Origin of the sequence: Pantoea anthophila, from assembly GCF_026104315.1 — a bacterium.
GTDB lineage: Bacteria > Pseudomonadota > Gammaproteobacteria > Enterobacterales > Enterobacteriaceae > Pantoea > Pantoea anthophila.
Map to the genome: position 1 here is coordinate 1 of NZ_CP110473.1, position 57353 is coordinate 57353.

Sequence of the window (57353 nt, forward strand, 5' to 3'; positions counted from 1 at the left end):
GTGGAGTCCGCCGTGTCACTTACGCTTTGGCAACAGTGTCTTGCCCGTTTGCAGGATGAGCTTCCTGCCACCGAATTCAGCATGTGGATCCGTCCACTGCAGGCTGAGTTAAACGACAATACGCTTGCCTTGTATGCTCCAAATCGCTTCGTACTCGACTGGGTCCGGGATAAATACCTCAATAGTATCAATGCGCTGCTGAATGAATTCTGTGGCCCGAACGTGCCCGCGCTGCGTTTTGAAGTCGGCACGCGCCCGGTTCAGCAGCAGGCGGCAGCGGTCAGCCAGCCGGTCATGGCCAGCGTCAGCGCACCGGTGATGCCCGTGCAGAGCCATGTTCGTCCGGCACCGACGCAGATCGTGCGTCCCAGCTGGGATAATGTGCCGGCACCGGCCGACGTGACCTACCGCTCGAATGTGAATAACCGTCATAACTTCGACAACTTCGTCGAGGGTAAATCCAACCAGCTGGCGCGCGCGGCGGCACGTCAGGTGGCGGATAATCCCGGCGGCGCGTATAACCCGCTGTTTCTGTATGGCGGCACCGGTCTGGGTAAAACGCACCTGCTGCATGCGGTAGGTAACGGCATCATTGCCCGTAAACCTAATGCAAAAGTGGTTTACATGCACTCCGAGCGTTTTGTGCAGGACATGGTTAAGGCCCTGCAGAACAATGCGATCGAAGAGTTCAAACGCTATTACCGTTCAGTAGATGCCCTGCTGATCGATGACATTCAGTTCTTTGCCAATAAAGAGCGATCGCAGGAAGAGTTCTTCCACACCTTTAATGCCTTATTAGAAGGCAACCAGCAGATCATCCTCACCTCGGATCGTTACCCTAAAGAGATCAATGGGGTGGAAGATCGTCTTAAGTCCCGTTTCGGCTGGGGGTTAACGGTGGCGATCGAGCCGCCTGAGCTGGAAACGCGGGTGGCGATCCTGATGAAAAAAGCGGATGAGAATGACATCCGCCTGCCGGGTGAAGTCGCCTTCTTTATTGCCAAGCGTTTACGATCCAATGTGCGTGAGCTGGAAGGCGCACTGAACCGCGTGATCGCCAACGCCAACTTTACCGGTCGGGCGATTACGATCGACTTCGTGCGTGAAGCGCTGCGCGATCTGCTGGCGCTGCAGGAAAAGCTGGTCACCATCGATAATATTCAGAAGACCGTGGCTGAGTACTACAAAATCAAGGTCGCCGATCTGCTTTCCAAGCGCCGTTCGCGTTCGGTTGCACGTCCGCGCCAGATGGCGATGGCGATGGCGAAAGAGTTGACGAACCATAGCCTGCCGGAAATCGGCGACGCTTTTGGGGGACGCGACCATACAACGGTGCTTCACGCCTGCCGCAAGATTGAGCAGCTGCGTGAAGAGAGCCACGATATCAAAGAAGATTTCTCTAATCTCATCAGAACATTATCTTCGTGACGCTATGAAATTTATTGTTGAACGTGAGCAGCTGCTGAAGCCGCTGCAACAAGTAAGTGGCCCGCTGGGCGGGCGTCCAACGCTGCCAATCCTCGGAAACCTGCTGCTGCAGGTAACAGAAGGTTCGCTGCTGCTGACCGGTACCGATCTGGAAATGGAGATGGTGGCACGCGTGGCGCTGACGCAGGCGCATGAGCCTGGCGCAACCACCGTTCCGGCGCGTAAATTCCTCGATATCTGTCGTGGCTTACCGGATGGCGCAGAGATCACGCTGGCGCTGGAAGGCGATCGCATGCTGGTGCGCTCAGGACGCAGCCGTTTTTCGCTGTCCACCCTGCCCGCCAGTGACTTCCCGAATCTTGACGACTGGCAGAGTGAAGTCGAATTCACCCTGCCGCAGGCGACGATGAAGCGGCTGATCGAAGCGACCCAGTTCTCCATGGCGCATCAGGATGTGCGTTACTACCTCAACGGCATGATGTTTGAAACCGAAGGGGAAGAACTGCGCACCGTGGCGACGGACGGTCACCGTCTGGCCGTCTGCTCAATGCCGGTTGGCCAGGCGCTGCCGAGTCATTCGGTGATTGTGCCGCGCAAAGGCGTGATTGAGCTGCTGCGTCTGCTGGATGGCGGCGAGACGCCGCTGCAGGTGCAGATAGGCGGCAGCAATATTCGTGCACACGTCGGCGACTACATCTTCACCTCTAAGCTGGTTGATGGTCGTTTCCCCGATTATCGCCGCGTGTTGCCGAAGAACCCCGACAAAGTGCTGGAAGCGGGCTGTGACCTGCTTAAACAGGCATTTGCCCGTGCGGCGATCCTCTCCAACGAGAAGTTCCGCGGGGTGCGCCTCTATATCACCGAAAACCAGCTGAAGATCACTGCCAATAACCCTGAACAGGAAGAGGCGGAAGAGATGCTGGATGTCAGCTATAACGGCACCGAACTGGAGATTGGCTTTAACGTCAGTTACGTGCTGGATGTGCTGAACGCGCTGAAGTGTGAGAATGTGCGTCTGCTGCTGACCGATTCGGTGTCGAGCGTGCAGATTGAGGATGTGGCGAGTCCTGCTGCGGCCTACGTAGTCATGCCCATGCGCTTATAGGATATATCGGCCTGGCTTACTTGCCATTCTGATTCCGGGCAGTGCTCGCCCCTGGTCACATACTTCAGTATGCTCCCAGGGTCTGCGCGCTGGCCTGAACCAGACTGGCGTCGACGCCGACGGCCTGGTGACGGCGATATCGGGCAAACCTGCTTCGCCGTCAACGCACTGAATTGTGTTACAAGGCAAAACCCATTTTATCCCGATCATTGCCCCTCACGCTGGACTGATTCATGGCTTTAACCCGCCTTCTTATTAAAGATTTTCGTAATATCGAACAGGCTGACCTGCAACTGGCTCCCGGCTTTAATTTTCTGGTCGGCGTCAACGGCAGCGGCAAAACCAGCGTGTTAGAGGCGATCCATACGCTGGGGCATGGCCGGTCGTTTCGCAGCCTGCAGGCGGGGCGCGTCATCCGTCACGACGAGGCGGCCTTTGTGCTGCACGGACGGCTGGAGAGCAAAGAGCGGGAAATTTCGGTCGGACTGACCAAAAACCGGGCCGGTGACAGTAAAGTGCGCATTGATGGCAGCGACGGTCACAAAGTCGCCGAGCTGGCTCAGCTGCTGCCGATGCAATTAATTACGCCCGAAGGCTTTAGTTTGCTCAATGGCGGCCCCAAATACCGCAGAGCCTATGTTGACTGGGGCTGCTTCCATAACACGCCTGGCTTTTTCAACGCCTGGAACAACCTGCGTCGCCTGCTTAAGCAGCGCAACGCCGCGCTGCGTCAGGTCACCCGCTACAGCCAGATCCGTCCCTGGGATCAGGAGCTGGTGCCGCTGGCTGAACAGATCAGCCTGTGGCGGGCGGAATACAGTGCCGCCATTTCCGCCGAAATCACCGGCACCTGCAGCCAGTTCCTGCCGGAATTTGACCTGCGCTTCTCCTTCCAGCGCGGCTGGGACAAAGAGAGCGACTATGGCGAGCTGCTGGAGCGTAACTTTGAGCGCGATCGTGCACTGACCTACACCGCCAGCGGCCCCCATAAAGCGGATTTTCGCATCCGGGCTGAAGGGACGCCGGTGGAAGATTTACTCTCACGCGGGCAGCTCAAGCTGCTGATGTGTGCATTGCGTCTGGCACAGGGCGAGTTCCTGACAAGCCAGAGCGGACGCCGCTGTATTTACCTCATTGATGACTTTGCTTCTGAGCTGGATGAGAGCCGCCGACGCCTGCTGGCGGAACGGTTAAAAGCCACCCAGGCTCAGGTCTTTGTCAGCGCCATTTCGGCCGGACATGTAATCGACATGAGCGACGAAAAGGGCAAGATGTTCCGCGTGGAACAGGGTAAAATAGCGGTTCAACCTGAAGATTAAAATGAGCGAGAAACGTTGATGTCGAATTCTTATGACTCCTCCAGTATTAAAGTCCTGAAGGGGCTTGATGCGGTACGTAAACGCCCGGGCATGTATATCGGCGATACCGATGACGGTACCGGTCTGCATCACATGGTATTCGAGGTCGTGGATAACGCAATCGACGAAGCGCTCGCTGGTCACTGTAGTGACATTGTGGTCACCATCCATGCGGATAACTCCGTCTCGGTGCAGGATGATGGACGCGGCATTCCGACCGGTATTCACGAAGAAGAGGGCGTGTCCGCCGCTGAAGTGATCATGACCGTTCTGCATGCGGGCGGTAAATTCGATGATAACTCCTACAAGGTCTCCGGCGGCCTGCACGGCGTGGGTGTCTCGGTCGTTAACGCCCTGTCGCAGAAGCTGGAGCTGACCATTCGTCGCGAAGGCAAAGTGCATCAGCAGATTTACGTCCACGGCGTTCCCGAGTCGCCGCTGACCGTGACCGGCGATACCGATTTAACCGGTACCCGCGTCCGTTTCTGGCCGAGCTACGAAACCTTCACCAACGTCCGCGATTTTGAGTATGACATTCTGGCGAAACGCCTGCGTGAACTCTCCTTCCTGAACTCAGGCGTTTCGATCCGTCTGGAAGATAAGCGTGACGGCAAAACGGACCACTTCCACTACGAAGGTGGCATCAAGGCGTTTGTTGAGTACCTGAACAAAAACAAAACCCCGATTCACCCGACCGTCTTCTACTTCTCAAACGAGAAAGATGGCATCGGTGTGGAAGTGGCGCTGCAGTGGAACGACGGTTTCCAGGAAAATATCTACTGCTTTACCAACAACATCCCGCAGCGTGACGGCGGTACACACCTTGCCGGTTTCCGCGCGGCGATGACCCGTACCCTGAACGCCTACATGGATAAAGAGGGTTACAGCAAGAAAGCCAAAGTCAGCGCCACCGGTGACGATGCCCGTGAAGGCCTGATTGCCGTCGTGTCGGTGAAAGTACCGGACCCTAAATTCTCCTCACAGACTAAAGACAAACTGGTTTCGTCAGAGGTGAAATCGGCGGTTGAGCAGCAGATGAACGAACTGCTGGCGGAATACCTGCTGGAAAACCCGGCAGACGCCAAAATCGTGGTCGGTAAAATCATCGACGCCGCGCGCGCCCGTGAAGCGGCCCGTCGCGCCCGCGAGATGACCCGCCGTAAAGGCGCGCTGGATCTGGCTGGCCTGCCAGGCAAACTGGCGGATTGCCAGGAGCGCGACCCGGCGCTTTCTGAAATCTACCTGGTGGAGGGTGACTCCGCAGGCGGCTCGGCCAAACAGGGCCGTAACCGTAAAAACCAGGCTATCCTGCCGCTGAAAGGTAAGATCCTGAACGTTGAGAAAGCGCGTTTCGATAAGATGCTCGCCTCTCAGGAAGTGGCCACGCTGATCACCGCACTGGGCTGTGGCATTGGCCGCGACGAATACAACCCGGACAAGCTGCGCTATCACAGCATCATCATCATGACCGATGCCGACGTCGATGGTTCACACATCCGTACCCTGCTGCTGACCTTCTTCTATCGTCAGATGCCGGAAATCATTGAGCGCGGCCACGTTTATATTGCCCAGCCGCCGCTCTACAAAGTGAAGAAAGGCAAGCAGGAGCAGTACATCAAAGATGATGAGGCGATGGATCAGTATCAGATCGCCATCGCGCTGGATGGTGCCACGCTGCACACCAACGCCAGCGCTCCGGCACTGGGCGGTGAGCCGCTGGAGACGCTGGTCTCTGACTTCAACAGCACGCAGAAGATGATCAAGCGTATGGAGCGCCGTTATCCGATGGCCATGCTGCGCGCGCTGATTTATCACGACACGCTGAGCGATCTGACCAATGAAGCGCAGGTCACGACCTGGCTGAACGGTCTGGTGAGCTATCTGACTGAACGCGAAGCGCACGGCAGCACCTATCTGGCCCAGGTTCGCGAAAACCGCGAGCTGAACCTCTTCGAGCCGGTTCTGCGCGTTCGCACCCACGGTGTGGATACCGACTACCCGCTGGAAGCGGAGTTCATTCAGGGACCGGAGTACCGCAAAATCTGCGATCTTGGCGGCAAACTGCGTGGCCTGCTGGAAGAGGATGCCTACATTGAACGTGGTGAGCGTCGTCAGCCGGTGGCCAGCTTCGAACAGGCGATTGAGTGGCTGGTTAAAGAGTCGCGTCGCGGCCTCTCTGTTCAGCGCTACAAAGGTCTGGGCGAGATGAACCCGGATCAGCTGTGGGAAACCACCATGGACCCGGACAGCCGTCGTATGCTGCGCGTCACCATCAAAGATGCCATTGGTGCTGACCAGCTGTTCACCACGCTGATGGGCGATGCGGTTGAACCGCGCCGCGCCTTCATCGAAGAGAATGCGCTGAAAGCAGCCAATATCGATATCTGATCGGTCGCAGACCGGACAGGCCATCACTCCGGTGATGGCCTTTTTTTTATGCCGCCGCGGCGAACGCCGCGCCCGGTGCTGCGAGACCGATCACGTTTTCCCCCGCCCTGCTCCATTACGCTTGCCTCTCTTTGCGCCTTCAGCGCGCACAACGTTAATACAGGGAGTTACCTTATGATTGTCTGCGACTGTCACGACTGGAACAGAGAACGTCACGCCTTTCATCCGGTTATCGATCAGGCGATACGCTGGATCACTGACACCGACTTCAGCCAGCTCGACACCGGTAAATATGCCATCCTGCCTGAGGATAAGATGTTCTGCCTGGTGCAGGAGATGATGACCGAACCGGCGAGCGCGCGTCGGGCAGAATCCCACTTCAGCTACATCGACATTCAGTTTCTGCTGGCCGGCAGCGAGAATATTGGCGTGGCCCGCGCCCACCCCGATCAGCGAGTGACCGAGGATTTTGCTCAGCAACGCGACGTGGTCTTTTATCAGAAGACGCTGAATGAGTCGGTGATTACGCTGCTGCCCGGCATGTTCGCGATCTTTTTTCCGCACGATATTCATCGCCCCTGCTGCGCGCCGGATGAACCCGCCATTATCCGAAAAGCCGTGATTAAAATTCACCGCGATCTGTTTACCGCCTGACGCTGACGGTCGGCCGGGGGTGCCCGCCTGCTATGAAACTGGTCAATACGCGCTGAATCGCGCTAGCATTGAACCAAACCCAGACGCAACGAGGACTCTATGGCTATTAAATTGATCGCTATCGACATGGATGGCACCCTGCTCAATCCGCAGCATGAGATCACGCCGGGGGTGAAATCTGCCCTTGATCGCGCCCGCCAGCAGGGGGTATCGATTGTGCTGACCACCGGCCGGCCGTTTGTAGGTATCCAGCGCTATCTGATGGAGCTGGATATGCAGACCCCCGGCCAGTACGCGATCAGTAACAACGGCGCGCTGGTTCATCAGGCTGAAGATGGTGAGTGCGTGGCGGAAGTGACGCTGACCTTTGACGACTACCTCTACATTGAGCAGCTGGCGCGTGAACTTGGCGTCCATTTCCAGGCGTTCGACAAATCCCATCTCTATACGCCCAACAAAGACATCAGCGAATACACCATCCATGAGGCGAGCCTGACCGGGATTCCGGTGCGCTATCGTGCGGTGGAAGAGATGGACCGCGCGACGCGCTTTCCAAAACTGATGATGATCGACCGTCCGGCCCTGCTCGACGCGGCGATTGCCCGCCTGCCAGAGCACGCTAAGCAGACCTACACCATCCTGAAGAGTGCGCCTTATTACCTCGAAATCCTCGATCGCCGGGTCAACAAAGGTCAGGGCGTCAGAATGCTGGCGGAGAAGCTCGGCCTGAAGCAGGAAGAGGTGATGGCGATAGGTGACCAGGAGAACGACCTGGCGATGATTGAGTATGCCGGCACGGGTGTCGCCATGGGCAATGCCATTGATTCGGTCAAGGCTATCGCTCAGTTCATCACGAAAACCAATATGGAAGATGGCGTCGCACATGCCATTGAAGAGTTAGTGCTGTAACCGCTCTGCGCTTTCCGGGCCGCGCTGGCCCGGAACCCGGTAAAAAAGCTGCAGCGCAAAACAGAATCGCGTAATTTGTCGGGCAATTCTTCCTGCACGGGTTTCATCATGTCAGAAAAACAGATCACCTTTGCTGCCCGTCAGCATCAGCTCACCAATATCAATGTCTGGACTGCCGACAGCCAGTGGCTGGCATTTGACGTGCGTCCTTCGGGCGCCTCCTTTACCAGCCAGACCATTGAGCGGGTCAATGTGATGACCGGTGAGGTGGAGGTGCTCTATCAGGCGCAGCACGGGGCTCATGTCGGCGTGGTGACGGTCAGCCCCGATATGCCGCCGCGCTACGTCTGCATTCATGGCCCGGAACATCCCGATGCCCGGTGGCAGTATGATTTCCATCACCGCCGCGGGGTGATCGTTCAGAACGCCACCGCCATCAATCTGGATGCCTGCGATATCACTCCCCCCTTTACGCCTGGCGCGCTGCGGGGCGGGTCGCATGTGCATGTCTTCAGTCCCGACGGTTCACGCCTGAGCTTTACCTACAATGACCATGTCATGCATGAACGGGATAGCCGGCTGGATCTGCGCAACGTTGGCATCGCGGTGCCGCTGCGTGCAGTCACGCCGGTTAAGCAGCATCCGCGGGAGTATGACGGCAGCTACTTTTGCCTGCTGGTGAGCGAGACGCATCCGGCACCGCAGCCGGGCAGCGACCAGATCAACCGTGCCTATGAAGAGTGCTGGATCGGTAACCGCGGCTATCAGAAACCGGACGGCCGCTGGCAGCGCTGGGCTATCGCGTTCATCGGCGACACGCTGACGGCGGAGGGAGAGAAGCGTCCTGAAGTGTTTGTTGTTGATCTGCCCGAAGACCTGGACGATTACGCCCGGCCCGGTGCCAGCCCGCTGGAGGGCAGCAGTCAGCAGTTGCCTGCGCCCCCGGCTGGCGTCAGGCAGCGCCGTCTGACGTACGGTCGTGGTCTGGCGCTGCAACCGCGCCACTGGCTGCGCAGCGCGCCCGATGGCAGCCAGGTTGCGTTTCTGATGGCAGATGAGGGAGGGGTGATCCAGCTCTGGACGGTCTCTCCCAACGGCGGCGAACCGCGTCAGGTGACCCGTCTCGGCAGCAGCATTCAGTCCGCCTTCAGCTGGCATCCTGATGGCCAGGCCGTCGCCTTTATCTGTGATAACAGCGTGATGCGATGTGACGCTGAGAGCGGCGAGTGCCAGCGTCTGACGCGCAGAACGGATGACGCCCCCTCAGGCGACGCGGTCGTCTGGTCACCTGACGGCACGCAGATTGCGTATATGCGTGAGGTGGAGGGCTGGCGGCAGCTGTTTACGGTTGCGGCTGAGGGCGCAGCGGAGGCATAGGCTGCGCCTGCGCCAGGCTCTCCTGCGTGTGCGCCAGCTTTTCGCTCTGCAGAATGCGTTCCCGCGGGGAGTCGAGTGATTTATCTTTGTCGCTGCGGTAGTAGTCCCACGGCAGCAGCAGCGTATCCATCACGGCGGAGAAAGGAAGATCGATCAGCGCCAGCGGCTTCAGCGCCCAGCTGGTGTCCCCGTCGGTCAGCATATCCGCGCTGGCCCGGGTGCCTGGATAATAGCCCTGACTCGCACCTGTGTGTGACATCACGCTGGAACAACCGGTTGTCGCCATTGCGCAGCAAACCATTCCAGCCAGAGGTAAGGTCTTCATCAATTTCATTATCATCATCCCTTCAGCCCTGACATGCGCCGGGCTGAGTTGGCTTGCCAGACAACGTCAACACTCTGGGGCGAAGTCCGTTCGGGTCTGACAAAAGGTGTTCTGAGTGTATGTCATTTCCTGAGATTGGCGAAAAAAATTGCATTCTGCACGCTTGAAAATTCTCCTTTGGCACCCATTTTTAGTTTACGGACGCGCTCACCGTCGCCGAAAGGGACAGTGAGGTGCCGGATCCAGCCTGTCCAGTAGTGGAAGGTTGCCAAAACTTGCTGAAATTCAGGAGTCTTAATATGCGTAACTTTGATCTCACCCCACTTTATCGCTCAGCTATCGGTTTCGATCGCCTGTTTAACCTGCTCGAATCAAACCAGAATCAGAGCAACGGGGGTTATCCTCCCTATAACGTTGAACTGGTCGATGAAAATCACTACCGCATTACCATCGCGGTGGCCGGTTTCTCTCAGAGCGAGCTTGATATCACAGCGCACGACAATGTGCTGACTGTACGGGGTGCCCATCCGGAAGAGCAGGCCGAGCGTAAATACCTGTATCAGGGTATCGCCGAGCGTAACTTCGAGCGTAAATTCCAGCTTGCCGACCACATCGTGGTGCGCGACGCCCGTCTCGAAAATGGTCTGCTGAGTATCGATCTTGAACGTCTGGTGCCGGAAGAAGCCAAACCACGCCGTATTGAGATTCTGAAGTAATTTATGAAGTAACCATAAAAAACGCCGCTAATGCGGCGTTTTTCGTTTTTAAGATCAGTGGAGATTCATAAGGCAAAAAATGTTGCTCCGATCCCCTGTTTCAGACGGCTGATAAGTTCAAAGCGATGGGAGCATACGCCTGTAGCGAAGCATCGCGGACCAGGGATGGGCCGCGCTGAGCATGCCAGGGATGGCGTCTATTGCGTCTTTGCGAAAGGCGTATGCTCCCTGAGCCTGTCACCTGACCTCAAGGCGATATTTTTTGCCCTTATATCTGACGCCGGCCTTGCCCTTACGGCTGCGTTCGCATCGCGAAACGCTGTCCCAGCACGCCGCCAAACACGTTGATCAGCAGGCCGGCAATAATCACCGAGGCGCCCAGCATCTGCTGCCCGGAAAGATGCTCATCCAGCACCAGCGCAGCGGTAATGATCCCGACCACCGGCACCAGCAGCGACAGCGGAGCAACGCGCCAGGTTTCGTAACGGCTGAGCAGATTTCCCCAGATAGCGTAGCCGACGATGGTGGCGACAAAGGCCAGATAGAAGAGCGCCAGTACCGTCTGCAGCCCGATGTGCAGCAGGCTGCTGACGATAGCCTCCTGCCCCTCAAACAGCAGCGAGCAGGCAAAGAAAGGAATGACCGGCACCAGCGCACTCCAGACCACCAGCGACATAATCGGCACGCTGCGATTCCGCATAATGATCTTGTTGGTAATGTTACCCAGCCCCCATGACAGGGCCGCCGACAGCGTCAGCATCATGGTCGTCAGCGTAATGCCGGCGCTGGTCTGTCCCTCCATGCCTGCCGTCGCCAGCAGAAACATCCCCAGCGTGGCGATGATAATCCCGGTGATGTGGTTCCAGCGCAGCTTCTCCGCCAGCAGCAGCGCCCCCAGCAGCAGGGTAAAGAACGCCTGCGCCTGCAGCACCAGGGAGGCCAGGCCTGCTGGCATACCGAGCTGAATCGCCAGGAAGAGAAACGCAAACTGACCAAAACTGATGGTCATACCGTAAACCACCAGCCAGCGCAGCGGGATCGGCGGACGGCGCACAAAGAAAATGGCAGGGAAGGCGACCAGCGTGAATCGCAGTCCGGCGAGCAGAAAAGGCGGCATCCCCTGCAGCCCCAGCTTGATCACCACAAAATTGACGCCCCACGCCACCACCACGCACAACGCTAACAGCATATCTTTTACCGACATCAGAAACTCCTTGAGCCGCCGTCAGGCGGTGATCGCAATCGGGGTCGCGATATCAGCACAGCACGCTTCCCCCACGATGCGAAAATAGTCATCTACAGCCAGCGCGATCGATTTATCCAGCTCGCCCGCGTTAAACCATAACGTTCCGACCTGCTGCAGCCGGGTATCGACCCGCAGCGCCAGCCGGTCATCAAAACTGAATGGCGGCACCGCGCCCATCACACAGCCGGTCAGCGCCTGCGCCAGCTCCGGCGCGGCGAAAGAGGATTTCTTTCCGCCGATAGCGCGCGCCGCACTTTTAAAATTGATCCGGCAGTCGCCCGGCACAATCGCCAGCAGCGGACGCGGCGGCGCGCCGTCCGGCATGACGACCTCCAGCACCATCGCCTTAGCCGCCTGACCCAGTGCATTACCGCGTATCTGGCTGATCTGGTCGGTCTGCCCTATCGCCTCATGCTCCACGACGCGGTAGCTGGCCTGATGCTGATCCAGCAGCGCGGTGATTTTTTCAAACGTCGTCATATCCCTCTCCTTGTCTGGCCCGGACCGGATTAACTCCAGGCGATAGCGTGTTTCATTTTTTTATCGGTCAGCCCGAAAAAGAATCCCATGGTGATGCGGGTATCACCTTCAACCCGATCAATCTCGTGATAAAAAGCGGGATTAAACAGATAGATATCGCCACTGCGTGGTGAAAATTCGCAGACTTCGCTGTGTTCAATCACCTCAGCGGGATAGCCCAGCTCACCGGCCGTTTTGAACCGCTCATCCTCCGGTGCCCATTTTTTGTTGTAGATCCGCAGCGCCCCGCCCGCATTGCACTCCTGCAGGCAGACCACGCAGCTGAGCTGATGGAGAATCTGCGTCACCGCCAGCCCGCTTCCGGCGGCATCACGCACGATATTGTCGTTGTGTAACGGGTTCGCGACGCCATCGGCATGAAACCGCACGATAGAACCGGCATAGTCGCCGTGGCCCGGCTCCTGGGCGATGCGCAGGCTCTCCAGCCGCAGCGCATGCTGAACCCAGAGGTAGATCTGCTCACGCAGGGCGGTGAGTGAAGGGGGCAGCGCCGGCTGGATATCGCGCAGCTCGGTAAAATAGTTATCGGGCTCTGCGGTGTGACGCGCCAGATAGGGCCCGAGCGTGGTCAGCGCGCCATTCGGATAGTGAGAAACACGGATCTTTTCCCGGCAGCGCTGCAGATCCGCCACCACCGCTTCCCGCACCTCCGGCGTCAGGAAATTACGCAGCACCAGCAGCGGCACACGCGCCGTGACGATGTCATCCAGCCAGGTCGACTCCACAAACATGCTGGGATTAATCACGCGGAACTGATTGAAAATAGCCATGTTTATCACTCCCTAAACGGAATTTCATAGAGTTCATGATTGTTCATTCGCCGCCAGCTGCCGGCGCTGCCTGGTATTGTCACGGGTTCAGAAGCGATCAGCGTGCAATCCTCCTGTTGCCGAAAATGCATCGTAAAATAGTCAGGCCAGGGGGTGTCGTGGGGATACCACTGCCACGCCCAGGCTTTGTCACGGGTGACGAAAATGGCATTGCCTGCGCTGCCGCCGGGTTCCACCTGCGCCATCTTTGCGCGCAGATAGTCGCGGGTGAAGTCGGCGGGCGTGGTCTGATCGACCAGGTAGCGCAGGTACTCTTCTGAATCGAAACGGGATTCCGCCAGGCCAAGCTGGCGGTGGATGGTCGGCAGAAAGCCGTTGTGCATCATGTACCACTGATGACCCGCGCTGTGGCGCGTCAGCGGATGAGAAAAGGCCAGCCCCTGATTTTTACTCAGCGTGGCGTGGCGTACATGCACGGCCAGAAACGGACTGCGCAGCCGATCCACATCGATGTCCGGCAGCGCTTCCGCAAACGCGCCCGTGCCGTGCAGGGTGCGGATCTCCCCCGCTTCCAGCCACAGGCAGCCCCAGCCGTTGGGATGGGATTTAATTGGGCCATCGTGTTCGGCTCCTTCGCCGCAGCTCATGGCGCGCGCCGCCTCCAGAATCTGAGCGCTGTCGAACCTGCCATGCGCCAGAATCATTCTGCACATACTTTGTCTCTCCCGGCGGTCACCGGCTGCGCGGCAATCACCTGCTGAAAAAGGGTCATAACGGGCTCCCGCGTCGGGGCGCTGAGGCTGAAGGTCGCCAGAATGCCGGCGTGACGGGTGAGATCGGCGTAGAGCGATGAGCGGGATGACACCTGCAACGCAGGCAACCGGAGGGGGGGTAACAGCGCGCCCTGCTGATGCTGTTCGATCCAGCGTTCCGCCGCCTGCAGCTGTGCGGGCTGGCGCAGGCGCAGCTGGCCAACAGCGCGCGACGTGCTCAGGGCAAAGGCAGGCAGGGTGCCTCCCGCCTCCAGCCGGAAAGTCACCTCAGCCCAGTTGATACCGGTCGCCTCCTCAACCAGCGTCGCCACCCCCATGCCAGAGAGCCGGAACCCCATCTCCAGAAAATGCGGCACGCCGTTGACCACAATGAAATCGATATGAAACGCGCCCTGACGGTAGCCAAAGGTTTCGCAGCAGAAGGTCATGAGACTGCTGAACGCGGCGGGCAGCGCCGCTGCTGCCATCGCCACATGCCCCGACTCATAAAAGCTGACGCAGCCTTCGCTGTCCCGGTGCTGCTCAATCACCTTCTGGCAGCAGGTCAGCGCCCGGGGATGTCCCTGCGCGACCACACCCTGTAGCGAAAACTCCTCGCCGATCAGGGCGCTTTCCACGATAAAGCCGCTGAAGCCGCGCCCGCCATAGTTCATGGTCTGCACCAGCTGCTTCACCACGCTGCGCAGCTGATCGGCCCGCTCAATCAGCCAGATGCCCAGCCCGCCGCCGCCATCTACCGGTTTGACGACGCAGGGGTAGATGAGCGCCTGCTCCGCATCCAGAATGCTGAGCGGCGAGGCAAAAAAGCGGAACTCCGGCTGCGGGAAGCGCGGCCAGGCTTTTTTCAGCGCCATGCGCTGCGCATATTTATCCAGCGGGATAAAGGCGGCGGGCGCGTCCGGCCCGGCCAGCATGTCGCGCAGTCGCCCGGCGCTGGCGTTGTAGGCTTCAAAGCCCGCCAGCACCACCAGCGGATGCGCCAGTAAACCGGCGTGCAGATAAGCCTGCATCACCTCCCACGGATTCTCAGGGCGGTCGAGGCGAATAATCAGATCAAAAGGCAGCGCCAGGCTTAGTGACTGGTAATCGACAAAGTCGCCCATTTCCGCCAGCACGGTGAAATAGCCTTCGCGCTTTGCCACCGCGCAGTAAGGGTTCTGTCCATCGCGGGTGGCGCCAATTTGCAGAAAAATCTTTTTCATCGCCTCGCCTTACCGGGTTATCGCCCGGAGATGACTTCTGTCACCGTGTCATTGAGCACACCGTTACTGACCTGAATCACCGCTTTATGGGGATCGAAGCGCAGCACGCGCGACAGGGGATCGGGGCTTTTGCCCTCCAGCAGCGAACTGACCGGCTTGCTCTGCCAGCAGTGGCGCATCTGTGTCAGCGTCATGCCGGAGAGGTGCGTTAACGCCCTGGCCAGCGCGACATCCTGACTGCGTTGCTCAAGCAGGTCGCGGATAGCGGCCTCCTCCAGCGCGATCTGCTGCCCGGTCAGCCAGTGACCGAGCTGCTGGCCCTGTCCCAGAAAGGGCGAGTAGATCATGCAGATCAGCTGCGCTTCGCTGAGGTCAAACGCCTGCACGGCGAACGCGGCTGCGCGCTGCCGCTGCTGCCGGATCGCGGCGTCATCCTGATAGCGCGCCGCCATCTCGTCGATCAGCTGCGGGGGAAAATCCTTCTTCACCATCAGCCCCAGCGCAAAGCGCACATATTCACGGATCCCCTCGGCGTAGCTGCGCTGCAGGAGCGTTTCGGCCCGCAGTCCGCGCAGATGCGCCATCAGCGTCGGGTTACCGCAGTCAGACTCAGAAAAGCTGAACATCAGTTCATCAAACCGGAAGCCCATAAAGTCGCTGAGCAGCGCCCAGTGCGCACCCGCTTCATAGGCCGTGTCCTGATAGATATTGAAGAAGAGCGGATCGCGCGCCAGCTGGTGGGTGATGCGGTGCGCGGGAGTGAGCTGGCCGGCCCCGTAAATGTCGCTGAAGTAGCGCTCTGCGACGCCATCCAGCGTCTGCAGGAACCCGCTGAAGCCACGGCTTTTTTCCGCGACCGGCGCATCAAACAGTCGTGAGAGGTGCCGCGCCCAGGCAACATAGGCGGCCTGCTCCTGCGGCGAATCGCCGGTGATAATCATATCCACACCGCCGTTGTAGTCCGCCGCAAGGCCAAAGGAGTTGACCATGCTGAGGTTGCAGGCGTTGCAGAAGGTGGAGCGCGCATCGGCGCGAAAGCGGTGGCCATTCATCAGCACATCGTTGCGGTTCTGCTCACGCACGCTGTCCGGCATCGGCAGATCGCGGGCGAAAGGGCGGATCAGCAGACCATCCACCACCAGACAGGTCACCCGTTCATCGTCATGCATCGCCAGCGACTGATAAACGCGATGAATATTATCCATGACGCTCTGGTTCATCGCCGCGTGACGGTTAGTGCTGACCCGCAGATGAAAGGTGGTGCCCTGCTGCTGCCAGATCAGCCCCTGAATGTAGCGCACGTAAGCCACCATGTAGCTGCTGTCTTTGCCGCCGCCATAGGCGAGCAGGACGCGGTTGTTCTCAGGCTGCTTATCGGGTAACGCCGCCAGCAGACGGGCCGAACAGCGCTGAGCCGACGCGATGATGGCCGGTGAGAGATACGCTTCCATTGCTTTCATCATGGCGGGCAGATTATTCATCTTTCACATTTTCCTTAGGTGAACGGCCTGCCGTTATGGCCACAGGCCCGACGGCAGCCGGGCGCTGTGCGCCGTTTAGCGTCATGAATAATTAAGAGATGCAGCCTAAAGTACTTTGAATGTACTCTGTTGAATATGCACAGATCAGCGCGATATGGGGTGGAACAGATGACCGGGGTTATCGGGGAACAGGAGAGTCAGAGCAGCCGTTATCGCCAGATAGCAGAACAGATTAAACAGGCGATCCATGCCGGTTCACTGGCACCCGACAGCCGTCTGCCCTCGGTGCGCACCCTGGCGACACAGTACAATGTCAGCCTCACCACCGCCCTGAAAACCCTGCGAACGCTGGAAGATGAGCGCTACGCCGTCGCCCGCCCGAAGTCGGGTTTTTTTGTTGCCCCACAGCGGCCCGCTTCGCGTGCGTTACCCTCCGTCAGCGAACAGCCGCGCGCCATCGCCCCGCTGGATGAGCAGACCGAACTGCATCTGGCGATGCTCGGATCAGACTGCCGGGTGCGCCTCGATCTGGCGAACGGCGACAGTGCCCTCTATCCGATCAGGCGGATTGGCCTGCTGATGCGCCAGATGGGTTACAGCAAACCCGCCCTGCTCGGTAACACGGTGAAGGGCACCGGCTATGCGCCGCTGAAAACGGAGATTGCCCGGCGCGCGGTCGATTACGGCTGCAATATCAGCGCCGACGATATTCTGATCACCAACGGCTGCATTGAGGCGATCTCGCTGTCACTGCGCGCCACCACGCAGCCAGGCGATGTGGTGGCGGTGGAGTCCCCCTGCTATTTCGTCCTGCTGCAGATGCTGCATAACCTCAATTTACGGGTGATTGAAGTGGAAGCCGGGCCGGAAGGCTATGTGAATGTGGCAACCCTCACCCGTCTGTTTCAGCGCAAAGCGGTGCGGGTCTTTCTGACGCTGTGCAACGTCAACAATCCGCTGGGAAAAAGCATTCCCAACGAGCAGAAAGCCTATATTGCGCGCCAGGCCGATGAAAACGATGTGGTGATCATTGAGGATGATATTTTTGGCGATACCGCCTTTGGTGAGCGTCGCCCTTTCCCGATGCGCGCCTTCAGCCCCAACGCTATTCTCTGCAGCGGCTTCTCGAAAACCGTGGCACCCGGCATCCGCATCGGCTGGGTCCACAGCGTCAACTACATGCGTAAGATCGCCTCGCTGAAATATACCTCCACCATGGGCACCTCGGTGCTGTCGCAGGCGGCGGTGGCGGAACTGCTGCGCAGCGGCGGCTATGATGCTCACCTGCGCAAGCTGCGGCGCGAACTGGCGCGGCAAATCAGCGAAATGCGTCAGTCGGTGCTGCGGGAGTTTCCGGCCGGGACAACGGTCTCTGACCCGGAAGGGGGATATGTGCTGTGGGTCGCCATGCCGCCGCAGGCGCTGAACGTGCGCGAGCTGTTTCTCAAGGCGCGCAACGCGGGCATCGGGATTGCGCCAGGCCATATTTTTGCCACCGATCAGCGCTACGATCACTGTTTCCGGCTGAATGCCGGTTTTGGCTGGAATGCGGAAGTGGAACAGGCGATCCGACAGCTGGCGCAGTGGTGCCAGCTGTCGTTAACCGACGCGCAGGCTTAGCTGTCGCGCCAGGCGTTCTCCACCTCTTCCGCCAGAATCTGCACCGCCCGCTCGATGTTCTCCGCATCCGGCACGTAGTTCATCCGCATACACTGGTGGGTGTGCGGCCACGCCTGCTCCAGCCCCGGAAAGAAGAAGTGGCCCGGCACCATCAGCACCCCGCGCGCTTTCAGCCGCTGATAGAGCGTTTCCGTGGTGATCGGCAGATCGCGGAACCAGAGCCAGAGGAAAATCGCCCCTTCCGGCTTGTGGATCAGGCAGCGCTCTTCTGACAGATGGCGGCGCAGGATCGCAATCGTCTGCGCAACCTTCTGCTGATAAAACGGCTTAATCACCTCTTCGGAGAGCCGCAGCAGATCGCCGCGACGAATCATCTCATTGGCGATGGCCGGGCCAATACTGCCGGGGGCCAGGCTGATAATGCCGTTCATATTGCTCAGCGCAGAGATGGTCTTCTCGTCTGCGATAATGATGCCGCAGCGCGCGCCCGGCAGGCCAAGTTTCGACAGGCTCATGCAGAGAATAATGTTGGGATTCCACAGCGGACGCACTTCGCTGAAGATGATGCCGGGGAACGGCACGCCGTAGGCATTGTCGATCAGCAGCGGCACATCATGCTGCTGCGCCAGCGCATCCAGCTGGATCAGCTCCTCATCGGTGATCACGTTGCCGGTGGGGTTGGTCGGACGCGAGACGCAGATCAGCCCGACCTCATCGTTCATCGGCAGATGCTCGAAATCGACATGATATTTAAACTGTCCCTCCGGCAGCAGCTCAATGTTCGGCTTCGCCGACACAAACAGCTCCTCTTCCAGACCGGCATCCGCATAGCCAAGGTACTCAGGCGCCAGCGGAAACAGCACCCGCTTTTTGCTGCCGTCGGCGCGACGACCGGCAAACAGGTTAAACAGATAGAAGAAGGCGCTCTGACTGCCGTTGGTCAGCGCGATATTCTGCGCGGTAATCGGCCAGCCAAGCTGGTCGCGCAGCAGCCCGGCCAGCGACTCCAGCAGCGTCGCTTTGCCGCGCGGGCCGTCGTAATTGCACAGTGCTTCGCTGAGTTTGCCCTCCTCATGCATCTGCTGCAGCAGCTGCTGAAAGTAGTCGTTCATGGCCGGGATCTGCGCCGGATTACCGCCGCCAAGCATGATGGTGCCGGGCGTACGCAGGCCTGCGCCCATATCTTCCATCAGACGTGAAATGCCGGAATGTTGGGTAAATTTGTCGCCGAACTGAGAAAAGGACATAGCGGTTAAAAATTTGTGATTGCGAATCGGGGGTTCACCATAACGCCCGCCATCGGCGGGCGCAATGGAAAGGCGTGGCGATTATTTCAGCGCCTGAGGGTTAACGCAGTTTTTATCGACGTTTCCGCCGAGCGCGGCGATAAGATTCTCCACCGCATCCTGCATCATGCCGTAGCGGGTTTCGTGGGTGGCAGAACCGATGTGCGGCAGCGTCACCACGTTCGGCAGCGACAGCAGCGGAGAGTCGGCAGGAACCGGCTCCTGCTCAAACACATCCAGCCCGGCGGCGTGCAGTTTGCCCGCCTGCAGCGCGGCGATCAGCGCCTTCTCATCCACCACCGGCCCGCGACCGGCGTTGATCAGTACCGCATCCGGCTTCATCAGTTCCAGCTCGGCGGCCCCAATCAGATGGTGGGTTTCGTCAGTCAGCGGCAGGCTGATGCAGACAAAATCACTCTGCTGCAGCAGCTCTTTCAGTTCGCAGCGCTGCGCGCCAAAGCGCGACTGCGCCTCCTCATGCTCACGGCGCGCGTTGTAGAGGATTTTCATGCCGAAGCCAAAGTGGGCGCGCTGCGCCAGGGCCATCCCGATCCGTCCCATGCCGAGAATGCCCAGCGTTTTATGGTGCACGTCGATGCCGAACTGCGCCGGTCCGATGCTCTTCTGCCAGTGGCCCGCTTTGACCCAGGCATCCAGCTCCGGCACCCGACGCGCGGTGCTCAGCACCAGCGCCATCATGGTGTCAGCCACGGTTTCCGTCAGCACGGTCGGGGTGTGCATCAGCACCACATGACGCGCATTCAGCGCCGCCACGTCAAAATTGTCATAGCCCACCGAGACGCTGGAGCAGACGCGCAGATTAGGCATGTTCGCCAGCAGCTCGCCATTCACTTTTCCGCCCGATCCCAGCAGGCCCTCGGCCTGGCGGAACGCCGCAGCGTGCTGCTGCTGGCTCTCTGGCGAAAGATTGCTCACTTCCGTCACGTCACACTGTTCAGCCAGGCGCGCATAGAGGTCGTCAGGCAGTTTTTTATAGAGAATTACAGCGGGTTTCATTCAGTGGCTCCCGATCAAACAAATAAGTAGCGGGCGGCTTGCGGGCCGCCCGGAGAAAACAGAGACTGACGTTTACGCCCGGGCGGCCTCCGTACAGGCCCGGCAAGGCCTGTGCGAACAGTGCAGGCGTTGTGGACCTGCACCGGGCCAGCCCGATTCAGCGTTTACGCTTTCAGGCCGGTTTTGCGCCCCGCAGCGGCGGCGCTTTGTTCTGCGCCGGTTTCACTATCAGCGTCAGCCACACCGACACCAGCAGAGCCGAACCCATAAAGATGTAGGAGGCTGCCGGGCTGCCGGTCGCCCCATTAAGATAGCCGACGATCCATGAACCGATAAATGACCCCAGTGCACCCATACTGTTGATCAGTGCCATTGCCCCGCCCGCGACGTTGCGTGGCAGCATCTCAGGAATAATGGCGAAGAACGGTCCGTAAGGGGCATACATCGCGGCACCGGCAATCACCAGCAGGGTGTAGGAGGCCCAGAAGTTGCTTGAGCCGACCAGGTAAGAGCCAAGGAACGCCAGCGCCCCCACCAGCAGCAGCGGCCAGACAAACAGTTTACGATTCTGGGTTTTGTCCGACGCCCAGGAGACCACGACCATCGCAATGGTCGCCGCCAGATAAGGCACCGCTGACAGCCAGCCCGCTTCAACCATGCCCATCTGTGTGCCGTTACGCAGAATCGACGGCAGCCACAGCACAAAGCCATACACACCGATGCTCCAGGCAAAATATTGCAGGCAGAGGATGATCACATTGCGGTTGCGGAACGCTTCACCGTAGTTACGCACCGCCTTGATGTTTTCCTGCTCTTTTTGCAGTTCAGCCTGCAGGGCCGCTTTCTCTGCATCGCTCATCCAGCGCGCCTGAGACGGCTTATCCTGCACCAGGAACCACCAGGCAATCGCCCAGATGACCGCCGGAATCCCTTCAATGATAAACATCTCACGCCAGCCGAAGGATTCGATCAGATAGCCCGACACCACCGACATCCAGAGCACCGTGACCGGGTTCCCCAGGATCAGAAAGGTATTGGCGCGCGAACGTTCCGATTTGGTAAACCAGTTGCTGATGTAAATCAGCATGGCCGGCATCACCGCCGCTTCCACCACGCCCAGCACAAAACGAATCGCTGCCAGCATCGGAATGTTGCTGACCACACCGGTCAGCGATGCACAGCCACCCCACAGGATCAGGCAGCCGAAAATCAGTTTCTTCACGCTGCGGCGTTCGGCATAGATTGCGCCCGGGATCTGGAAAAAGAAGTATCCCAGGAAGAACAGCGCGCCCAGCAGCGAGGACATGCCTTTGGTGATGCCGAGATCGTCATTAATCCCGGCGGCAGAGGCGAAGCTAAAGTTTGCACGATCGAGATACGCCAGGCTGTAGGTGATAAACACGATGGGCATGATGAACCACCAGCGTTTTGGCGCGATTGTCTGCTTTTTCATCGGGAACTCCTGTGTCTGTAGAGGGGCGCGTGAACTACTCGTCGCCCAGTTGCTGACGCGTCGGCAGACCTTCGCTGTCACCAATGACCTGAATCGCCATCGAACCAATTTTATTGCCGCGGCGAATCGCCTGCGGCAGCGTCTGACCTTCCAGCAGGGCGCTGATCACGCCGACGGCAAAACCGTCACCGGCCCCTACGGTGTCGACCACGTTGTCGACTTTTATCGCCGCAACCTGTCCCTGTTCACCCTGTGCGGTTTTGTACCAGGCGCCGTCACAACCGGTTTTAATCACGACCGCTTTCACACCCTTATCGAGATAGAAATCTGCAATCGCTTCCGGCTGACGGTAACCGGTCAGGATCAGCCCCTCTTTTTCGCCTGGCAGTACCCAGTCGGCATACTCCGCCAGCAGATTGAGCTGCTTACGCATCTCCTCTTCACTGCGCCACAGCACCGGCCGCAGATTCGGATCAAACGAAATGGTTTTCCCGCGCGCGCGCATCTCTTTGGCCGTGTGCTTCAGCAGTTCCAGTGAACTCTCTGAGAGCGCTGCCGCCACCCCGCTGAGGTGCAGATGGCGTGCCGAGCCAAAGTAGTCCGCGTCAAAATCGTCAACCGACAGATGGCTGGCCGCCGAGCCTTTACGGAAATACTCCACCAGCGGGTCAGAGCCATCATCGACTTTGGATTTCAGCTGGAAACCGGTGGGATAACGGTTATCGACCGTGACCCGGGCGTGGTCAATGCCCTCTTTTTTCAGCTGCTGGCAGATAAAGCGACCAAAGGCGTCATCGCCAACCCGGCTGACCCAGCCCACTTTCAGGCCAAGACGCGCCAGGCCGGTCGCGACATTGAGTTCTGCGCCTGCTGCGCGTTTAACAAAGGTCTCTGCGGCGGCGAGATCGCCGGTTTCACGGGCGACAAACATCGCCATCGCTTCGCCGATGGTGACCACATCAAGCGGACCGGTGTGATATTGGGTGTGATGACTCATTTTTACTCCTTACACATTGCGCAGCAGCGACACATAGTGGCGCGTCACCGCAATCAGATCGTCGCCTTCCAGCGGAAATTCAATACCGCGCGGCACCGAGCCGGGCAGCTGTTGCAGCAGGTCACGCCAGCCAGCGTCCGCCTCATCCAGCGCAATTGCCCGGAAACTCTCCTGATGCGGAACGGCGGCTTTGACGTGCACATAGCCGACCTGCGCGGCCAGCTGCTGCGCGGCCTGGAAGGCGTTTTCGCCGGTCCAGCACCAGTTCCCCATGTCGAAGGTCATCGTGATCGGTAGCCCGGCTTCTCTGATCGCCGTGAAAAACGCGACGGAGGGTGCGAGTTTGCCCTGTTCGGTCTGATCGTTTTCCACCGTCAGTTCACACGGCAGTGCTGCCAGATGCGCCTGCAGCGTTTCACGGTGAAGTGAACCGGTGAAATGTCCCAGCGCGACTTTCAGCCGCTGCGCATTTAACTGGCGTGCTTCTTCAACGTAGTGGGTTATGCGCGGATTGATTTCGCCGCCGTCACAAAACAGCGTATCGGGCACCGAATAGCTGGCCTGAAGCTGATGCTGTGCCACCGCCTGCGCCAGTGCGGGCAGATCGGCCAGCGCCGCGTCATCAAGCAGTTCGCGGCGGATTTCGACGCCATCAGCACCAGCCTGCTGAATGATCGGCAGCAGCGCAGTCTGGCCGCCGAGTGCGGCGATCTGCGCATGGCCATAAGCGGCGGTCACCACAATGATGTCAGGTTTCATGTTCTGCTCCATGGCAGGTTTTTGCGCGTAGCGGATACAAAAACCCTAAATGGAACCGGTTCCAAAGCAAAGCAGCAAACTGTGAAACTATGATCGTGCTCACGAAGCGAGCACGAAGAGAGGTCTGAGGCTTACAAACGCAGGATTGTACGCTAAGTGCATATCAGAGAGCTCCGATGAAGGAAAAAAGTGAGGATTTTTATCATGTTAAGAGGGATGCGGATAGCTATGAAGTCATCGTTACTGAAAAGCGTTAGCGGGATTAATGCAAAAACGGATCGGAAAAAACCAAAACCGTCATTTTATGATGCTGTTAAATTTAATTCCTTTATTTCCATCCTATTATTGCTCAGCGTCATTTATAGTCGGTAATAAGATAGCAAACGGAGGTTTTGCAGATGAAATGGATTTTAATAACACGATTACTTGCTTCAGGATTAACAACGGTTTCAGCCCAACCCGATCAGGACATAGAAAAGGAACTCTCCACTGCCACTCTATTTTCGATGGGCTTCAATGGATTTATTGCGAAGGAAATGCCACAACAACTGATATACGAAAAAGCTTTAAAAGATAACAACTCCGTAAAGATATTTGAAAGTGTGATGGAATCTGCAACCGCCACGTCTGAAGGTAAAGCCTGGGCGGCATGCGGTCTTTGGCAGAAAAAAGAGATAGACAAAATAAAAGTAAGAAAAGAATATAATAATCTGCCTGTAACGCTATTAACGGGCGACATCCTCAGGCAGGAATCCTTAGAAAAGGTTATCGAAAATATACGACTACACGGATGCAAATTAAGGAGATCGAAATGAGAAACATAGATAAGTCAGAAGCCGAACGCGTTGCTGGCGCCGTGAATATGAGTGATTCAGGCGAGCCAGAAAAAAACTTTATTATCTTCGGGGGAAGCCCGGATGAATGGTTTGATAATATAAAAGTTTTCTCGACGCCAGGCCCAGGCCCTCTCAGCGTGTGTGCTGTTAATTTAACTCTCTCCGGCCTGCCTTTGTAAGCCAGTAAGAAGCCTGTCCTGAGCAGGCTTCTTTCGTCCCTTTCGACAATACCTTAACGGCACACTCTCTGATTTGCCCGCTCAGCCCGAAGTAAGAACAAACCTGCACCTCAGGGAAGCGGCTGGCTGGAGCCGCGAACGATCAGCTCGCCGGAGAACACCTGTTCGGCAACCGGCAGGTCACTGCCATCAATACGGGCAATCAGTCGCTCCAGCGCACTGAAGCCAATCTGCCAGGTCGGCTGTTTCAGCGTGGTAATCCCGACACCAGCCAGCGCCGCCCACTCCAGCTCATCGAAACCGAGCAGGCCGATATCGCGGCCCCACTGCAGGTTGAGTCGCTGCAGCGATCGCGCCACCTGCAGCGTCAGCGCCCCGTTGGCGACCATTACCGCACAGCGTTTGCCCGCATGCTGCTGATGGAATGCCAGCAGCGCCGCGTCAAGCGCATCGGGCTGATGCAGCACCACTTCCACATTCTGATGCTCAACCTGCGGATGCGCCGCCAGCAGATGGCGGAACGCCTGCAGACGCTCGCGGCGCGTATTGACACTGCCCAGCGGCTCACTGAGAAACATCAGAGCCTCATAGCCATTGTCGACAAGATGGCGCGTAGCGGTTTCGGCCGCTTCGGCGTTGTTCAGGCCCACCACATCGCAGGGAAAATCGGGGATTTTGCGGTCAATCAGCACCATCGGCAGCAGGGACTGCTGCAGATGATTCAGCACCTCTTCGCGCATCCCGACCGCATTAACCACGATGCCTTCAACCTGATAACTGCTCAGCAGCTGGAGGTAGTGCTGCTCCAGATCCACTTCGTTGTTGGTATTACACATCAGCAGCGTAAAGCCCTGCTCACGACAGGCGGCTTCAATGCCACTCATGACATCGACGGAATAGGGGTTGGTGATATCAGCGATAATCAGCCCAATCAGGCGCGTACGCCCACGTTTCAGACCGCGTGCCATCTGGCTCGGACGATAGCTGAGGTCCGCTATCGCCTGTTCAATCCGCGCTTTCAGATCGGCGGAGAGCAGATGCAGTTCACCGTTCAGATAACGTGAAACGCTGGTTTTACCGGTCCGAGCCGCGTGAGCAACATCGCTGATGGTGGCGCGAGGCGGCCTGGTTTTCATGAGATATCCTGCAAAATTATAAATTCGGCAGAGACTAGCACAAGCGCAGCCCGGAGCAAAAAGCGCTACGCCGGTAATTGCAGCCAGGGCTGCCACAGGGTCTGTAACGTCTCCGGCGGCGCACCCTCGATCAGCCGGACAATCATCTCCGCCACCTGCTCTCCGGCCTGATGTGGCGTTGCCTGACGAATCGCGACAATGGGATGATCGAGAATCGCATCCCCCGGTAATCCCTCCCAGCCTGCCAGCAGGATGGCATCCTCACCCGCTGCGCGTCCGGCCTGATGCAGCGCCACAGCCGCGCCTTCCGCCAGCGCACCACAGTCGGTGATGATCACCTCCGGCATCGGCCCCTCTGCCAGCCACTGCCGGGTCTGCTGATAGCCGGCACGGCGCGTCGGTGCCACTGCCGCCATCGCATAAGGCGCGAGATCACCCAGCGCCGTCAGATAGCCCTGACGCCGGTCGCGCGCGCGGCTGCTGTTCTCCTCACTGCCAAGCCAGGCGATCCGCCGCCGTCCCTGTGCCAGCGACCACTCCACCGCCAGCTGCGAACCGGCAAGGTGGTCAACATCAAACCAGGCATAGGTGGCGGGCAGATCGCTGCGACCCAGCGTCAGAAAGCGAAAATCGGTCTGCAGCAGCGCATGAAGCCGACAGTCATCTGGCCGGGTGTGGCCGATAATCAGGGCATCGACAGCCCCGCTGCGCAACAGGCGGGTGAGCGCCGGAGGATTCTGCTGCTTATCTGTCAGCAGCAGCAGGTTAATATCATAACCGGCCAGGTGATGCTCCAGTGCCAGTAACATGTCACTGAAATCGCTGCCACTCAGAGGCGAAGCCCCCGGCGGACAGACCAGGCCCACCGCATTAGCGCGACCGGTTTTCAGCCGTCTGGCCGCCGCATTAGGCCGGTAGCCGCGCCGTTGCGCCTCCGCTTCGATGCGTTTACGCGTCTCCTGAGCGACATCCTGGTAACCATTGAGGGCGCGGCTGACGGTGGTGACAGAGAGACCTAAAACCGCCGCGATGGCTTTAAGAGACATAGGGGAATTTCCACTGATCAATTTTTGATCAGGCTACCATAAAGCCTCTGCTGGCTCTATCCACAGAACGCTTTCTGGTGCTTTTAACGTGAGACTTTCCAGAAAAAAGGGCGCCCCCGAGAGGGGGCGACCACGGTTAGCCCAGCGGGGTGAGTGTGATCTCAACGCGACGGTTTTGCGCTTTGCCGGCTTCGGTGCTGTTGGTGGCAACCGGGTTATCCGGGCCTGCACCCTGCGTACGCAGGCGATCGCTGGCCACGCCCTGCACGATCAGCGCGCTGGCGACACTTTCAGCACGCTGCTGAGAGAGACGCATATTCAGCGCACGGGTGCCGGTGCTGTCGGTGTAACCCACGACGTTTACCGCCGTTTTTGGATACTCTTTCAGCACCATTGCAACACCGGTCAGGGTGTTCGCGCCTGCGGGTTTCAGATTGCTGCTGCTGGAGTCGAAGGTGACATTGTTGGGCATGTTCAGGACGATGTTATCGCCATTACGGGTCACGCTGACGCCGGTGCCGCGCATCTTGTCACGCAGTTTCGCTTCCTGCACGTCCATGTAGTAGCCCACGCCACCGCCCAGTGCCGCGCCGCTTGCGGCACCAATCAGAGCACCTTTACGGCGATCTTTCTTCGACGATGAAAGCACGCCGACACCGGCACCCACTAATGCGCCCAGGCCCGCGCCTACGCCTGACTTACCCGCCTGTGATTCACCGGTGTAAGGATTGGTGGTGCAGCCAGGCAGGGCCAGGCTGCTGCTCAGTAACAGGGTGATCGCGATTAATTTCTTCTGCATTTTTGTTCCCTTACAGTCGAGACACAGGGGAAAACCTTCCCCATAAGTGGCACGATTATGCCGCCTGTGGAACAGGGATGTATGAGGAAAAATCCTGATTTATGGAGAATCAGCGGGTAATGGCATCAGGATGGCAGAAACAGTTGCTCTGATGATCGTTTATCAGCCCGCAGGCCTGCATAAAGGAATAGCAGATTGTCGGGCCGATGAATTTAAAACCACGCTGCTTTAACGCCTTTGAGAGCGCAATGGCCTGCTCTGACGTGGTGGGGGCCAGGCTGTAGTCGGGATAATGGTGAACGATTTGCACGTTATCGACAAATTGCCAGACGAACTGGCTGAAATCCTCACCTTTCGCCTCCATTTCCAGGTAAGCGCGGGCATTCGCGATAATGGCGGCGATTTTGCCGGGATGGCGGATAATGCCGCTGTTCAGCAGCAACTGGTCGATCGCTGGCGCGTCCATCTGCGCAATCGCCTGCGGATCAAACTGGTGAAACGCCGCGCGATAATTTTCCCGCTTTTTCAGCACGGTGATCCAGGAGAGTCCCGCCTGCTGTCCTTCCAGACAGAGCATCTCAAACAGCGCACGCTTGTCTCTCTGCGCCACCCCCCATTCCCTGTCGTGATAAGCCAGATAGAGGGGATCCTGTGTTACCCAACCACATCGTTGCATCGCTTTGTTCCTTTTAACGAGAATATTTTAGCGGTCCGCTTGATCTTAAAATTAATCGGTTGATAGTTAAACGATCAGCGGTTAAATAACAGAGACAGCGCGAATTTTAATTACGACGCCGGATAATAACTTCAGCCCTGCCTGGAGAAGAGATGTCGCCGAAAAGCGGTTGGAAAGGTCTGAGAACCTGCTGTGCTGCATGGCTGTTAATCTTAATGGCACCGGCTTTTGCCCGGAGCGGCCTCTCTGCGCCGCCACACGCCGACTTTCTGCCGGACTACGACACGATACTGGCAGAGAAGATCGCGCTGACGCCCCTCACCTTCAGTGACGAAAACCGCGCCCTGTTTGAAGCCGCCATTAACTCTCCCACCGCCTCACCCATCGCGCTGCACAGTGAAACCGGCAGCGCAGGCACCACCCCGCTGGGAAAACGCTACCGGGCTGGCGTGGAGATGCCTGTTGCGCCGTCGCTCACCACCGGGCCGGTGGCGCAGTATGCCGTCGATCCGCAACCTATAAACTGTCTGCAATGTGACTACAGCGATCAGCAGAGTCGCGAGCAGAGTGCCAGCGTCGGCTGGCGCATCGATTCGCAGCAGGGATGGATATCGCCCTGGGCGCAGCTCAGCTATCGCTATCTGCTGGCGGAGACGCCCCAGACTCCCCGCCGCGAGGCGACGAACGGCCCGGATCAGAGCGAGGGCATCGACCTGAGTATCGGGGCGCAGCTGCCGCTGAACGACAATCTGGCGGCTTTCGCCTCATTTTCACAAAACGAAGCGCTGAATAATCAGGAACAGCAACTTTACAGCTTCGGCTTCAGCGCCAGCTTCTGAGCGGGGCATGAAAAGAGAAAGGCGGTCGGGCGTTTAAAATATAATGAGCCTGCTAATCATTATACTGGTAACACTATGCGCAACGATCTCACTCTTATTGGCCGCGAAATCGCGGTTTTTCTGCTGGCAGCGCTGTTTCTTGCCCTCACCATCGTTCCTGTCTACATCGACGTCGCCTGGATGAACGACGCACTGCATGAGACCTCATTCACCGAAACCACTCAGGAAGTGATGCTGGCGACCATCGCCGCACTCTTTTTTATCGCAGCCCGACGCCGTCCCGATCAGCGCGGCGCGCTGACTCTGGTCGCCGGTTTTTACGCCTGTATGCTGATCCGTGAACTCGACTTCGTGTTTGATGCCATTCAGCATGGCAGCTGGGTCTGGTTTGCGCTGGCCGTCACCGCGGGCTCACTGGCCGTCGCGCTGCGCACGCCGAAAAAAAGCGTGCATGCGCTGGCTGCCCTGGTGCAGCACCGCAGCTGGCCGGTCATGGCCTCCGGCTTTTTAGTGGTGCTGGTCTTCTCCCGCCTGTTTGGTGTGCATGTGCTGTGGCAGCACCTGATGCTGGGGGATTACAACCGGGTGGTGAAAAACATGGCCGAAGAGGGGACTGAGCTGCTGGGATACAGTCTGTGCTGGCTCGCTTCGGTTCGCTATGTATGGCAGACCCGCCCCGCCGCTGCCGCCCTTACCGTGCGCGCACCGGAATCTGTACCGGCCCGCCATGCCACGTCGCCGGTGACCTCGCACTGACCCGCACTCCTGCTTTTTAAGCGATCCCCTCCGTTAAAAAAGGTACAATAACCCCTTCTGCGCTGGCGACAGGTTCCCGGCGCAAGGTGTTCGTTAACCTCAGGTCTTTTCATGTCAGCTAAAATCTTAACTTCAACGCTCATTGGCCTGGATGCCTTCCGACAGGATCCGCTGACTGCCCTGCAGCAGGCGGAAAAGGGCACGCTGGCGGTGTTAGATAACTATGCGCCGGTGATGTATGCCATCACCCCGGCGCGTCTGGCCGAGCTGCTGGCGCTGGAAGCAGCCGCCCGGCAACCGAATGATGTGGCGCTGGATGACAGCCTGTATGACGATGCGCCCGCCGCGATCCACACACCGGCCGGGAAGTTCGCCATGTATCCGGGCTGGCAGCCGGATGCCGACTTTACGCGCCAGGCCGCGATCTGGGGCGTGGCGCTGGCTGAAGCCGTCACGCCGGGCGAGCTGGCGGCCTTTGTCGCCTACTGGCAGGCGGAAGGCCGGATGTTCCATCATGTCCAGTGGCAGCAGAAACTGGCGCGCAGCATCCAGATGAACCGCGCCGCAAATGGCGGGCAACCGAAGCGTGATATCACCCAGTTGCCCGATCCTGACCGTACCATTCCCGATGGTTTCCGAGGTGAATGATGAAAACGCCAAACGATCTCTTTAGCCGTCTGAAAAAAATGATGCCTGAAGGCACCCGCCCCAAATTTGCCAATGGCCAGGAGCTGCTGGCGTGGAATCAGGAGCAGGGTCGCCTGCGCTCAGAGGCGATAGTACGCGAGAACCGCGCCATGAAAATGCAGCGCGTGATGGGCCGTTCCGGCATTCGCGAACTGCATATCAACTGCTCGTTTGATAATTACCGGGTTGAGAATGAGGGCCAGCGTAAGGCGCTGGAGCTGGCACGGCAGTATGCCGCAGAATTTGACGGCAGCATCGCCAGCTTTGTCTTTTCAGGACGTCCCGGCACCGGTAAGAACCATCTGGCCGCGGCGATCGGCAATGACCTGATCCTGCGCGGCAAAAGCGTGCTGATCGTGACGGTCGCTGACCTGATGTCGAGCATGAAGGGCACCTTCAGCGGCAGCAGCGGCATTACCGAAGAGCGGCTGATTCAGGATCTGAGCAGTGTCGACCTGCTGGTGATCGATGAGATCGGTATGCAGAGCGAATCGCGCTATGAAAAAGTGATCATTAACCAGATCGTCGATCGCCGCTCCTCTTCCAAACGCCCGACCGGCATGTTATCGAACCTCGACCATGCCGGTATGAATGCCCTGCTGGGCGAGCGCGTGATGGATCGTATGCGGCTTGGCAACAGCCTGTGGGTGCGGTTTGACTGGGAAAGTTACCGCAGCCGGGTGCGCGGCGACGAATATTAATTCCACCGCGCGCTGACGCCTCTCTCCGCTGGTGCGGCTCTCCTTCCGGGGCCGCACCGCTGTCCTCTCGTTCTCTCCCTCTTATCCGAAACGCGCACCGTTTCGCTTACCCGCCCGCCTGCTGCCGAGGGTTATCCCTGATAGCGAGGTTGTGTGAAACAGCACACAAAAGTGTCAGATCAACGTTTCTCACGGGCTGATACACTGAAATCTGTCTCCTCTGTTGGGTGGATCCGTGATGAAAACAAACGGCAAAGGCCCTGCACTCCTGCGACTGAACAATCAGAAACGGGTAATGGCCCGGTTACGTAAACTGCGCGTCACGTCGCGTCAGGATCTGGCGGAGGCACTGGAACTCAGTAAGAACACCGTCTCGCTCATCATCGATGACCTGCTGGATCAGGGGCTGATTGAGGAGCTGGGACCGGTCAGCGTGGCGGCCGCCGGACGGCCTAAAATCGGCATCGCCCTGCGGCCGGAAAAGCTCAAGAGCGCGGGCATTATGGTGGAACGCAACGTCATCCACTGGCGGGTCTGCGACTACTTTTCGCAGGTGCTGGCGGAACAGACGCTGCGCACCGAGACCAGTAACCCGACCCGCCTGCTGGCGGAGCTGGCGATGCTCTGCCGGGAACTGACAGAGCGCTATCCCGATCTGCTTGGCTTCGGCCTTGGCTTTCCCGGCATCGTCGATCCCCGCCGGGGCTGGATGCATCTCTCCCTGCCGCTTGAATGGCAGGATGTTGACCTGCTGAGCACGCTGCGCAGACACGTTCGCCTGCCCATCCGCATCATGAACAATGTCAAAGCGGCGGCTCTGCTGGCCGTCGAGCAGCACGGACTCTCCGTGGAGAGCGGGCATTTTTATCTGCGGATTGCCGAAGGCATCGGCGGCGCACTGATCCAGCATGGCGACGTCTTTACCGGACACAGCTGGACGGCGGGTGAGGCGGGACATCTGATCGTTCAGCCCGGCGGGCCACGCTGCAGCTGTGGCCGGCGCGGCTGTCTGGAGGCGCTGGTCAGCAAACCTGCCGTGAATCAGCTGCTGGCGCAGCATCAGCCTGGCCTGAGCTGGCAGAACCGCGACAGCGCGCCACGCGTGGTGGATACGGTGATGACCCAGGCAGGTGGCTATCTCGGTGCGGCGCTGAGTCAGATCATGCTGCTGCTGAACCCCGCCACCATCATCATTGATTGCCCGTGGAGCGCCAGCGAGCTTTTCTGCAAAGCGGTGCGCGACACGGCGCAGGGCAACGCCTTCGCCTTTACCGCCACGCACACCCAGTTGCACTTCCCCGCGACCCGGATTGATCCGGCGAACGGGCTGGCGCTGGCGGTGCTGGAGCAGAGTGAGCAGCGGGTGTGAGGCCGCAGAGACTCTCCCCTACAACACATTCTCCCCGTGATGCTGCCGGTACTCTTTTGGGGTGGTGTCGTAGCTTTTGCGGAAGACCGAGTAGAAATACTGCAACGAGGGGTAGCCGCACATCTGTGAGATCTCATTGATGTTAAGCGAGGAAGACGCGAGCAGTTCGCGCGCTTTTTCCAGCTTTTCGCGGTGGATCATCGCATGAATGGTGTCGCCGGTTTCATCCCGGAAGCGTTTTTCCAGATTGGAGCGTGACAGCCCGACCGCATCCAGCACCTGCTCCACCTTGATCCCCTTGCAGGCATTAAAGCGGATGTAGTGCATCGCCTGAATCACCGCCGGGTCGCGCAGCGAGCGGAAGTCGGTCGAGCGGCGGGCGATCACTTTTACCGGCGGCACCAGAATGCGCTGAAGCGGCAGAGGCTGCTTATCCAGCAGCCGGTGCAGCAGCTTGGCTGCCTGATAGCCCATCTGCCGCGAGCCCTGCGCCACGGAAGAGAGCGCCACGCGCGACAGATAGCGGGTCAGCTCCTCATTATCAATCCCGATCACCGTAAGCTTCTCCGGCACCGGAATTTTCAGGTGTTCGCACGCCTGCAGCAGGTGCCGCGCCCGTGAGTCGGTGACGGCGATAATCCCGGTTTGCGGCGGCAGCGTCTGCAGCCAGTCGGCGAGCCGGTTCTGGGCGTGCTGCCAGTTGGCAGGCGCGGTTTCCATCCCCTGATAGACCACGCCCTGATAGCGTTCGCGCCCCACCAGCTGGCGAAACGCCTGTTCCCGCTCCTGCGCCCAGCGCTTGCCGCTGGAGGCCGGTAATCCATAAAAGGCAAAGCGATTGATCCCCTTCTCTTTCAGGTGCAGAAAGGCTTTCTCTACCAGCGCGGCGTTGTCAGTGGCGATGTAGTGCACCGGCGGATAATCTTGCGGCCGGTGGTAGGAGCCTCCGACGCCCACTATCGGCACGGAGACATTCGACAGCAGGGTTTCGATGGAGCGATCGTCGTAATCGGCGATCACCCCATCTCCCAGCCATTCGCGGATGTTGTCGATGCGGCAGCGGAAATCTTCTTCGATGAAGATATCCCAGTCAGTCTGCGATGCCTGCAGATACTCCCCGACCCCCTCCACAACCTGGCGGTCATATACTTTGTTGGCGTTAAACAGCAGGGTAATGCGATAGCGTTTGTCATGCATGGTGGCGCGTTCCCTTAAATGCTCAGCGCATTGCATAGCACGGCTGACAGGGGCAAAAAAATTGTTTGCGCCACAATGTGATCGTCCGCGCGATTACACCCGACGCCGCGTGGCCGTATCCATCCACACCGCCAGCAGCAGAATCGCCCCTTTGACGATGTACTGCCAGAAGGTCGGCACATCCATCATGCTCATGCCGTTATCCAGCGATGCCATGATAAAGGCGCCCATCACCGCCCCCGCCACGGAACCGACGCCCCCGGCCAGACTGGTGCCGCCGATGACACAGGCGGCGATCGCGTCGAGTTCCGCGATGTTACCCGCCGACGGCGAGCCAGCGCCCAGCCGCGAACTGAGGATCAGCCCGGCGATCGCCACCATCACGCCGTTGATGGCAAACACCGCCAGCTTGGTGCGCGCCACGTTAATGCCCGAAAGGCGCGCAGCATCGATATTGCCGCCGATGGCGTAGATACGACGGCCAAAGGCGGTGCGGGTAGCCATAAACATGCCCGCCAGCAACAGCATGACCAGCAGCAATACCGGCGTCGGCACGCCGCGATAGTCATTGAGTAACCAGATGGCCCCCAGCACCAGAATCGCGGTGATCGCCTGACGGCCCACCGTGCCGCTGGCCGCGCCCTGCGGCAGCCCGAGCTGCTGACGGCGCAGCCGCAGACGCCACTGCCACAGCATAAACAGCGCCAGACCGACAAAACCAAAGCCGAAACCGACGCCGTCCGGCAGATAGCTCTGACCAATCTGCGACATTCCCGGCGTAATCGGCGCCACCGTGGTGCCGTCGGTAATCCCGACCAGGATGCCGCGGAACGCCAGCATCCCCGCCAGTGTGACGATAAACGACGGCACTTTGCGGTAAGCCACCCACCAGCCATTCCAGGTGCCGAGCAGCAGCCCCATCACCAGCGTCACCACGATAGTCAGCGGCAGCGGCCAGCCAAGCCAGACGTCGAATATCGCCGCGGCTCCGCCGAGCAGGCCCATCATCGAACCCACCGACAGGTCGATCTCCGCCGAGATAATCACGAACACCATGCCGACGGCCAGGATGCCGGTGACGGCGGTCTGACGCAGCAGGTTAGAGACGTTACGCGCACTGAGCCATGCGCCATCGGTGGTCCAGGTAAAGAACAGCGCAATCACGACAATCGCGCCCAGCATCACCAGCACCTGCAGGTCAGGCAGCGTGAACCTGCCCGGTGACGGTTTGCCCGGCGTGCCGGAGAGGCGGCTTTGGGTACTTTCACTTTTAAGCATAATGTTCACTCCGCAGGGCAGCTTCCATCACCTGCTCCTGAGTCAGGTTATCGTTAACTAAATCGGCTTTGATCTGCCCTTCATGCATCACCAGCACCCGATCGCTCAGGCCCAGCACTTCCGGCAGCTCAGACGAAATCACAATGACGGCGATCCCCTGCTGAACCAGCGCATTGATCAGCAGATAGATCTCCTGACGCGCGCCCACATCGATGCCGCGCGTCGGCTCATCCAGAATCAGGATTTTCGGGTTCAGCAGCAGGCATTTCGCCAGAATGGCTTTCTGCTGATTGCCGCCGCTTAACCGGCCAATCGGCAGTTCTGACGAGGAGGTTTTGACCCGCAGCCGGCCGATCGCGTCGTTGATGGCCTGCTGCTCCTGCGCTTCATCCAGGGTCGAGAGCCGGTGGCTGAACTGATCCAGCGCCGCCAGGGTAATATTTTTGCCCACCGCCATCAGCGGCACGATGCCATCCTTTTTGCGATCTTCCGGCACCATCGCGATGCCGTGCGCAATCGCGGCGCGGCAGTCGGTGATGCTGACCTGCTGACCATTGATCCAGATGTCGCCCTGCCAGCGGCCCGGCCAGACACCAAACAGACACTGCACCGTTTCGGTTCGGCCCGCGCCCACCAGTCCGGCGATGCCGAGGATTTCACCGCGTCGCAGCGTAAAAGAGACGTTGTTGACGCGGCGGATATGGCGGTTGACGGGATGCCAGGCGGTGAGGTTTTCCACCTTCAGCACCGGGTCGCCGATCTCATGCGGTGCATGCGGATAGAGCGCGGTCAGCTCGCGGCCGACCATCATGGTGATGATGTCATCTTCGCTCATGCCCGCCGCCGGACGGGTGGCAATGTGCTGACCGTCGCGGATAACGCAGATGGTGTCGGAGATCGCCTTCACCTCATTCAGCTTGTGCGAAATGTAGATGCAGGCGATGCCGTGTTCACGCAGATTGCGGATGATACCGAGCAGCACCTCCGTCTCCTGCTCGGTCAGGGAGGAGGTCGGCTCATCCAGAATCAGCAGCCGGACCTGTTTGTTAAGGGCGCGGGCAATCTCCACCAGCTGCTGCTGGCCCAGACCTAACTCCCCCACGCGGGTGGCGGGAGAGACGTTGAGCCCGACCCGCGCCAGCAGCTGCTGGCAGCGCAGGGTCATGGTTTCATCATCCACCATGCCGAACCGGCTCAGTTCGGCACCGAGGAAGATGTTCTCCATCACCGTCAGTTGCCGCACCAGCGCCAGCTCCTGATGAATGATCACGATGCCTTTACGCTCGGTATCGCGAATCGTCTGTGCCTGAATTTCGTCGCCAGAGAAGTGGATCTGCCCCTCGAAATCGCCGTGCGGATAGAGTCCGCACAGGATTTTCATCAGGGTCGATTTGCCTGAACCATTCTCACCGCACAGCGACATCACTTCGCCCGCCTCCAGGTGCAGGCTGACATCATTCAGCGCTTTCACGGCACCGAAACGCTTGGTGATGTTTTTCATTTCCAGCAGCATCGACTGTTCTCCCTCACGCTTTGCGCGGTCAGAGTTCGCTCTGTTTGTGGAAACCGTCTTTCACCACGGTGCTTTCGATATTGTCTTTGTTAACCGGAATCGGCTTCAGCAGCCGCGACGGCACATCTTTCAGGCCGTTGTTCAGCGTGCTGTTGCTGGCAGGTGTTTTGCCATCGCCCAGCTCGACCGCGATTTTCGCCGCTTCGGTCGCCAGCTCGGTGATCGGCTTGTAAACGGTCATGGTCTGGGTGCCCGCTTTGATGCGCTTAATCGCCGCCAGATCGGCATCCTGGCCGGAGATGGCCACTTTCCCTGCCAGTCCCTGCGCGCTCAGCGCCTGAATCGCTCCCCCGGCGGTGGCATCGTTGGAGGCGACCACCGCATCGATATGGTTACCATTGGCGGTCAGGGCATTTTCCATAATCTTCAGCGCATTTTCCGGCAGCCAGGCATCGACCCACTGATCGCCAACAATTTTAATGCTGCCGTTATCGATGTAGGGTTTTAACACTTTCATCTGTCCGGCGCGGAACAGGCGGGCGTTATTATCCACCGGCGATCCGCCCATTAAAAAATAGTTGCCCTTAGGCACCTGTTTCACAATGCTTTCGGCCTGCAACTCACCCACTTTTTCATTATCGAAAGAGATATAAAAATCGATATCGGCATTATTTATCATGCGATCATAGGCCAGCACTTTAATGCCTTCCCGCTTCGCTTCTGCGACGACGTTACTCAGCACCTGACCGTTGTAAGGAATAATGACCAGCACATCGACACCGCGGTTGATCATATTTTCAATCTGCGACATCTGGGTTTCTTCATTGCCGTTCGCAGATTGAACAAACACCTGAGCGCCCTGCGACTCGGCCTGTTTTACAAAGATATCGCGATCTTTCTGCCAGCGCTCCAGGCGCAAATCATCAATTGCCATGCCGATCTTCACTTCTTTTGCCAGGCTGGTCTGGCTGAACAGCGCCAGCGCCGCACAGGCAGCAAACAGTGCATGTTTCATCTTCATTGTGATCATCCTGTAGGTTGAGGCTATTTTCGTTTCAGGCCGATAAACCAGGCGGATGAATTGTTGCCCTTATTTCTGAACGACAGCAATTACTGATTTTTATCCGGCTATTACGTTTTTTGGTTTATTTGTTTTTTTATGAGCGCGATCGGATTTTCGTCCTTTTCGGAGAAACCATGCCGCGCGCGACGCTCCGCGTGGAATAGCCTTATTTTGCGAGCCAGCGCACAAATAATAATTATCTGAAACCCGGAGTGAAATATCGTAATTGAGCTGAGTCAGTCACCCATATCAAATATGGCTTCAACGCAGACCATTCGGGTACTGATGCTAAGGAGCAAACCATGCACGCTTATTTCGATCAGATCGATCGGGTTCGTTATGAAGGTCCCCAGTCGACGCATCCTCTCGCTTTCCGCCACTACAATCCTGATGAGGTGATCCTCGGCAAGACGATGGCGGAACATCTGCGCTTTGCCGCCTGCTACTGGCACACCTTCTGCTGGAACGGCGCGGATATGTTTGGTGTCGGCGCCTTTGATCGTCCCTGGCAGAAAAGCGGCGATGCATTGCAGCTGGCAAAGCAGAAGGCGGATGTGGCCTTTGAGTTTTTCCACAAGCTGAATGTGCCCTGGTACTGCTTCCACGACGTGGACGTCTCACCGGAAGGGGATTCGCTGCAAAGCTACAAAGAAAACTTTGCCGCCATGACCGATAAGCTGCTGGAGAAACAGCAGGAGACCGGCGTGAAACTGTTGTGGGGCACCGCTAACTGCTTTACCCATCCGCGCTATGGCGCAGGCGCGGCGACCAACCCCGATCCGGCGGTCTTTGCCTGGGCAGCGACACAGGTCTGCAGCGCCATGCAGGCGACGAAAACGCTGGGTGGCGAAAACTATGTGCTGTGGGGGGGACGTGAAGGGTATGAAACGCTGCTCAATACCGATCTGCGGCAGGAGCGCGAGCAGATTGGCCGCTTTATGCAGATGGTCGTCGAGCATAAACATAAAATCGGCTTCCAGGGCACGCTGCTGATCGAACCGAAACCGCAGGAGCCGACCAAACATCAGTATGACTACGATGTCGCCACGGTTTATGGCTTCCTGAAACAGTTCGGGCTGGAGAAAGAGATCAAGGTGAACGTGGAGGCGAACCACGCCACGCTGGCCGGTCACTCCTTCCATCACGAAATTGCCACCGCCATTGCGCTGGGCATTTTCGGTTCGGTGGATGCGAACCGTGGCGATCCGCAGTGTGGCTGGGACACCGATCAGTTCCCGGTCAGCGTGGAAGAGAACGCGCTGGTGATGTATGAAATCCTTAAAGCGGGCGGCTTTACCACCGGCGGTTTAAACTTTGATGCCAAAGTGCGTCGTCAGAGCACCGACAAATATGACCTCTTCTACGGTCATATCGGGGCAATGGATACGATGGCGCTGGCACTGAAGGTGGCGGCGCGCATGATCAGCGACGGCGAGCTGGATAAGCGTGTGGCGCAGCGCTACAGCGGCTGGAATGGTGAGTTCGGCCAGCAAATTCTGAAAGGCGAGTTTTCCCTCGACGCGCTGGCGGCGCATGCTCAGCAGCAGCAGCTCAATCCGCAGCATCAGAGCGGGCGTCAGGAGCAGCTGGAAAATCTGGTGAATCACTATCTGTTTGATTTCTGAATCTTCAGGAGCGGAGCATGTATATCGGGATCGATTTAGGCACCTCTGGCGTCAAAGTGGTGCTGATGGATGCACAGGGCAACGTGGTGGCGACAGAAACCTCGCCGCTGCAGGTTTCGCGTCCACACCCCCTGTGGAGCGAGCAGGATCCCGAAAGCTGGTGGCAGGCGCTGGATCAGGCGATGCAGGCGCTGAGCGCTCAGCAGGATCTGGATGCCGTGCAGGCCATCGGGCTGAGCGGACAGATGCATGGAGCGACGCTGCTCGACAGCGCAAACCAGGTCTTACGCCCGGCCATGCTCTGGAATGATGGACGCAGTGAGGCGCAGTGCCGTGAGCTGGAGCAGAAGGTGCCGGATTCGCGGGCGATCACCGGTAACCTGATGATGCCCGGCTTCACAGCCCCCAAACTGCTGTGGGTGCAGCAGCATGAACCGGCCATCTTCCGTCAGATCGCGCATGTGCTGCTGCCCAAGGATTACCTGCGCTGGCGGATGAGTGGCGACTTCGCCACGGATATGTCAGATGCCGCAGGCACGATGTGGCTGGATGTGGCGCAGCGTGACTGGAGCGATGTGATGCTGCACGCCTGCGATCTCAGTCGCGACCAGATGCCGCAACTCTATGAGGGCAATGCCCTGACCGGCACCTTACATGCTGACCTGGCGACACGCTGGAAGATGAACGCGGTGCCGCTGGCCGCAGGCGGGGGCGACAATGCCGCCGGCGCCACAGGCGTCGGCATGACCGAACCCGGCCAGGGGATGCTGTCGCTGGGCACTTCCGGCGTCTATTTTGTGGTGAGCGACGGCTATCTCAGCAATCCGCAGCAGGCTGTTCACAGCTTCTGTCACGCGCTGCCAAAGCGCTGGCATCTGATGTCGGTGATGCTGAGTGCAGCCTCCTGTCTGGACTGGGCCGCGACGCTGACCGGCTGCCGGGATGTGCCTGAGCTGCTGGATGAAGCCGCGCGGGCGCGTGATGACGTGCCGCCACTCTGGTTTCTGCCCTATCTTTCCGGTGAACGCACGCCGCACAACAATTCCAACGCCCTCGGCGCCTTCTTTGGTTTTACCCACCAGCATGGTCGTCCCGAGCTGGCGCGGTCGGTGCTGGAGGGGGTCGGCTTTGCGCTGGCGCAGGGCATGGATGTGCTGCATGAGTGTGGTGTTCAGCCAGAGAGCATTATGCTGATCGGCGGCGGAGCGCGCAGTGCGCTGTGGCGTCAGATGCTGGCGGATATCAGCGGCCAGACGCTGGATTACTGTCATGGCGGCGAGGTTGGCCCGGCACTGGGCGCGGCCAGGCTGGCACAGCAGGCGCTGGATGCCAGCGTCACCGTCCCGACACCGGTGCGGGTGCAGCGGCATCAGCCGGATCCCGGCAGAATGGCGGAGTACCGCTCACGCCGGGAAACCTTTGCAACCCTCTATCGGCAGCTCCTGCCGCTGATGAACTGATCGTGCCTGCCCGGCGCACGCTGAGCAGCATCAGAAAGCCCTGATGGCCGGGAGAGCGATCCCCCGGCCACCGTCTGTCAGCCAATCGCGCCCAGCGTATCTTCCTGACCCTGCTTCTTCGGCAGCAGGAACAGCGTCGCCACGATATCCAGCAGATAAATCAGCGCCAGCAGGGTAATCGCCGCCGTGAACGAAAACTGGCTGGCCAGCAGCCCTATCACCACCGGCCCAAAGCCGCCCACGCCACGACCCAGGTTGAACAGGACATTCTGCGCGGTGGCCCGCACCTGCGGCGGGAAGGTATCGGAAATCAGTGCACCGTAGCCGCCGATCATGCCATTAACGAACATCCCCATGATCGCGCCGGTCACCAGCATAATGGTGGGATCGCGCAGCTGGGCGTAGACCACCACCATCACCACGGCACCAAACTGGTAGAGCAGGAAGATTTTCCAGCGCGCAAAGCGGTCGGCCAGCACGCCAAACAGCCAGATGCCAAAGGTCATCCCGACGACGGTGACCGCCGTCCAGAGACCCGATTTGGTCAGGCTGAAGCCAAAGCTGGAGGAGAGGTAGCTCGGCATCCAGATCATCAGCCCGTAGTAGCCAAAGTTCTGCACGGAACAGAGAATAAAAATGCCGAGGCTGGCTTTGGCGGTGGTGCGATCGCGCACCAGCAGCTTCAGGCGCGCCGGGAAAGAGAGCGACGGCACCTGCTTAACCTGACGCTGATACGCTTCCGGCTCGCCCATGCCGCGGCGGATAGCAAACGAGACCAGCGCCGGCAGCAGCCCGACCAGGAACATGCCGCGCCAGCCGATGAGCGTCAGCAGCGGCGGCGTGATAAAGGCCGCCATCAGCACGCCGAGCTGCCAGCCAATGCCGACCCACGCTGACGCGCGATTGCGCTTCTCCACCGGCCAGGCTTCGGCAATCAGCGCCATGCCGATACCAAACTCGCCGCCCAGTCCGACGCCCGCCAGCGTGCGCCAGGCGAGCAGATCCCAGTAGCCCTGCGCCACCGCGCACAGACCGGTGAAGACAGAAAAGACCAGAATCGTGACGGTGAGCATACGGATGCGGCCAAAACGGTCGCTGAGATGACCAAACACGATGCCACCGATTACCGCGCCAATCAGCGTCCAGGTCACCAGCGATCCCGCCTGTGAGGGGTTGAGCGCCAGCGAAACGGAGATAGCCGGCAGCATAAAGCCGAGTATCAGCAGGTCGAATCCATCCATGGCATAACCACTGACCGCAGCCAGCATCGCTTTGCCGGGCGTGACGCCTGGCTTCGATTGGGGAGAAGGGGACATCTTTGCGCACCTCAGAGAGAAAAGTGCCGCAATTATAAAGAGTGTTCAGGGTGTGACCAATTGAAAAGGCTTATCCCTGCGCCGGGCAGGCGCAGGGTAAGCGGGATCAGGAAGGGCGATTGCTGCCGTCATCACCCGACAGCAGTTCGTCGAGACGGTCACCGCCAACGTGGCGGAAATCCTGACCTTTAACGAAATAGAAGATGATTTCGCAGATGTTCTGGCAGCGATCGCCGATGCGCTCAATCGCACGGGCGCAGAACAGCGCCGTCAGCACGCTGGGAATGGTGCGGGGATCTTCCATCATGTAGGTCATCAGCTGACGCACAATGCCCTCATACTCTTTATCCACCTTTTTATCTTCACGGTAGATAGTGATCGCCTCATTGAGATCCATGCGGGCAAAGGCGTCCAGCACATCATGCAGCATCTGTACGGTGTGGCGGCCCAGCGACTCCAGGCTGACCAGCAGCGGCAGGTGCTGCTGACCAAACTTCTCCAGCGCCGTGCGGCTGATCTTCTCTGCCACATCGCCAATGCGCTCCAGCTCAGAGATGGTTTTGATGATCGCCATCACCAGCCGCAGATCGATTGCGGTTGGCTGACGTTTGGCGATGATGCGCACGCAGGCTTCATCAATCTCCACCTCCATCATGTTGACCTTCTGGTCACCGTCGATCACCCGCTGCGCCAGCTCGCCGTCCAGGTTGTGCATCGCGGTAATCGCGTCGGTCAGCTGCTGCTCGACCATCCCGCCCATGATCATCACCTGAGTGCGGATATGCTCCAGCTCGGCATTGAACTGACCGGAGATGTGTTTGTTCAGATTCAGATTATCCATGTCGATCTCCTGTCAGATCAGCCGTAGCGGCCGGTAATGTAGTCTTCAGTCTGCTTCTGCGTCGGTTTGGTAAACAGCGTGTCGGTGTCGCTGAACTCAATCAGCTCGCCCAGATACATAAAGGCCGTATGGTCAGAGCAACGTGCCGCCTGCTGCATGTTGTGCGTCACGATCACCACGGTGTAGTCCTGCTTCAGCTCGGTGATCAGCTCCTCGATACGCCCCGTCGAGATCGGGTCCAGCGCCGAGCAGGGCTCATCGAGCAGTAACACTTCCGGGCGAATCGCGATGCCGCGCGCAATGCAGAGACGCTGCTGCTGACCGCCGGAGAGACTGTAACCGCTCTGATGCAGCTTGTCTTTGGTTTCATTCCACAGTGCCGCTTTGGTCAGCGCCCACTGCACGCGCTCATCCATATCGGCACGTGACAGCTTTTCAAACAGGCGCACGCCAAAGGCGATGTTGTCATAGATCGACATCGGGAACGGGGTCGGCTTCTGAAAGACCATGCCGACCCGGGCGCGCAGCAGCGCAATATCCTGCTGGGCCGTCAGAATATTTTCGCCATCCAGCAGAATGTCCCCTTCGGCCCGCTGCTCAGGATAGAGGGAGTACATTTTGTTAAAGGTACGCAGCAGGGTCGATTTACCGCAGCCCGATGGCCCGATAAATGCCGTCACCTGATTCTTAGCGATATCCAGGTTGATGTTCTTCAGCGCATGAAACTTACCGTAATAGAAGTTCAGATTACGGACCTGAATTTTATCGGCTGATGCCGTCGCGATACTCATCATTCATCTCTCTTATACGGCGCCGCAGCGGGCCGCGCCGGAAGTTAACCGTGTTTGCCTTTGGCGAAAATCACCCGCGCGACAATGTTCAGCAGCAGCACGCACAGGGTAATAATCAGCACGCCCGCCCAGGCCAGGCTCTGCCATTCGGCGAACGGGCTCATGGCGAACTTAAAGATGGTGACCGGCAGGTTGGCCAGCGGCTGCATCATGTCCGTGCTCCAGAACTGATTCGAGAGCGCGGTAAACAGCAGCGGAGCCGTTTCCCCGGCGATGCGGGCGATGGCCAGCAGCACGCCGGTGATGATGCCGGAGACGGACGCCTTCAGGGTGATGGCCGAGATCATCTTCCACTTCGGCGTGCCCAGGGCGTAAGCCGCTTCACGCATGCTGTCTGGCACCAGACGCAGCATGTTTTCGGTGGTACGAATCACAATCGGCACCTGCAGCAGCGCCAGCGCTATCACCCCGGCCCAGCCGGAGAAGTGCTGCATCTGCGACACCACAAGGGTGTAGACGAACAGGCCGACCACAATCGACGGTGCCGACAGCAGAATGTCGTTAATGAAGCGGATCACCTCTGACAGGGCCGACTTGCGCCCATATTCCGCCAGATAGATCCCGGCCAGAATCCCCAGCGGCGTACCAAAGAAGGTCGACCAGAAAATCAGTAATCCACTCCCGGCCAGGGCATTCGCCAGCCCGCCGCCCGCGGTGTTCGGTGGCGGGGTCGATTCGGTAAACAGGGACCAGGAGAGGCCATCCACGCCGCGGGAAACCGTGGTGAAGAGGATCCACACCAGCCAGAACAGGCCAAACGCCATGGTCAGCAGCGACAGCGTCAGCGCGATCTTATTTTTGGTGCTGCGCCAGGACTGCATTTTACGGCGTGAAGCGTCCAGTTCGGCACGCGCCTGGATTTCAATCGTGGTCATGAGCGCGCTCCTTCACTTTTCGCCAGGCGCATAATCATCAGCTTGGAAATCGCCAGAACGATAAAGGTAATCACAAACAGGATCAGCCCCAGCTCCATCAGCGCGGCAACATGCACGCCCGACTCCGCCTCCGCAAACTCGTTGGCCAGCGCCGAGGTAATGCTGTTACCCGGCATAAACAGCGACGGGCTGTCGAGCTGGTAGGTGTTGCCGATAATAAAGGTGACCGCCATGGTCTCACCCAGTGCACGTCCCAGTCCCAGCATGATGCCGCCAATCACGCCGTTTTTGGTAAACGGCAGGACGATGCGCCAGATCACTTCCCAGGTGGTGCAGCCGATGCCGTAGGCGGACTCTTTCATCATGACCGGCGTCTGCTCAAAGACGTCGCGCATCACGGAGGCGATGTAAGGGATGATCATGATGGCCAGAATCACCCCCGCCGCGAGAATACCGATACCGAAAGCGGGGCCGGAGAAGAGCGCGCCGACAATCGGAATGCCTGACATGACGTCGTTGACCGGCGTCTGAAAATATTCGGCAAACAGCGGGGCGAAAACAAACAGGCCCCACATGCCATAAACGATGCTCGGAATCGCCGCCAGCAGTTCAATAGCGGTGCCCAGCGGACGACGCAGCCAGCCGGGTGCGAGTTCAGTCAGGAACAGCGCGATACCAAAACTGACCGGCACGGCGATAATCAGCGCGATAAGGGAGGTCACCAGCGTGCCGTAGATCGGTACCAGAGCACCAAATTCTTCATTGGGCGCATCCCAGGTTTTGGTCCACAAAAAGGCGAAACCAAACTTCTGGATGCTGGGCCACGAGGAGATGATCAGGGAGACGATAATGCCGCCCATCAGTAACAGGACAATCAGCGCAGCCAGCCGGACCAGTGCACCGAAAATTTTGTCACCCTGTTTGCCTGGGGCTTTGAAAGCCGGCTTCGTTGCAGCCATAGAAGTCTCAGTCTTCAGAGGTTATCGGGGCGGCATGACGCCGCCCGCTGGGTCTGACCGGACTACCGTCCGGTCAGGGTCGTTCAATTACTGATAAAGCGCTTTACCAGAACTGTCTTTGATGTTGGCTTTCCATGCGGCACGGATCTGTTCGGTTACGCTCGCAGGCAGCGCCGCATAATCCAGCGCGTTAGCCGTTTTGCCGCCGCTTTTGTAAGCCCAGTCGAAGAACTTCAGCACTTCAGCGCCTTTGGCCGCATTCGCCTGATCTTTGTAGATCAGAATGAAGGTGGTGGAGGAGATAGGCCAAGCATCTGCACCCTTCTGGAAGGTCAGATCCTGGGCAAACGATTTGCTCCAGTCAGCGCCTTTCGCAGCATTGCTGAAGCTGGTTTCGTTTGGCGCGACCGCTTTGCCATCGGCATCCATCAGTTTGGTGTAGGTCAGGTTATTCTGTTTGGCGTAGGCATATTCCACGTAGCCGATTGAACCCGGCAGACGCTGAACAAAGGCGGCGACACCGTCGTTGCCTTTCCCGCCCAGACCGACCGGCCAGTTAACGGTGTTCCCTTTACCGATTTTGCTGTTCCACTCCGGGTTCACCTTCGCCAGATAGCTGGTGAAGACGAACGAGGTGCCTGAACCATCAGCGCGACGCACCACGTTGATGTTGGTCTCTGGCAGTTTTACGCCCGGGTTAAGCTTGGCAATTGCCGGGTCGTTCCACTTTTTAATGGTGCCGAGGTAGATATCACCGACGGTTTTGCCATCCAGCGTCAGCTGGCCTGACTTGATGCCTGGCAGGTTAACCGCCAGTACCACGCCACCGATGACGGTCGGGAACTGGAACAGGCCATTTTTCTGCAGATCTTCCTCTTTCATAGGCGCATCGGACGCACCGAAATCCACGGTTTTGGCGATGATCTGTTTGACACCACCGGATGAACCGATGCCCTGGTAGTTAATTTTGCTACCGGTGGCTTGCTGATATTCTGCTGCCCACTTGGCATAAACCGGTGCCGGGAATGTCCCGCCAGCGCCCGTGAGATCGGTGGCCGCAAAAGCAGATACCGCGCTGACGGCGAAGGTGGTGGCAAGAATTCGGGCTACGGTGCTACGCATCAGTGTCATGTTCCCTCCAGGGGAGAAAAGTCAGGCTCGGGGCCGTTTTAGTAAGAGTCAGTGATTGCTGCAGGAGGGAAAATAGGACAGTTTGATGACAGTGAAATGTACGAAATATGACAGTTATATGACAGTACGCAAAAATGAAGTGGGCCCACTCGGGGCCCACCTGATTATTCCACGGTAACCGATTTGGCCAGGTTACGGGGCTGGTCGACGTCGGTGCCTTTGATCAGGGCGACGTGATAGGAGAGTAACTGCAACGGCACGGTGTAGAAGATCGGCGCAATCACCTCTTCGACATGCGGCAGCGGGATAATCTTCATCCCATCACTGTCGCTGAAGCCGGCATCCTGGTCGGCAAAGACATAGAGCAGGCCGCCACGGGCGCGCACTTCTTCGATGTTGGATTTGAGCTTCTCCAGCAGTTCGTTGTTGGGTGCCACAACGATGACCGGCATATCGGCATCAATCAGCGCCAGCGGGCCATGCTTCAGTTCGCCAGCGGCGTAAGCTTCCGCATGGATGTAGGAGATCTCTTTGAGCTTCAGCGCCCCTTCCATAGCGATCGGATACTGATCGCCACGTCCCAGGAACAGCGCGTGATGCTTGTCAGAGAAGCCTTCGGCCAGATTCTCAATCAGCTTATCCTGCGCAAGCATCTGCTCAATCCGGCTGGGAAGCGCCTGCAGCGCGTGCACGATCTCATGCTCGGTGTCGGCGGACATCCCTTTCAGACGGCCCAGTTTCGCCACCAGCATCAGCAGGACGGCGAGCTGCGTGGTGAACGCCTTGGTCGACGCGACGCCGATTTCCGTGCCCGCTTTGGTCATCAGCGCCAGGTCCGACTCGCGCACCAGCGACGAACCGGCCACGTTGCAGACCGCCAGCGATCCCAGGTAGCCCAGCTCTTTCGAGAGGCGCAGCGCCGCCAGGGTGTCGGCGGTCTCGCCCGACTGCGACAGGGTGATCAGCAGGCTGTTTTTGCGCACCGCTGACTTGCGGTAGCGGAACTCCGAGGCGATCTCAACATCACAGGGGATGTTGGCCAGCGACTCAAACCAGTAGCGTGACACCATGCCAGAGTTATAGGAGGTGCCGCAGGCGATAATCTGGATATGCTCGACCTGGCTCAGCAGCGCCTCGGCACCCTCACCCAGCTCGCTGAGATCCACCTGCCCCTGGCTGAAGCGACCGCTCAGGGTACTTTTCAGCGCCATCGGCTGTTCATAGATCTCTTTCTGCATGTAGTGACGGTAAATGCCTTTGTCACCGGCATCATATTGCAGGTTCGACTCAATCTCGGCGCGCGTCACGCTGTTGCCTTCACGATCGATTACCGTCACGTCGCGGCGGCTGATCTCGGCGATATCGCCCTCTTCCAGATAGATGAAGCGACGGGTGACCGGCAGCAGCGCCAGCTGATCGGAGGCGATAAAGTTTTCACCCACGCCGCGACCGATGACCAGCGGGCTGCCGGAACGGGCCGCCACCAGCCGTGAAGGATCGCGGCTGTCCATGATGACCATGCCATAGGCACCGCGCAGCTGCGGGATCACGCGCAGCACCACGTCACGCAGCGATCCACCCTGCTTCTGCTCCCAGTGAACCAGATGAGCCACCACTTCCGTGTCGGTTTCAGAAACGAAAACGTAGCCGCGTTCGATCAGCTCCGCGCGCAGCGGCTCATGGTTTTCGATAATGCCGTTGTGCACGATGATGATATGTTCTGAGACGTGCGGATGCGCATTCGCTTCCGACGGCTCGCCATGGGTTGCCCAGCGCGTGTGCGCGATGCCGGTGCCCCCAATCAGCGGCTGCTGTTCAGCAGCTTCCGCCAGTTTCTGCACCTTCCCTAAACGCCGCAGGCGCGTAACGTGCCCCTGACGATCGACCACGGCCAGACCGGCCGAATCATATCCGCGATATTCAAGACGACGCAGACCTTCCAGCAGAATCTCTGCGATATCGCGCTGTGCTACTGCACCAACAATTCCACACATAATGATGTTTTCCTGACTACATGGCTTTTCGCCACTTTCGTTGTCATGCGACCTGATATCCGGCTTTGCCGGTTCCCCGAGCCTTGTAGAGAGTGGGGATTATAGTTTTGGCACTGCACTGTACCGGCCCGCATAAAGCGGGCCGTTAAAAATTTATTTTTTCTTCACCGGACGCTGCCAGTCCGCTTTGTGATTCTGCTCTTTGCGGTTGTAGACCAGCCCGGCTTCGGTCACATCCTTCATGATGGTGGTGCCTGCCGCGATAGTGGTGCCTGCTGCCACGCTGACCGGGGCCACCAGCTGGGTATCTGAGCCGACAAAGACGTCATCGCCAATCACGGTCTTCGATTTGTTCGCGCCGTCATAGTTACAGGTGATGGTGCCTGCACCGATATTTACGTTGTCGCCGATCTCCGCATCGCCGAGATAGGAGAGGTGACCCGCTTTCGATCCTCTGCCCAGACGCGCTTTTTTCATTTCGACGAAGTTACCCACGTGGGCGGCGTGCGCCAGATCGCTGCCGGGACGCAGACGGGCAAACGGCCCGACGGTAACGGCGGTCGCGAGGGTGGCATCCTCGATCACGCTATAGGGGCTGATTTCGCAATCGTCGCCAATCACGCTGTTTCTGATGATGCAGCCCGCACCGATTTTCACGCGTGCGCCCAGCGTCACCTGACCTTCAATAATGACGTTGGTGTCGATCTCCACATCCCGCCCATGCGTCAGCGTTCCGCGCAGGTCAAAACGGGCCGGATCGCGGAGCATCACGCCCGCCAGCAGCAGTTTTTCCGCCTGTTCCGCCTGATAAGTGCGTTCTAAGGTCGCCAGCTGCAGCCGGTTGTTCACCCCGTCGGTTTCACTGATACGCGCCGGATGAACGGCATTGATCGTCCGCCCTTCCTGATGCGCCAGCGCAATAATGTCGGTGATGTAATATTCGCCCTGCGCATTATTGTTGGTGAGCTGCGCCAGCCAGCGTTTTAAATCGCCGCCGTTGGCAATCAGGATACCGGTGTTGATTTCGGTAATGGCAAGCTGTGCCGGGCTGGCATCTTTCTGTTCGATGATGCCGGTGATGGTGCCGTTCTCACGCACAATGCGCCCGTATCCGGTGGGGTCGTCCAGCACCACGGTGAGTAACCCGATACCGCCCTGCGGTCTGGCTTCGCGCAGCCGCTTCAGGGTCTCCTGGGAGATCAGCGGCACGTCACCATACAGCATCATGATCTCTTCATCATCGGCAAACGCAGGCGCAGCCTGCTGCATCGCGTGGCCGGTGCCAAGCTGTTCAGCCTGCAGCACCCAGTTGAGTGCACTATCAGTGAGGGTTGCTTTCAGGCGGTCGCCGCCGTGACCATAAACCAGATGGATGTGCTGTGCGCCCAGCCCTTTGGCGGCGTCAATGACATGCTGAACCATTGGTTTGCCTGCCAGCGTATGCAGAACTTTCGGCAGATCGGAATACATACGGGTGCCCTTGCCAGCAGCAAGGATCACCACACTCATCGCACTGTTAGACATAACTATCCTGAGTGAATTTTTACGGGTGAAAGTAAAACGGTTTAGGGGGGAGATTACTACATTTTTCTCAGGCCGAAATTAGGCGAAGAGGCCGATTTGCCATAGCAGACAAAAAAAATGCCAGCCCGAGGGCTGGCATTTCGTGACGCATAAAGCTGGATTACATCGCTTTTTTGGTCAGTTCGATCACGCGCAGTTTAGCAATGGCTTTCGCCAGCTCGGCAGAGGCCTGAGCATAGTCCACGTCGCCGTGGCTGCTGTTCATGTGCTCTTCTGCTTTGCGTTTTGCTTCCAGAGCACGCGCTTCATCCAGATCGGTACCGCGAATCGCGGTATCGGCCAGAACGGTGCTGCTGCCCGGTTGCACTTCCAGCACGCCGCCAGAGAGGTAGATATACTCCTCTTCGCCGTGCTGTTTCACGATACGGATCATTCCAGGCTTAATGGCAGTCAGCAGCGGCGCATGGCCAGGGAAAATCCCCAGTTCACCTTCGCTACCTGACACCTGAATTTTCTGTACCAGACCAGAGAACAACTGCTCCTCTGCGCTGACCACATCCAGGTGATAAGTCATAGCCATAATCTTCCTCCCGGGAAACCGTTATTACAGTTTCTTCGCTTTTTCCACGGCTTCTTCGATGGCACCAACCATGTAGAAGGCCTGCTCTGGCAGGTGGTCAAACTCACCTTCCATGATGCCTTTAAAGCCACGGATAGTGTCTTTCAGGGAAACGTATTTACCCGGTGAACCGGTGAATACTTCCGCAACGAAGAACGGCTGAGACAGGAAGCGCTGAATCTTACGCGCACGTGCCACCAGCAGTTTGTCTTCTTCAGACAGCTCATCCATACCGAGGATGGCGATGATGTCTTTCAGCTCCTGATAACGCTGCAGCAGTGACTGAACGCCACGTGCAACATCATAGTGCTCCTGACCCACAACCAGCGGATCCAGCTGACGGCTGGTAGAATCCAGCGGGTCAACGGCCGGGTAGATACCCAGAGAGGCAATCTGACGGCTCAGCGTAACGGTTGAGTCCAGGTGCGCGAAGGTGGTCGCTGGTGACGGGTCAGTCAGGTCATCCGCAGGAACGTAAACGGCCTGTACGGAGGTGATTGAACCGGTCTTGGTGGAGGTAATACGCTCCTGCAACACACCCATCTCTTCTGCCAGCGTTGGCTGGTAACCTACCGCAGATGGCATACGACCCAGCAGTGCAGAAACTTCTGTACCGGCCAGGGTATAACGGTAGATGTTATCGATGAACAGCAGAACATCGCGGCCTTCATCACGGAATTTTTCCGCCATGGTCAGACCGGTCAGTGCGACGCGCAGACGGTTACCCGGCGGCTCGTTCATCTGGCCATAGACCAGCGCAACTTTATCGATAACGTTAGAGTCGGTCATTTCGTGGTAGAAGTCGTTACCCTCACGAGTACGCTCACCCACACCGGCAAACACCGAGTAACCTGAATGCTCAGCCGCGATGTTACGGATCAGTTCCATCATGTTGACGGTTTTACCCACACCCGCACCACCGAACAGACCGACTTTACCGCCTTTCGCAAACGGACACATCAGGTCGATAACCTTGATGCCGGTTTCCAGCAGTTCCTGCGAGTTAGACTGATCTTCATAAGAAGGTGCCGCGCGGTGAATAGAGGCGATCTCTACTGCGCTGCCATCTTCTTCTTTCAGCTCGCCTTTCATATCGATTGGCTCGCCGAGAACGTTCATGATACGGCCCAGGGTCGCTTTACCGACTGGAACCTGAATCGGTTTCTGCAGGTCGTTGACGCTCAGACCACGCTTCAGGCCGTCAGACGTACCCATTGCGATGGTACGCACAACGCCGCCGCCCAGCTGCTGCTGAACTTCCAGCACCAGACGTGCATCACCATTCATCACCTCGAGGGCGCTGTACACTTGAGGTACCGCGTCCTGAGGGAATTCGACGTCAACAACGGCGCCGATAATCTGGACAATCTTTCCAGTTGCCATCTTGAATCCTCTACCTAATTCCAAACCTGGTTAAACCGCGGAGGCCCCCGAGACGATCTCGGTAAGTTCCTGGGTGATGCTGGCCTGACGAGCTTTGTTGTACACCAACTGCAGCTCTTTGATCAGATTTCCGCCGTTATCGGTTGCGGCTTTCATCGCCACCATACGTGCGGCCTGCTCACTGGCCAGATTTTCCACCACACCCTGATAAACCTGCGATTCGACATAACGACGCAGCAGGGTATCCAGCAGCGCTTTCGGATCGGGTTCGTACAGGTAATCCCAGGTCTTCGCCTTCATCTCTTCTTCACCTTCCGCTGGCGCTAACGGCAGCAGTTGGGTGATGGTCGGAGTCTGAGACATGGTGTTATTGAACTTGTTACTGACGATCATCAGCTTGTCGATGCGGCCTTCATCATAAGCCTGCAACATCACTTTTACCGGGCCAATCAGGTCAGACAGGGCAGGTTTATCGCCCATGCCGCTGACTTGCGCCACGATGTTGCCACCCACAGCACTGAAGAATGACGCCCCTTTTGAACCGATAATCGACAGATCGCTCTGCACGCCTTTATCGGACCAGGACTTCATATCCGCCAGTAATTTTTTGAACAGGTTAATGTTCAAACCACCACAAAGCCCGCGGTCTGTTGAAACGACCAGGTAGCCGACGCGCTTGACGTCGCGCTGTTCCAGGTAAGGGTGCTTGTATTCCAGATTACCCAACGCAAGGTGACCAATCACTTTGCGCATGGTGTCTGCATACGGACGGCTGGCCGCCATGCGTTCCTGCGTTTTACGCATCTTGGAGGCGGCGACCATTTCCATCGCTTTGGTGATTTTCTGCGTGTTTTTCACGCTTCCAATCTTGCTTCGTATCTCTTTTGCGCCGGCCATTAGCTTCTCCTCAAAGCCTTGCGGCCTGCCTTTTCAGACAAGCCGCCAGACATTACCAGGACTGGGTTGCTTTAAACGTATCGATCAGGCCTTTCAGCTTCGCTTCGATATCGTTGTTAAAGTTGCCCGACTGGTTGATTTCAGCCATCAGCTCAGCGTGGTCGCGATCGGCGAAGGCCAGCAGTGCAGCTTCAAAGCTACCAATTTTTGCCAGTTCAACGTCGTTCAGGTAGCCACGCTCGGCAGCGAACAGAACCAGACCCTGCTGCGCGACAGACATCGGCGCATACTGTTTCTGCTTCAGCAGCTCGGTCACTTTCTGACCGTGGCTCAGCTGTTTACGGGTTGCATCATCCAGATCAGAAGCGAACTGCGAGAACGCCGCCAGTTCACGATACTGTGCCAGCGCGGTACGGATACCACCGGACAGTTTCTTGATGATCTTGGTCTGTGCAGCACCACCAACACGGGATACCGAAATACCTGGGTTAACCGCCGGACGAATACCGGAGTTGAACAGGTTCGATTCCAGGAAGATCTGACCGTCAGTAATCGAGATTACGTTGGTCGGAACGAACGCAGAAACGTCGCCCGCCTGAGTTTCGATGATCGGCAGTGCAGTCAGTGAACCGGTTTTACCTGTCACCGCGCCATTGGTGAAACGTTCAACATATTCAGCGCTTACGCGTGATGCACGTTCCAGCAGACGAGAGTGGAGATAGAACACGTCGCCAGGGAATGCTTCACGACCTGGTGGACGACGCAGCAGCAGAGAGATCTGACGGTATGCGATAGCCTGCTTGGAGAGGTCATCATAGACGATCAGCGCATCTTCACCGCGGTCACGGAAGTATTCGCCCATCGCACAACCTGCGTACGGAGAGAGATACTGCAGTGCAGCAGATTCAGACGCAGACGCCACAACAACGATGGTGTTCTGCAGTGCGCCATGCTCTTCCAGCTTACGAACCACGTTAGAGATGGTTGAGGCTTTCTGACCAATCGCAACGTAGACACACTTGATGCCTGAGTCGCGCTGGTTGATGATCGCATCGATCGCCATCGCGGTTTTACCGGTCTGACGGTCACCGATGATCAGCTCACGCTGGCCACGGCCGATTGGAATCATCGCATCGACCGACTTATAACCGGTCTGAACCGGCTGGTCGACTGACTGACGGTCGATAACGCCAGGAGCAATCACTTCAACCGGTGAGAAACCGTCGTTGTCGATTGCGCCTTTACCGTCGATAGGAGCACCCAGGGTGTTCACGACGCGGCCCAGCAGGCCACGGCCTACCGGTACTTCAAGAATACGGCCAGTACACTTAACCTTCATGCCTTCGGCGAGGTCAGCGTAAGGCCCCATCACCACTGCACCAACCGAGTCACGCTCGAGGTTCAGGGCGATAGCGTAACGGTTACCCGGCAGGGCAATCATCTCACCCTGCATGACATCGGCCAGGCCGTGTACGCGGATGATACCGTCACTTACAGAAACAATCGTACCTTCGTTGTGAGCTTCGCTCACGACATTGAACTGAGCAATGCGCTGCTTGATCAGTTCGCTGATTTCGGTGGAATTCAGTTGCATATGCTCCAGTCCCCTTAAGACTGCAAGACGTCAGCCAGACGGTCAAGACGGCCGCGTACGCTGCCATCAATAACCAGATCACCCGCACGGATGATCACGCCTGCCATCACAGACTTATCAATTTTGCAATTCAGCTTAACTTTGCGTGACAGACGTTTTTCCATCGCGGCGCTGATTTTATTCAGCTGGTCGTCACTCAGCGTACTGGCGGAGATAACATCAACTTCAGCGGTGGCTTCATGAGCGTCACGCAGTTCGATGTATTGGGCCAGTACAGCCGGAAGCGCTGTCAAACGTCCGTTTTCCGCCATCACCTTAATCAGGTTCTGCGCGGGTTCATCCAGTTGATCACCACAGACTGCGTTAAACGACGCTGCCAGCGCTTCCGGTGCTAACGCACCAGAGAGAAGATCAGCCATCTGTTCATTGCGAGCCACTTCTGCGGCGAACGCCAGCATCTGTTGCCAGCGTTCAATACTTTGATGCTCAACAGCAAAGTCAAAAGCTGCTTTGGCGTAGGGGCGAGCTACAGTAATCAGATCAGACATCAGCCCCTCCCTCCTTACAGTTCAGCGACCAGTTTATCAACGATGTCGCTGTTAGCAGCTTCATCCACGGAGCGTTCGATGATCTTCTCGGCGCCAGCCATAGCCAGCAACGCGACTTGCTTACGCAGTTCTTCACGTGCACGTTTACGTTCGGCGTCAATTTCCGCCTGCGCTTGTGCCACGATACGATTACGTTCGTTTTCAGCTTCGGTTTTGGCTTCGTCCAGAATCTGCGTGCGACGCTTGTTCGCCTGCTCGATAATGACCTGAGCGTCTTCTTTGGCTTTTTTCAGCTGGTCGGTCGCATTAGCCTGCGCGAGATCCAAATCTTTCTTCGCACGTTCAGCAGAAGCAAGGCCTTCAGCAATTTCTTTCTGGCGCTTTTCGATGGCAGCCATAATCGGCGGCCATACGTACTTCATGCAGAACGCGACAAACAGGATGAACGCGATAGCCTGGCCGAGGATTGTTGCATTAATGTTCACAGCACAATGCCTCTAGATTGAGTATTTAACTTTTCTGCCGTTATCAGCGATAAGCGGCAGAATCCGTTCACCCCTGCACATTGTGCGCTGAGTGAACACAGGGCTTTAGGCGACAGCAAACATCACGTACAGACCCAGACCAACAGCGATCATCGGGATTGCATCCACCAGACCCATTACAACAAAGAACTGCGTACGCAGCAGAGGAATCAGGTCAGGCTGACGAGCAGCGCCTTCCAGGAATTTTCCTCCGAGGATGCCGATACCGATCGCAGCACCGATTGCCGCCAGGCCCATCATCACAGCGGCAGCCATGTACAGCAGATCCATATTCAGGTTTTCCATGACAGTCTCCAGTTTGTTTCAGTTAAATGCTCCCTTCATCTTCCGGGCTTCAGCGGCGTGCGCTGCCACCCGGAATCAGGAGGGAAAGTAGTGTTGAGAAAAAAATCAATGCTCTTCAGATGCCATCGACAGATAGACGATCGTGAGGACCATGAAAATGAAAGCCTGTAGCGAAATGATCAGGATGTGGAAAATGGCCCACGGCACATTCAGCACCCACTGTGACCACCACGGCAACAGACCGGCAATAAGGATAAAGATCAGTTCACCCGCATACATGTTACCGAACAGTCGTAAACCCAGTGACACAGGCTTAGACAGCAGGCTTACACCTTCCAGAATCAGGTTGATCGGGATGAAGATCGGGTGGTTAAAAGGCTGCAGCGTCAGCTCTTTCGTGAAGCCGCCAATGCCTTTCATTTTGACGCTGTAGAACAGAATCAAAATAAATACGCCCAACGCCATAGAGAGCGTGATGTTCACGTCTGCAGACGGTACGACGCGCAGCGCCGGTAACCCCAATACGTGCTCGCCGATATAAGGCAGCAGGTCGATTGGCAGCAGATCCATGAAGTTCATCAGGAAGACCCAGACAAAGATTGTCAGAGCCAGCGGGGCGATAAGTTTGCTCTTACCGTGATACATGTCGCGCACGTTACTATCAACGAAGCCGACAACCAGTTCGATAGCCGCCTGCATTTTCCCTGGCACACCGCTGGTGACAGACTTCGCCACGCTACGGAACAACACCAGGAAGATAACTCCCAGCACCAGAGAGAAAAACATGGAATCGATATTTAATACCCAGAACGTCGCGGGAGCGTCGTGCGGATTCACTAACTCGAAGGTACGCAGGTCCAACTGAAGATGAGTCAGGTGGTGACCAATGTACTCTTGCGGAGTAGAGATTTCTCCTGCAGCCATGATGCCTCTTACCCTTTGTTGTTAATTACCGCCGGTGCCAGCATGTGTACCACCAGCACCGATAACCAGGTTATTCCGACCGGCCAGAAGACCGCGCCGAATAGACCCAACGCCACAATGAGCAAAATGATGGTCGCAAACACTTTGGCTATTTCACCTAAAGCGAAGCTCCACGCGACTCGCCCCGAAGCGGGGGATTGCCCCTGCAGGCGCCAGGCTAAAAACAAAAACAATACGTTTGGCAGCCAGGCTGCCGCTCCGCCAGCAAGAGCAGAGACACCCCACGTGACATCTTTAACAGCAAAGAGTGCGCCGATGATGACTATCGTCACCAGCTGAATCATCAGCACCGTTCGGGCGAATTTCACACTGTAAAGAGACACTGACATGACGCTGATACTCTCCTGCCCCATCAGGGGTATGTCGCGTGTCGTATAAGACTGCCTTTGCGCAGTTGAGTCAAGCAGCAAAAGCCGTGCAAATTATACGGGCCGCACCTGCGA

55 protein-coding genes are annotated in these 57353 nt (G+C 58.0%); 18 read left to right on the plus strand and 37 right to left on the minus strand.

What is annotated here, in order from left to right; genetic code table 11:
* Positions 1-12 precede the first annotated feature (12 nt).
* The 7 genes from dnaA (at position 13) to OJ965_RS02575 (ending at position 9219) form a co-directional block, all read left to right on the plus strand.
* Positions 13-1428 (plus strand): chromosomal replication initiator protein DnaA, encoded by a 1416-nt coding sequence (dnaA, locus tag OJ965_RS02545; RefSeq protein WP_009088291.1) that lies wholly within the window; start codon positions 13-15, stop codon positions 1426-1428.
* A gap of 4 nt (positions 1429-1432) precedes the next feature.
* Positions 1433-2533: a DNA polymerase III subunit beta gene (gene dnaN, locus OJ965_RS02550; protein WP_009088289.1), complete on the plus strand. Its 1101-nt coding sequence runs from the start codon at positions 1433-1435 to the stop codon at positions 2531-2533.
* Between the two features lie 233 nt (positions 2534-2766).
* On the plus strand, positions 2767-3852 hold the full coding sequence (gene recF / locus OJ965_RS02555; RefSeq protein WP_009088288.1) for a DNA replication/repair protein RecF: 1086 nt from the start codon (positions 2767-2769) through the stop codon (positions 3850-3852).
* Positions 3853-3870: 18 nt separating this feature from the next.
* Positions 3871-6279, plus strand: a complete 2409-nt coding sequence (gene gyrB / locus OJ965_RS02560; protein ID WP_265137710.1) for a DNA topoisomerase (ATP-hydrolyzing) subunit B — start codon at positions 3871-3873, stop codon at positions 6277-6279.
* Between the two features lie 174 nt (positions 6280-6453).
* Positions 6454-6933 carry a NanQ anomerase/TabA/YiaL family protein gene (locus OJ965_RS02565; RefSeq protein ID WP_265137712.1) on the plus strand — a complete coding sequence of 160 codons (480 nt, stop codon included), beginning with the start codon at positions 6454-6456 and terminating at the stop codon, positions 6931-6933.
* Between the two features lie 99 nt (positions 6934-7032).
* Positions 7033-7842: a sugar-phosphatase gene (gene yidA / locus OJ965_RS02570; protein WP_140923983.1), complete on the plus strand. Its 810-nt coding sequence runs from the start codon at positions 7033-7035 to the stop codon at positions 7840-7842.
* 108 nt (positions 7843-7950) lie between these two features.
* Positions 7951-9219: a DUF3748 domain-containing protein gene (locus OJ965_RS02575; protein ID WP_265137715.1), complete on the plus strand. Its 1269-nt coding sequence runs from the start codon at positions 7951-7953 to the stop codon at positions 9217-9219.
* Here OJ965_RS02575 and OJ965_RS02580 read toward each other — a convergent pair.
* The gene (locus OJ965_RS02580; RefSeq protein ID WP_033736117.1) at positions 9185-9553 is read right to left on the minus strand and encodes a YceK/YidQ family lipoprotein; all 369 of its coding nucleotides are present in this window, start codon (positions 9551-9553) and stop codon (positions 9185-9187) included. The genes OJ965_RS02575 and OJ965_RS02580 overlap by 35 nt on opposite strands.
* 290 nt (positions 9554-9843) lie before the next feature.
* Here OJ965_RS02580 and ibpA point away from each other — a divergent pair, with 290 nt between their 5' ends.
* The gene (gene ibpA / locus OJ965_RS02585) at positions 9844-10260 is read left to right on the plus strand and encodes a small heat shock chaperone IbpA (RefSeq protein ID WP_009088277.1); all 417 of its coding nucleotides are present in this window, start codon (positions 9844-9846) and stop codon (positions 10258-10260) included.
* A 292-nt stretch (positions 10261-10552) separates the two neighbouring features.
* On the opposite strand, the gene OJ965_RS02590 is transcribed toward ibpA, so the two are convergent.
* The 6 genes from OJ965_RS02590 to OJ965_RS02615 are packed head-to-tail and all read right to left on the minus strand — an operon-like array spanning position 10553 to position 16272.
* On the minus strand, positions 10553-11464 hold the full coding sequence (locus OJ965_RS02590; RefSeq protein WP_009088275.1) for an EamA family transporter: 912 nt from the start codon (positions 11462-11464) through the stop codon (positions 10553-10555).
* A 21-nt stretch (positions 11465-11485) separates the two neighbouring features.
* Entirely contained in the window at positions 11486-11986 is a 501-nt protein-coding gene (locus tag OJ965_RS02595) for a YbaK/EbsC family protein (protein WP_046100909.1), read from the minus strand.
* Between the two features lie 29 nt (positions 11987-12015).
* Entirely contained in the window at positions 12016-12816 is an 801-nt protein-coding gene (locus OJ965_RS02600; RefSeq protein WP_265137718.1) for a 2OG-Fe(II)-dependent halogenase WelO5 family protein, read from the minus strand.
* Positions 12817-12821: 5 nt separating this feature from the next.
* The gene (locus OJ965_RS02605; RefSeq protein WP_033736116.1) at positions 12822-13529 is read right to left on the minus strand and encodes a class II glutamine amidotransferase; all 708 of its coding nucleotides are present in this window, start codon (positions 13527-13529) and stop codon (positions 12822-12824) included.
* Entirely contained in the window at positions 13517-14791 is a 1275-nt protein-coding gene (locus tag OJ965_RS02610) for an ATP-grasp domain-containing protein (RefSeq protein ID WP_046100906.1), read from the minus strand. Before OJ965_RS02610 ends, OJ965_RS02605 begins: the two co-directional genes overlap by 13 nt.
* A gap of 17 nt (positions 14792-14808) precedes the next feature.
* Positions 14809-16272, minus strand: a complete 1464-nt coding sequence (locus OJ965_RS02615) for a hypothetical protein (RefSeq protein ID WP_046100905.1) — start codon at positions 16270-16272, stop codon at positions 14809-14811.
* Positions 16273-16440: 168 nt separating this feature from the next.
* On the opposite strand from OJ965_RS02615, the gene OJ965_RS02620 reads away from it, so the two are divergent.
* A complete protein-coding gene (locus OJ965_RS02620; RefSeq protein WP_265137719.1) occupies positions 16441-17892 on the plus strand; it encodes an aminotransferase-like domain-containing protein in 1452 nt (483 codons plus the stop codon).
* Here the strand turns inward: OJ965_RS02620 and OJ965_RS02625 are convergent.
* The 5 genes from OJ965_RS02625 to OJ965_RS02645 all read right to left on the minus strand — a co-directional run bounded on the left by OJ965_RS02625 (position 17889) and on the right by OJ965_RS02645 (position 23404).
* Positions 17889-19139, minus strand: a complete 1251-nt coding sequence (locus OJ965_RS02625) for a valine--pyruvate transaminase (protein ID WP_009088263.1) — start codon at positions 19137-19139, stop codon at positions 17889-17891. The genes OJ965_RS02620 and OJ965_RS02625 overlap by 4 nt on opposite strands.
* Positions 19140-19220: 81 nt before the next feature.
* The gene (gene ghrB / locus OJ965_RS02630) at positions 19221-20195 is read right to left on the minus strand and encodes a glyoxylate/hydroxypyruvate reductase GhrB (protein ID WP_009088261.1); all 975 of its coding nucleotides are present in this window, start codon (positions 20193-20195) and stop codon (positions 19221-19223) included.
* Positions 20196-20367: 172 nt separating this feature from the next.
* On the minus strand, positions 20368-21648 hold the full coding sequence (locus tag OJ965_RS02635) for an MFS transporter (RefSeq protein ID WP_009088258.1): 1281 nt from the start codon (positions 21646-21648) through the stop codon (positions 20368-20370).
* Positions 21649-21682: 34 nt separating this feature from the next.
* Complete coding sequence (locus tag OJ965_RS02640) at positions 21683-22645, minus strand: sugar kinase (protein ID WP_009088257.1); 963 nt, start codon at positions 22643-22645, stop codon at positions 21683-21685.
* Positions 22646-22654: 9 nt separating this feature from the next.
* The gene (locus tag OJ965_RS02645) at positions 22655-23404 is read right to left on the minus strand and encodes a hypothetical protein (protein ID WP_046100902.1); all 750 of its coding nucleotides are present in this window, start codon (positions 23402-23404) and stop codon (positions 22655-22657) included.
* 398 nt (positions 23405-23802) lie between these two features.
* Between OJ965_RS02645 and mchS3 the strand changes: the two genes are divergently transcribed.
* Both mchS3 and OJ965_RS02655 read left to right on the plus strand, forming a co-directional pair.
* On the plus strand, positions 23803-24219 hold the full coding sequence (mchS3, locus tag OJ965_RS02650; RefSeq protein ID WP_154929054.1) for an MchS3 family protein: 417 nt from the start codon (positions 23803-23805) through the stop codon (positions 24217-24219).
* Complete coding sequence (locus tag OJ965_RS02655; protein WP_111208014.1) at positions 24216-24419, plus strand: hypothetical protein; 204 nt, start codon at positions 24216-24218, stop codon at positions 24417-24419. Before mchS3 ends, OJ965_RS02655 begins: the two co-directional genes overlap by 4 nt.
* A gap of 110 nt (positions 24420-24529) precedes the next feature.
* Here OJ965_RS02655 and OJ965_RS02660 read toward each other — a convergent pair whose 3' ends face one another.
* The 4 genes from OJ965_RS02660 to OJ965_RS02675 all read right to left on the minus strand — a co-directional run bounded on the left by OJ965_RS02660 (position 24530) and on the right by OJ965_RS02675 (position 28076).
* Entirely contained in the window at positions 24530-25555 is a 1026-nt protein-coding gene (locus tag OJ965_RS02660; protein ID WP_009088252.1) for a LacI family DNA-binding transcriptional regulator, read from the minus strand.
* A 65-nt stretch (positions 25556-25620) separates the two neighbouring features.
* Positions 25621-26601: a LacI family DNA-binding transcriptional regulator gene (locus tag OJ965_RS02665; RefSeq protein ID WP_009088250.1), complete on the minus strand. Its 981-nt coding sequence runs from the start codon at positions 26599-26601 to the stop codon at positions 25621-25623.
* A 136-nt stretch (positions 26602-26737) separates the two neighbouring features.
* Complete coding sequence (locus OJ965_RS02670; protein ID WP_154929055.1) at positions 26738-27400, minus strand: OmpA family lipoprotein; 663 nt, start codon at positions 27398-27400, stop codon at positions 26738-26740.
* 109 nt (positions 27401-27509) lie between these two features.
* Positions 27510-28076 carry a DNA-3-methyladenine glycosylase I gene (locus OJ965_RS02675; protein ID WP_033736113.1) on the minus strand — a complete coding sequence of 189 codons (567 nt, stop codon included), beginning with the start codon at positions 28074-28076 and terminating at the stop codon, positions 27510-27512.
* A gap of 152 nt (positions 28077-28228) precedes the next feature.
* Here OJ965_RS02675 and OJ965_RS02680 point away from each other — a divergent pair, with 152 nt between their 5' ends.
* The 5 genes from OJ965_RS02680 (at position 28229) to OJ965_RS02700 (ending at position 32428) form a co-directional block, all read left to right on the plus strand.
* Positions 28229-28915 carry an autotransporter gene (locus OJ965_RS02680; protein WP_140029601.1) on the plus strand — a complete coding sequence of 229 codons (687 nt, stop codon included), beginning with the start codon at positions 28229-28231 and terminating at the stop codon, positions 28913-28915.
* Positions 28916-28990: 75 nt separating this feature from the next.
* Entirely contained in the window at positions 28991-29671 is a 681-nt protein-coding gene (locus tag OJ965_RS02685; RefSeq protein WP_167432063.1) for a hypothetical protein, read from the plus strand.
* Positions 29672-29782: 111 nt separating this feature from the next.
* Positions 29783-30319 (plus strand): primosomal protein DnaT, encoded by a 537-nt coding sequence (gene dnaT / locus OJ965_RS02690; protein ID WP_009088241.1) that lies wholly within the window; start codon positions 29783-29785, stop codon positions 30317-30319.
* Entirely contained in the window at positions 30319-31059 is a 741-nt protein-coding gene (gene dnaC / locus OJ965_RS02695) for a replicative helicase loader DnaC (protein WP_009088239.1), read from the plus strand. The genes dnaT and dnaC overlap by 1 nt, the downstream gene beginning before the upstream one ends.
* A gap of 238 nt (positions 31060-31297) precedes the next feature.
* Positions 31298-32428, plus strand: coding sequence for an ROK family transcriptional regulator (locus tag OJ965_RS02700; protein ID WP_265137726.1), 1131 nt, complete (start codon positions 31298-31300; stop codon positions 32426-32428).
* Between the two features lie 18 nt (positions 32429-32446).
* Here the strand turns inward: OJ965_RS02700 and xylR are convergent, their stop codons facing one another.
* The 4 genes from xylR to xylF form a co-directional block, all read right to left on the minus strand.
* The gene (gene xylR, locus OJ965_RS02705; protein WP_009088236.1) at positions 32447-33625 is read right to left on the minus strand and encodes a D-xylose utilization transcriptional activator XylR; all 1179 of its coding nucleotides are present in this window, start codon (positions 33623-33625) and stop codon (positions 32447-32449) included.
* A gap of 93 nt (positions 33626-33718) precedes the next feature.
* A complete protein-coding gene (gene xylH / locus OJ965_RS02710) occupies positions 33719-34903 on the minus strand; it encodes a xylose ABC transporter permease XylH (RefSeq protein WP_265137727.1) in 1185 nt (394 codons plus the stop codon).
* Positions 34896-36416 carry a xylose ABC transporter ATP-binding protein gene (locus tag OJ965_RS02715; protein ID WP_046100894.1) on the minus strand — a complete coding sequence of 507 codons (1521 nt, stop codon included), beginning with the start codon at positions 36414-36416 and terminating at the stop codon, positions 34896-34898. The genes xylH and OJ965_RS02715 overlap by 8 nt, the downstream gene beginning before the upstream one ends.
* Before the next feature lie 28 nt (positions 36417-36444).
* Positions 36445-37437 carry a D-xylose ABC transporter substrate-binding protein gene (gene xylF / locus OJ965_RS02720; protein WP_009088231.1) on the minus strand — a complete coding sequence of 331 codons (993 nt, stop codon included), beginning with the start codon at positions 37435-37437 and terminating at the stop codon, positions 36445-36447.
* 344 nt (positions 37438-37781) lie between these two features.
* On the opposite strand from xylF, the gene xylA reads away from it, so the two are divergent.
* Both xylA and xylB read left to right on the plus strand, forming a co-directional pair.
* Positions 37782-39104: a xylose isomerase gene (gene xylA, locus OJ965_RS02725; RefSeq protein ID WP_009088230.1), complete on the plus strand. Its 1323-nt coding sequence runs from the start codon at positions 37782-37784 to the stop codon at positions 39102-39104.
* Positions 39105-39121: 17 nt separating this feature from the next.
* On the plus strand, positions 39122-40564 hold the full coding sequence (gene xylB / locus OJ965_RS02730; RefSeq protein ID WP_265137729.1) for a xylulokinase: 1443 nt from the start codon (positions 39122-39124) through the stop codon (positions 40562-40564).
* Between the two features lie 77 nt (positions 40565-40641).
* On the opposite strand, the gene OJ965_RS02735 is transcribed toward xylB, so the two are convergent.
* From OJ965_RS02735 to atpI, 17 genes are all read right to left on the minus strand, one after another.
* Entirely contained in the window at positions 40642-41880 is a 1239-nt protein-coding gene (locus tag OJ965_RS02735) for an MFS transporter (protein ID WP_009088226.1), read from the minus strand.
* Positions 41881-41986: 106 nt separating this feature from the next.
* Positions 41987-42721: a phosphate signaling complex protein PhoU gene (gene phoU, locus OJ965_RS02740; RefSeq protein WP_009088225.1), complete on the minus strand. Its 735-nt coding sequence runs from the start codon at positions 42719-42721 to the stop codon at positions 41987-41989.
* A 17-nt stretch (positions 42722-42738) separates the two neighbouring features.
* Positions 42739-43512 (minus strand): phosphate ABC transporter ATP-binding protein PstB, encoded by a 774-nt coding sequence (pstB, locus tag OJ965_RS02745; RefSeq protein ID WP_265139298.1) that lies wholly within the window; start codon positions 43510-43512, stop codon positions 42739-42741.
* A gap of 44 nt (positions 43513-43556) precedes the next feature.
* Positions 43557-44447 (minus strand): phosphate ABC transporter permease PstA, encoded by an 891-nt coding sequence (gene pstA / locus OJ965_RS02750; RefSeq protein ID WP_009088221.1) that lies wholly within the window; start codon positions 44445-44447, stop codon positions 43557-43559.
* The gene (gene pstC / locus OJ965_RS02755) at positions 44444-45406 is read right to left on the minus strand and encodes a phosphate ABC transporter permease PstC (protein ID WP_009088219.1); all 963 of its coding nucleotides are present in this window, start codon (positions 45404-45406) and stop codon (positions 44444-44446) included. Before pstC ends, pstA begins: the two co-directional genes overlap by 4 nt.
* Before the next feature lie 87 nt (positions 45407-45493).
* Positions 45494-46537, minus strand: a complete 1044-nt coding sequence (gene pstS, locus OJ965_RS02760; protein ID WP_154929059.1) for a phosphate ABC transporter substrate-binding protein PstS — start codon at positions 46535-46537, stop codon at positions 45494-45496.
* 164 nt (positions 46538-46701) lie between these two features.
* The gene (gene glmS / locus OJ965_RS02765) at positions 46702-48531 is read right to left on the minus strand and encodes a glutamine--fructose-6-phosphate transaminase (isomerizing) (protein ID WP_265137734.1); all 1830 of its coding nucleotides are present in this window, start codon (positions 48529-48531) and stop codon (positions 46702-46704) included.
* 153 nt (positions 48532-48684) lie between these two features.
* Positions 48685-50055, minus strand: a complete 1371-nt coding sequence (gene glmU, locus OJ965_RS02770) for a bifunctional UDP-N-acetylglucosamine diphosphorylase/glucosamine-1-phosphate N-acetyltransferase GlmU (protein WP_154929061.1) — start codon at positions 50053-50055, stop codon at positions 48685-48687.
* A gap of 160 nt (positions 50056-50215) precedes the next feature.
* Entirely contained in the window at positions 50216-50635 is a 420-nt protein-coding gene (locus OJ965_RS02775; protein WP_008926374.1) for a F0F1 ATP synthase subunit epsilon, read from the minus strand.
* Positions 50636-50659: 24 nt separating this feature from the next.
* A complete protein-coding gene (atpD, locus tag OJ965_RS02780; protein ID WP_058957193.1) occupies positions 50660-52057 on the minus strand; it encodes a F0F1 ATP synthase subunit beta in 1398 nt (465 codons plus the stop codon).
* Between the two features lie 30 nt (positions 52058-52087).
* Positions 52088-52954: a F0F1 ATP synthase subunit gamma gene (gene atpG, locus OJ965_RS02785; protein WP_003849534.1), complete on the minus strand. Its 867-nt coding sequence runs from the start codon at positions 52952-52954 to the stop codon at positions 52088-52090.
* Positions 52955-53006: 52 nt separating this feature from the next.
* Entirely contained in the window at positions 53007-54548 is a 1542-nt protein-coding gene (atpA, locus tag OJ965_RS02790; RefSeq protein ID WP_009088205.1) for a F0F1 ATP synthase subunit alpha, read from the minus strand.
* A gap of 14 nt (positions 54549-54562) precedes the next feature.
* Positions 54563-55096 carry a F0F1 ATP synthase subunit delta gene (atpH, locus tag OJ965_RS02795; protein WP_009088203.1) on the minus strand — a complete coding sequence of 178 codons (534 nt, stop codon included), beginning with the start codon at positions 55094-55096 and terminating at the stop codon, positions 54563-54565.
* 14 nt (positions 55097-55110) lie between these two features.
* Complete coding sequence (atpF, locus tag OJ965_RS02800) at positions 55111-55581, minus strand: F0F1 ATP synthase subunit B (RefSeq protein ID WP_009088200.1); 471 nt, start codon at positions 55579-55581, stop codon at positions 55111-55113.
* A 105-nt stretch (positions 55582-55686) separates the two neighbouring features.
* Positions 55687-55926 carry a F0F1 ATP synthase subunit C gene (atpE, locus tag OJ965_RS02805; RefSeq protein WP_003849523.1) on the minus strand — a complete coding sequence of 80 codons (240 nt, stop codon included), beginning with the start codon at positions 55924-55926 and terminating at the stop codon, positions 55687-55689.
* Positions 55927-56031: 105 nt separating this feature from the next.
* Positions 56032-56850 (minus strand): F0F1 ATP synthase subunit A, encoded by an 819-nt coding sequence (atpB, locus tag OJ965_RS02810; protein ID WP_009088198.1) that lies wholly within the window; start codon positions 56848-56850, stop codon positions 56032-56034.
* Positions 56851-56858: 8 nt separating this feature from the next.
* Entirely contained in the window at positions 56859-57239 is a 381-nt protein-coding gene (gene atpI / locus OJ965_RS02815; protein ID WP_009088196.1) for a F0F1 ATP synthase subunit I, read from the minus strand.
* Positions 57240-57353 lie beyond the last annotated feature (114 nt).

Bases quoted from the DNA above. Each gene is read 5' to 3' on its own strand.
- dnaN (WP_009088289.1), top strand. From the start codon at position 1,433: ATGAAATTTATTGTTGAACGTGAGCAGCTGCTGAAGCCGCTGCAACAA.
- recF (WP_009088288.1), top strand. From the start codon at position 2,767: ATGGCTTTAACCCGCCTTCTTATTAAAGATTTTCGTAATATCGAACAG.
- gyrB (WP_265137710.1), top strand. From the start codon at position 3,871: ATGTCGAATTCTTATGACTCCTCCAGTATTAAAGTCCTGAAGGGGCTT.
- OJ965_RS02565 (WP_265137712.1), top strand. From the start codon at position 6,454: ATGATTGTCTGCGACTGTCACGACTGGAACAGAGAACGTCACGCCTTT.
- yidA (WP_140923983.1), top strand. From the start codon at position 7,033: ATGGCTATTAAATTGATCGCTATCGACATGGATGGCACCCTGCTCAAT.
- OJ965_RS02575 (WP_265137715.1), top strand. From the start codon at position 7,951: ATGTCAGAAAAACAGATCACCTTTGCTGCCCGTCAGCATCAGCTCACC.
- OJ965_RS02580 (WP_033736117.1), bottom strand. From the start codon at position 9,553: ATGAAATTGATGAAGACCTTACCTCTGGCTGGAATGGTTTGCTGCGCA.
- ibpA (WP_009088277.1), top strand. From the start codon at position 9,844: ATGCGTAACTTTGATCTCACCCCACTTTATCGCTCAGCTATCGGTTTC.
- OJ965_RS02590 (WP_009088275.1), bottom strand. From the start codon at position 11,464: ATGTCGGTAAAAGATATGCTGTTAGCGTTGTGCGTGGTGGTGGCGTGG.
- OJ965_RS02595 (WP_046100909.1), bottom strand. From the start codon at position 11,986: ATGACGACGTTTGAAAAAATCACCGCGCTGCTGGATCAGCATCAGGCC.
- OJ965_RS02600 (WP_265137718.1), bottom strand. From the start codon at position 12,816: ATGGCTATTTTCAATCAGTTCCGCGTGATTAATCCCAGCATGTTTGTG.
- OJ965_RS02605 (WP_033736116.1), bottom strand. From the start codon at position 13,529: ATGTGCAGAATGATTCTGGCGCATGGCAGGTTCGACAGCGCTCAGATT.
- OJ965_RS02610 (WP_046100906.1), bottom strand. From the start codon at position 14,791: ATGAAAAAGATTTTTCTGCAAATTGGCGCCACCCGCGATGGACAGAAC.
- OJ965_RS02615 (WP_046100905.1), bottom strand. From the start codon at position 16,272: ATGAATAATCTGCCCGCCATGATGAAAGCAATGGAAGCGTATCTCTCA.
- OJ965_RS02620 (WP_265137719.1), top strand. From the start codon at position 16,441: ATGACCGGGGTTATCGGGGAACAGGAGAGTCAGAGCAGCCGTTATCGC.
- OJ965_RS02625 (WP_009088263.1), bottom strand. From the start codon at position 19,139: ATGTCCTTTTCTCAGTTCGGCGACAAATTTACCCAACATTCCGGCATT.
- ghrB (WP_009088261.1), bottom strand. From the start codon at position 20,195: ATGAAACCCGCTGTAATTCTCTATAAAAAACTGCCTGACGACCTCTAT.
- OJ965_RS02635 (WP_009088258.1), bottom strand. From the start codon at position 21,648: ATGAAAAAGCAGACAATCGCGCCAAAACGCTGGTGGTTCATCATGCCC.
- OJ965_RS02640 (WP_009088257.1), bottom strand. From the start codon at position 22,645: ATGAGTCATCACACCCAATATCACACCGGTCCGCTTGATGTGGTCACC.
- OJ965_RS02645 (WP_046100902.1), bottom strand. From the start codon at position 23,404: ATGAAACCTGACATCATTGTGGTGACCGCCGCTTATGGCCATGCGCAG.
- mchS3 (WP_154929054.1), top strand. From the start codon at position 23,803: ATGAAATGGATTTTAATAACACGATTACTTGCTTCAGGATTAACAACG.
- OJ965_RS02655 (WP_111208014.1), top strand. From the start codon at position 24,216: ATGAGAAACATAGATAAGTCAGAAGCCGAACGCGTTGCTGGCGCCGTG.
- OJ965_RS02660 (WP_009088252.1), bottom strand. From the start codon at position 25,555: ATGAAAACCAGGCCGCCTCGCGCCACCATCAGCGATGTTGCTCACGCG.
- OJ965_RS02665 (WP_009088250.1), bottom strand. From the start codon at position 26,601: ATGTCTCTTAAAGCCATCGCGGCGGTTTTAGGTCTCTCTGTCACCACC.
- OJ965_RS02670 (WP_154929055.1), bottom strand. From the start codon at position 27,400: ATGCAGAAGAAATTAATCGCGATCACCCTGTTACTGAGCAGCAGCCTG.
- OJ965_RS02675 (WP_033736113.1), bottom strand. From the start codon at position 28,076: ATGCAACGATGTGGTTGGGTAACACAGGATCCCCTCTATCTGGCTTAT.
- OJ965_RS02680 (WP_140029601.1), top strand. From the start codon at position 28,229: ATGTCGCCGAAAAGCGGTTGGAAAGGTCTGAGAACCTGCTGTGCTGCA.
- OJ965_RS02685 (WP_167432063.1), top strand. From the start codon at position 28,991: ATGCGCAACGATCTCACTCTTATTGGCCGCGAAATCGCGGTTTTTCTG.
- dnaT (WP_009088241.1), top strand. From the start codon at position 29,783: ATGTCAGCTAAAATCTTAACTTCAACGCTCATTGGCCTGGATGCCTTC.
- dnaC (WP_009088239.1), top strand. From the start codon at position 30,319: ATGAAAACGCCAAACGATCTCTTTAGCCGTCTGAAAAAAATGATGCCT.
- OJ965_RS02700 (WP_265137726.1), top strand. From the start codon at position 31,298: ATGAAAACAAACGGCAAAGGCCCTGCACTCCTGCGACTGAACAATCAG.
- xylR (WP_009088236.1), bottom strand. From the start codon at position 33,625: ATGCATGACAAACGCTATCGCATTACCCTGCTGTTTAACGCCAACAAA.
- xylH (WP_265137727.1), bottom strand. From the start codon at position 34,903: ATGCTTAAAAGTGAAAGTACCCAAAGCCGCCTCTCCGGCACGCCGGGC.
- OJ965_RS02715 (WP_046100894.1), bottom strand. From the start codon at position 36,416: ATGCTGCTGGAAATGAAAAACATCACCAAGCGTTTCGGTGCCGTGAAA.
- xylF (WP_009088231.1), bottom strand. From the start codon at position 37,437: ATGAAGATGAAACATGCACTGTTTGCTGCCTGTGCGGCGCTGGCGCTG.
- xylA (WP_009088230.1), top strand. From the start codon at position 37,782: ATGCACGCTTATTTCGATCAGATCGATCGGGTTCGTTATGAAGGTCCC.
- xylB (WP_265137729.1), top strand. From the start codon at position 39,122: ATGTATATCGGGATCGATTTAGGCACCTCTGGCGTCAAAGTGGTGCTG.
- OJ965_RS02735 (WP_009088226.1), bottom strand. From the start codon at position 41,880: ATGTCCCCTTCTCCCCAATCGAAGCCAGGCGTCACGCCCGGCAAAGCG.
- phoU (WP_009088225.1), bottom strand. From the start codon at position 42,721: ATGGATAATCTGAATCTGAACAAACACATCTCCGGTCAGTTCAATGCC.
- pstB (WP_265139298.1), bottom strand. From the start codon at position 43,512: ATGAGTATCGCGACGGCATCAGCCGATAAAATTCAGGTCCGTAATCTG.
- pstA (WP_009088221.1), bottom strand. From the start codon at position 44,447: ATGACCACGATTGAAATCCAGGCGCGTGCCGAACTGGACGCTTCACGC.
- pstC (WP_009088219.1), bottom strand. From the start codon at position 45,406: ATGGCTGCAACGAAGCCGGCTTTCAAAGCCCCAGGCAAACAGGGTGAC.
- pstS (WP_154929059.1), bottom strand. From the start codon at position 46,537: ATGACACTGATGCGTAGCACCGTAGCCCGAATTCTTGCCACCACCTTC.
- glmS (WP_265137734.1), bottom strand. From the start codon at position 48,531: ATGTGTGGAATTGTTGGTGCAGTAGCACAGCGCGATATCGCAGAGATT.
- glmU (WP_154929061.1), bottom strand. From the start codon at position 50,055: ATGTCTAACAGTGCGATGAGTGTGGTGATCCTTGCTGCTGGCAAGGGC.
- OJ965_RS02775 (WP_008926374.1), bottom strand. From the start codon at position 50,635: ATGGCTATGACTTATCACCTGGATGTGGTCAGCGCAGAGGAGCAGTTG.
- atpD (WP_058957193.1), bottom strand. From the start codon at position 52,057: ATGGCAACTGGAAAGATTGTCCAGATTATCGGCGCCGTTGTTGACGTC.
- atpG (WP_003849534.1), bottom strand. From the start codon at position 52,954: ATGGCCGGCGCAAAAGAGATACGAAGCAAGATTGGAAGCGTGAAAAAC.
- atpA (WP_009088205.1), bottom strand. From the start codon at position 54,548: ATGCAACTGAATTCCACCGAAATCAGCGAACTGATCAAGCAGCGCATT.
- atpH (WP_009088203.1), bottom strand. From the start codon at position 55,096: ATGTCTGATCTGATTACTGTAGCTCGCCCCTACGCCAAAGCAGCTTTT.
- atpE (WP_003849523.1), bottom strand. From the start codon at position 55,926: ATGGAAAACCTGAATATGGATCTGCTGTACATGGCTGCCGCTGTGATG.
- atpB (WP_009088198.1), bottom strand. From the start codon at position 56,850: ATGGCTGCAGGAGAAATCTCTACTCCGCAAGAGTACATTGGTCACCAC.
- atpI (WP_009088196.1), bottom strand. From the start codon at position 57,239: ATGTCAGTGTCTCTTTACAGTGTGAAATTCGCCCGAACGGTGCTGATG.